Origin of the sequence: Massilia paldalensis, assembly GCF_044901715.1 — a bacterium.
GTDB classification, from domain to species: Bacteria; Pseudomonadota; Gammaproteobacteria; order Burkholderiales; family Burkholderiaceae_D; genus Telluria; species Telluria paldalensis.
This window is the reverse complement of record NZ_JBJCIU010000003.1, coordinates 1-55,863: the sequence shown is the minus strand read 5'-3', so window position 1 is coordinate 55,863 and position 55,863 is coordinate 1. Positions and strand designations below refer to the sequence as shown.

Here is a 55,863-nt window from a genome sequence, read left to right as displayed (position 1 = left end):
TGGCGCGCCATGATGGCCGACACGCTGCTATCGTGTATTGACGGAGATCCGGTAGTCAGCCGTCGAGCGGAAGCATGCCCATCAATAGTTGTCCGGGAACCTGTTCCGAATCGTGCGTCTCCAAGTCACTTTGAGGCGAATACCATGGCCAGGCCAGAATTCCCAAGCGACGTACCGCGAGAACAGTTCGAGAGCGTGCGCGGCATGCTGGAAGCGGCGCGGCGCAAGACCCGGCCGCGCAAGCACGACCTGTACGACGTGTTCTGCGCCGTGCTGTACTTCCTGCAGACCGGCAACGCGTGGCGCAGCATGCCGCCCGAATTTCCGCCATGGCGCACCGTGCACGAGTATTTCACGCAGTGGACCATGCTGCGCGAAGGCGACCGCACCCTGCTCGAGCAGGCGCTCGAGAAGCTGGGACGGACGGCCGAGATCGCACGGTTGCGCCAGCTGACGGGGCAGCGCTAGTCCTACTGGGTGGCGATCGCCGAGCCTTCGGCGGGCTCGAACACGAGACGTTTCTTGTCGTCCATGTGAAACACGCCGATCGGTTGCGCCTGCACGTCCGCCGACGGCTCCGGCAGCTGGGAGCAACTGCGCGTCTCGATCTGCCACATCTCGTCGCCCGAGCGCAGCAGGAAGGATTCCTCGCCGGTGGAAAACAATTCGATATTCAGGTCGTCCAGCGCGGCCTTGCCGAAGTCGAACTGGCGCTGGCAATCGGGAAGCCGCGCCGCGATCAGGCGGACGCTCGCCTGTTTGCTCCAGAAAAAGTTCTGCGAGACAGCCACGGTGAGGGCATGATCGCTGCCGTCGATGACGTAGCTGGCCGAGTCGTTGACGCAGCCGGCCAGCAACAACAGCGGGGTCAGCAGAAGTAAGGGGGCACGCATGGGCATTCCTGTAGACGATGCTCGTGTGCATCACCCTGCGAGTATAGAACCCCTCTGCCCGTCGCTGCAACGCCGCATGCCACGATTCGCGCCAAGTCGTTGATTTCTTGAAGGAATTACATTCTGTCGCGCTCCGCCATTTCGCGAATTCGATGATCATGTCCGGATTGCCCCCCGCGACGGAGATGATGGAATGCCAGACGACGAACACAGCCTGCTCGAACGGCGCGCCGATGCCGCGCCCCATGTGCCCCCGCAGCCGTTGGTGTTGCGAATCAATGGCACGGAACATAACCTGACGATCGAGCCGCGCGTCACGCTGCTCGACGCGCTGCGCGAAGTGCTGCACCTGACGGGCACCAAGAAGGGCTGCGACCGCGGCCAGTGCGGCGCCTGCACGGTGCTGGTCGACGGCCAGCGCATCAATGCCTGCCTCACGCTGGCCGTCATGCACGACGGCCGCGAGATCACCACGGTGGAAGGGCTGGCCCAGGACGGCGCGCCGCATCCGATGCAGCAGGCCTTCATGGATTGCGACGGCTTCCAGTGCGGCTACTGCACGCCAGGCCAGGTGTGTTCGGCCGTGGCGCTGCTGGACGAAGTGAAGGCGCGCCAGGCCAGCATGCTGACCGACGGCGACGAGCTCGCGCCCGGCGCCCTGTCGGAAGACGAGATCCGCGAGCGCATGAGCGGCAACCTGTGCCGCTGCGGCGCCTATCCCAACATCGTCAAGGCCATCCGCAGCGTGGTGTTGCGCGATGCGATTCGCCAGGCATAAGGAGCCACCATGCAATCGCTATCCTACGACCGCGCGCGCGACGTCGACCATGCGATCGAGCTGGCGCGCCAGCCCGGCGCCAAGTTCATCGGCGGGGGCACGAACCTGCTGGACCTGTACAAGAGCGGCATCGAACGGCCATTGCGCCTGGTCGACGTCAGCCGCCTGGCCCTGTCGGCCATCGAGGAGCTGCCGGACGGCGGCCTCTCCATCGGCGCCATGGCCAGCAACACGGCGGCCGCCAACCACCCGCTGGTGCGGCAACGCTACCGGCTGCTGTCCGAAGCGCTGCTCAACGGCGCCTCGACCCAGCTGCGCAACATGGCCACCGTCGGCGGCAACCTGCTGCAGCGCACGCGCTGCTACTACTTCACCGACCCCGCCTTCAAGCACTGCAACAAGCGCGAACCCGGCTCGGGCTGCGACGCCCTCGACGGCCACCAGCGCATCCACGCGATCCTGGGCGCGAGCGAGCACTGCATCGCCACCAACCCGTCCGACATGAGCGTGGCGCTGGCGGCGCTCGATGCCGTCGTCCACCTGCAGGGGCCGGACGGCGCGCGCCAGGTCTCCATCCACGACTTCCACCGCCTGCCGGAAGACCGTCCCCAGGACGATACCGTGATCCAGCCGGGCGAACTGATCGTGGCGGTGCAACTGCCGCCGTCGCCGTTCTCACGGCATGCCCACTACCTGAAGGTGCGCGACCGCGCCAGCTATGCGTTCGCGCTGGTGTCGGTGGCGGCCGCCGTCGACCTGGACGGCGACACGGTGCGCGACGCGCGCATCGTGCTGGGCGGCGTGGCCCATAAACCCTGGCGCGCCGTGGAGGCCGAGAACCTGTTGCGCGGCCAGGCGCTGGACGCGCTCGACGATGCGGCGCTGGCGCGCATCGGCGAAGCGGCCGTCGCCGGCGCGCGGCCGTATCCGCACAACGCATTCAAGGTGACGCTGGCGCCGCGCGCGGTGGCGCGTGCCTTGGTTATTGCAACCGGAATCGCAACCGGCATGACGGGAGGTAAGGCATGACGACGATCGGCACCCCCATCAACCGCGTCGACGCCTGGGCCAAGGTCAGCGGCACCGCCCGCTATGCTGCCGAGCATCCCGTCGAGGGCCTGGTACACGCCGTGCTGGTCACGAGCACGATTCCCGCCGGCCGTGTGCTGCGCATCGACGACGGCGCCGCGCGCGAGGTGCCCGGCGTGCTGCTCGTGATGACGCCGCAGAACGCCCCGCGCCTGCCGCAGGAGACCAAGGACGGCAAGATCCAGCCGCCCATCGGCCGGCGCCTGACGCTGCTGCAGGAAGACGAGGTCTATTACAACAACCAGCCGATCGCCGTCGTCGTGGCCGACACCTACGAACGGGCGCGCGAGGCCGGCGCCCGCTTGAAGATCGAGTACGAGGGCAGGCCCGCCGTGCTGGATTTCGAGCAGGCGAAGCAGTCGACCTATCCGCCGGAAAAAGTGCTGACGGAGGAGCCGGACACGCAACGCGGCGACGTCGACACGGGCATGCAGGCGGCCGGCACGCGCCTGGACGCCACCTACACGACGCCCATCGAAAACCACAATCCGCTCGAGACCCACGCGACGATCGCCCAGTGGGACGGCGACCGCCTCACGCTGCACGATTCGACGCAGTACATGAAGGGCGTGCAGCGCATCGTCTCCAGCATCTTCGGCATCCCGCCGGACAACGTCACGGCGATCTGCCCCTACGTGGGTGGCGGCTTCGGCTCCAAGGGTTCCGTGTGGTCGCACGTGGTGCTGGCGGCGATGGCGGCGAAGCAGGTCGGCCGCCCCGTCAAGCTGTCGCTGGACCGCAACCAGATGTTCGGCCCCGTGGGCCAGCGCCCCGTCACCGACCAGCGCATGCAGCTGGGTGCCATGGACGACGGGCGCCTGATGGCATCGCGCCACGACACCGTCGCCTACACGTCGGTGCTGGAAAACTGGATCGAGCCCTGCGGCCTCATGACGCGCATGATGTACGAAAGCCCGAACCAGGCGACCACGCACCGCCTGGCGCGCATGAACCTGGGCACGCCGACCTTCATGCGCGCGCCGGGCGAGGCATCCGGTTCGTTCGCGCTGGAGTCGGCGATGGACGAGCTGGCGGCCGAACTGCACATGGACCCGCTCGACCTGCGCCTGAAGAACTACACGGAGCGCGATCCCGGCAAGGAACTGCCGTGGTCCAGCAAGTCGCTGCGCCAGTGCTACGAGATCGGCGCCGAGCGCTTCGGCTGGCGCGACCGCGATCCGCAGCCGCGCTCGATGCGGCGCGACGGCAAGCTGGTGGGATGGGGCATGGCGACGGCCACCTACCCGACCAACCGCTCGCCGGCCGAGTGCTCGGCCACGCTGCACCCCGACGGCAGCGCGCTGTTCCGCTCCGGCACCCAGGACCTGGGCACGGGCACCTATACCGTGATGACCCAGGTCGCGGCCGATGCGCTGGGCATGCCGGTCGAGCGCGTGCGCTTCGAGCTGGGCAACTCGCAGATGCCGGAAGCGCCCGTGTCCGGCGGCTCGACGACGGTGGCCAGCGTGGCGCCGGCCGTGCAGGCCGCGGGCCACGCGCTGCGCCTGAAGCTGATCGGCATCGCGGCGGCGGACGGGGCCTCGCCCCTGTTCGGCGCCACGCCCGACCGGGTCGGCGTCGACGGCGGGCCCGATGGCGCCGAGCTGTACCTGCTGGACGACACGTCGCGGCGCGAGCGCATGGCCGACATCGTGGCGCGCCACGGCGCCCCGGTCGAAGTCACGGCCAAGGCGGAGCCGGGCGACGAAAAGCAGAAGTACTCGATGCATGCGTTCGGCGCCGTCTTCGTCGAGGTGGAAGTGGACGAGGACCTGGGCGAGATCCGCGTGCCGCGCGTGGTCGGCGCCTACGGGGTCGGCAAGCTGATGAACGAAAAGACGGGTTACAGCCAGCTGATGGGCGGCATCGTCTGGGGCATCAGCCTGGCGCTGTTCGAGGAAACGCTGATCGACGGCCGCGCCGGCCGCGCAGTGAACGGCAACCTGGCCGAGTACCACGTGCCGACCAATGCGGACGTGCGTGACATCGACGTGCAGATCGTCGACGAGGACGACCCGCACGTGAACCCGCTGGGCGCCAAGGGGATCGGCGAGATCGGCATTACCGGGGTGGGCGCGGCGATCGCGAATGCCGTGTTCCACGCGACCGGGAAGCGGGTGAGGGACTTGCCGATCACGCTCGACAAGGTGTTGTGAGGGAGTGATAACACGTCGTTCCCGCGAAGGCGGGAACCCAATTTTGCGTGCACGGCTTCGATAAGATGTCGTGACCAGCAACGGAATTGGGTCCCCGCCTGCGCGGGGACGACGTCATGCTTATTTCTCGTGGCCAGCCTGCGCCACGTGTTCTTCCTTCGCTTCGTGCTTGCCCTCATGCCCCTCGCCATGCGCCTGGTGCGTATTCTCCCACCCGCCGCCCAGCGCCAGGAACAGCTGCACCTGGTCCATCGCCAGCTGCGCGTCCGATGCCGCCAGCATGCTTTCCGAGGTGGCCAGCGTGCGGTCCGCGTCCAGCGCCGCCAGGAAGTCGGCACGGCCGAACTGGTACAGCTTGGCGGTCTGGCGCGCGGCCAGGGCGCTCTGGTCGCGCGCGGCACGCAGCGCGGCGTTGCGGTCCAGTTCACGGGCGTAGACGGTCAGCGCGCTTTCCGTCTCGCGCAGCGCGTTCAGCACCACCGAGTCGAAGCGCGCCAGGGCGCCGGCCGTGTTGGCCTTGGCCTGGGCGATGTGCGAGCGCGCCGAGCTGGTCGACGGCAGGCTCCACGAGATCAGCGGGCCCAGGCTGAACTTCCAGGTATTGGCATCACCGAAGTCCTTCATGAAGCCCACGCCGCCGAACGAGGCGCCGAGGCTGATGTTCGGGTACAGCTCGGCGGTGGCCACGCCGATGCGCGCGGTGGCGCCGGCCAGCAGGCGTTCGGCCTGGCGCACGTCGGGACGGCGGCGCAGCAGGGCGGCGCCGTCGCCGACCGGCACGGCGCTGGCCACGCGCGGCGGCGTCGCGCACTGCGCCACTTCGGCCGGGAACTGGCTCGGCACCTCGCCGGTCAGCACGGCCAGGCGGTACAGGGCCGTGCGGCGGCGTGCTTCCAGCGGCGGCAGGTTGGCGCGCAGCTGGTCGAGCTGGGCCTGGGCGCGGCTGTTGTCGATGGCGATGCCGCGGCCGCGCTGCACCCGCTCGGCGGTCAGCTTGACGAAGCGCTGCTGCAGGTCCACCGACTCCTGCGCCACCTTCAGCTGGTAGCCGGCCGCGCAGGCATCGGCATAGGCGCGCGTGGTGTCGGCGGCGACCATCACGTGGGCCAGGTCGGCCGCCGCCTGGGCGGCTTCCTGGTCCGCTTCGGCCGCCTCGACGGCGCGGCGGATGCGGCCCCACATGTCGGCCTGGTACGAGATCTTGATGTCGCCGTCGTACAGGCCGCCGCGCGGGATCTGCTCGGGCACGCCGATCGAGGCGCCGGCGATGCGGCCATAGATGGGCGCGACGCCCATCTCGACTTCGGGGCGTTTCTTTTCCTCGACTTCCTCGAGCACGCCGTGCGCGCGCTCCAGGTTGGCGGCGGCCACGCGCAGGTCGGCGTTGGCCGCGAAGGCCTTGGCGACCAGCTTGTCGAGCAGCGGGTCCTCGTACAGGTGCCACCAGTCGGCCGGCAGCGGTTCGGACGAATACGATTTCTCGGCCGCGCCCATGAACGGCGCCTTGGCGGCGTCGCGCTGGACGACGGCTTCCTTCGGCACGTGGTAGTCGGGGCCGACCGTGGTGCAGGCCGCCACCGCCGCGGCGAGGGCGGTGAGCGTCAGGACTTTCTGGGCGGTGGAGCGGATGCGGTTCATGATGGTTGCTCGGTGTGGTCGCGTGGCGCCCGTTCGGGCGCATGGTGGGCACATGGTGCCCACCCTACGACGTGTCGTTATCAATGCGTGGTAGCGGTGGCGGCGCTGGCGACGGCGGCCGGCTTGGCAGCGGCCGGCACCGCGGGAGCAGGCGCAGGCGCAGGAGCGGCCGCGGGCGCGGTGGCCGGACCGGCCAGCACCTTGACGGTCGCGGTCTGGCCGGCGACGAGGCGCACGTTGGCCGGCACCGGGTCGAGGGCGATGCGCACCGGGATGCGCTGGGCCAGGCGCACCCAGTTGAAGGTCGGGTTCACGTTCGGCAGCATGTTGGCGCCCGTGCTGCGGTCGCGGTCCGTGATGCCCTCGGCGAAGCTCTCGACGTGGCCCTTGATCGGCTGGCGGCTGCCCATCAGCGTGATGTCGACGCGGTCGCCGAGCTGGATGCCGGGCAGCTTGGTCTCTTCGAAGTAGCCCTCGACGTAGAACGAGCCGCTGTCGACCACGGCCATCACCGGACGCGCGGCGGTGGCGTAGGCGCCTTCGCGCAGGTCGAGGTTCGTCACGGTGCCGCTGACGGCGGAGACGACGCGGGTGCGCGCCAGGTTCAGCTTCGCCGTGTCGCGGTTGACGATGGCCTGGGCCAGCGCGGCGCGCGCCTGGTCGCTGCGGGTCTGGCCCTGCTCCCGGGTTTCCTGCGATACCAGGTCGTCCAGCTGGGTATTGCGCTTGTTCTCGCGCAGCGACTGGGCCAGCGCGGCCTCGGCCGCCGTCACCTGCGCCTCGCTCTGGCGCAGCGCCAGCTCGAAGCGGGCGCGGTCGATGTCGAACAGCGGTGCGCCCGCTTCGACGCGCTGGTTGTCGTGCACGTAGACCTTGGTCACCTGGCCGGTGACGTCCGGCGCCACCTGCACCACGTAGGCCTTGACGCGGCCGTCGCGGGTCCAGGGTTCGACCTCGTAGTGGCGCCACAGCTGCCAACCCGCATAGACCGCGCCGGCGCTCACCAGCAGCGTGATACCCACCCGGCCGATCGCCGGAAGAAAATTTTTCGTAGCCATGTCAGGACCAGTTGCGTGTGAAATAGGTCAGCGCGCCGAGCACGATGACGAACAATGAAAAATCGAACAGGGCCGGGTGCCAGACCAGCCGGTAGAAACCGGTTCTGGCCAGGACCAGGTTGAACAGGCGCGATACCACCAGCGCCGCCAGCGTGAGCAGCAGGAGCGGAGGAAGGTAGAGGCCATAGATGCTGACTTCGCCGATCATCGGATCTCCTTGGGTCAGATTGCGGACATGGCGGCCGGCTGGTACGGTGCCGCCTTGGGGAACAGGTCGCGGCGCATGCCCGTGAGGGCCGCGAGCGCCTCGCGCTGGAATGCGTCGCGGGTGCCGTCGCAGATCGCGCGCAGCGCATTGTCGAGCGCGTCAAGGAGGCGCGTCTCGCCCTCCTCGTCGACGGACGGCATGTGCGCGAAGTGGCGCGACAGCTGCGCCATCAGCGGACCGAGGGCCGCTTCGCCGCGTCCCAGCTGGGCGCGCACGTTCTGCAGCAGCGTCATGTTCAGGCCGATGCGCAGGTCGCGCAGCGCGTCGCGCGCCTGCAGGTCCTGCAGCGATTCGGGATTGGCGCGCGCCGCCTGCGCCAGGCGCGGCGCCAGCTGGCCGACGCGGTCGATCATGCGCGCCGAGAATTCCGGCATCGTGGTCTTTTCGCCGCCGCCCAGGCGCGCCAGCTCGTTCCAGCCGGCCTTCAGCAGGCGGCGTGCGGTCCAGGCGGCGCCCACGCTGCGCACCACGCGCGTGGTGACGGCGGCCATGGTCAGGCCGAACACCTGCGACAGCATGCTGTTGGTGAAGGTGACCATGTCGGCGTTGTGGGTGTCGATCATGGCCAGCGTGCCGCAGATGCCGAACAGGAAAGGCATGGCGCGGCCGAACGTGGCCGGCCGCGCCAGCAGCACGCCCAGCACCAGGAACATCGGCGCGCACACCAGCACCAGCATCTCGAAGCCGTGGATCGCGGGCAGCAGCACCAGCAGGTACACGGCCGACGCCGGGATCGAATAGATGGTCCAGGCCAGGAAGCTCTTGATGAACGGGACCGGGTCGTCCTGGGTCGAGAAGAAGCAGCACAGCACCGCGCACATCATCGGCGCGGTGGCGCCGCCCGGCCAGCCGGTCAGGATCCAGAAGGCGCAGCAGATCAGCACCGCGACGATGGCCGCGAACGCCGACAGCGCGGCCATGCCGTAATCCAGGTGCAGCGCGCTGACGGGAATGCCGGCCTGGTGGCGCACTTCGCGCGGCAGGCGGCCGTGCACGCCGGCGTCGATGCGCTGGCGCAGCGTGCGGGTCTCGACCAGCAGGTCGACCAGCCGGCGCAGGCGCGCCGCCAGGTTCAGTTCGACCAGGCCGCTCCAGCTCAGGGCGCGCGAGACGGGCGGGGCCAGCTCGTCGATGCGGGCGTGCAGGCGCGCGCCGTCGGCGCCGATGTCGTGGCTTTTCGGGGTGTCGGTCAGGGCGACGACGTCCTTGAGCAGCGCATCCCAGTGTGCCGACACGGCGTGGGCGCCCATGTCGCGCAGGGCCGCCAGGCGGTCCTCGATGCCCGAGACCACCGGCACGAACTGCGCCAGGCGCGCCTGCAGCGCATTGACGGCGTTGCCGGTCCAGCGCAGGTGCGAGGTGTCGAACGGCAGGTGGGTGCTCATCAGGCGCAGCTCGGTGATGTCGCCGGCCAGCTTGCGGCGGTCGGCGGGGCTGCGTTCGTCGCCGGCCGGGTTCAGGGCGTCGTGGATCCAGTGCTGGGCGTCGCGCACCGCGCCGTCCAGGCGCGCCAGCAGCACGGGTGCGAACGGCTGCGGCAGCACCAGGCTGTGCACCAGGGTCGCGCAGGTGATGCCCAGCACGATCTCCTCGACGCGGGCGAGGGCGATGTCGAAGATCGCGCCCGGCTCGTTCACGGCCGGGAAGGCGATCAGGCCGGCCGTGTACCCGGCCAGCATCAGCAGGTAGGAGCGCGGCGTGCGGTCCAGCAGCGACACGAACAGGCAGCCGCCGATCCACAGCGCCAGCGCCAGCGACAGCAGCTCGGGCGAATTGGACAGCTGGGGCACGATGAAGGTGACGGCGATGCCGCCCAGGATCGTGCCGCAGGCGCGGTACAGGCCCTTGGAACGGGTCGGACCGGCAAACGGGGCGGACACGATGTAGGCGGTCATCATCGCCCAGAAAGGTCGCGGCAGGCCGATGCGCATCGATATGTATACCGAGAGCATCGCTGCCGCGAATGACTTCACGGAGAACAGCATCTCCGAGCGCGACACGAGCTTCATGCCGGCTTGCTGTCGTTCGCCTGGGCCTGCGCCTGCTCCTGGAGGGCGGCGATGGCGGCCGGCAGGCCGGTCAGCACGCGCACGCAGCCTTCGACGTCGGCCGGATCGAAGGCGCCGAACAGCGTGCGGCGGAACGGGGTCAGCGCCTGGTCCATCAGGGCGGCCGTCTTGAGGCCCTCGTCCGTCAGGCGCAGGATCTTGGCACGACGGTCCTGCGGGTCGTCATGGCGCTCGACCAGCTTCGATTCGATCAGCTGGTCGACGATGCGCACCAGCGAGGATGCCTCCAGGCTCAGCGTGTCGGCCAGCACACCGGGGCGCACGCCGCTCTCGCCGAAACGGCTGATCACCAGCACGGGCAGGCCGGTCGCCTGCGACAGGCCGAAGTCGGAGGCCACCTTGTCGGCGGCGGCACGGTAGGCGCGGGCGCTGTTGGATAGCGCGGCCGTCAGGCTGCTGAGGGTCTGGTCGGTGAGAGGCATGGGAACTTTGCTATGTAAATATTTGCTTGGGCACTGTTTATATGCGAAAGTTTAGCATGCGAAGTATTTGTCTTCAATCCAGCCTGGGTAGGCAAATGTAAAAGTTGTTACAGGGAAATCCGGGCCAGGTCGGCCGGCGTGGCGAATTCGGTGGCGCAGGGGTGCCCGCGCAGCGCCTCGATGGCGGCGTAGCCCCAGTGCACGGCGCCGAAGCCGACACCGGCCTTGTCGGCGGCATCGGCATCCGTGCCCTGGTCGCCGACATAGATGGCGTCCGTGGCGGCGATGCCACAGTCCTTCAGCACGGCGCGGATGCGGCTGGCCTTGCCGAAGACCGACATGCCGCATTCGAAGCGCTCGACCAGTCCCGCCAGCTCGGGGCCCAGCACCGTGCGCACGTTGTGCTCGGAATTGGACGAGACCACGGCCAGGCGCACGCCGCTGCCGTGCAGGTGGCGCAGCGCGTCGGCGATGCCGTCGAACAGGGGAATGCCGTCGGCGCCGTCCTTCATCATCGCGATGAAGCTCCTGGACGCGAGCGGCAGCTTCCAGGCCGGCATGCCGACGTGATCCATCATCTCGCGCGTGCCGAGGTGGCGCAGGTGGGCGGAGTTGGCGATGTCGATGCGCTTGAAACCGTGGCGGTCGGCGATCGTGTTGAAGACGCTGAGGAAGAAGGGAAAGGAGTCGGCCAGCGTGCCGTCGAAGTCGAAGATGGCGAGGCGGTAGGTCATGCGGCAATTTCCGTCGGCGAAGAGGAGAGCGTACATGAGTAGCGTACATGAGGAACGTACATCAGCAGCGAACACAAGCAGCGAACATAAGCACGTCGTCCCTGCGAAGGCAGGGACCCAATTTGCGAGCGCAGTCGAAACGCTTGCAGAACTTGGGTCCCTGCCTTCGCAGGGAGTCGTTTTCGGCAATGCCGGGAACGACGTTTTTTTTTTGCCTATTGTAGTCCGCTCAGCCGTCGATCGCCTTGCGCGCCAGCGCCGTGTCGTCCGAGAACAGGCCGTCGATGCCGGTCTCGAGATAGCGGCGGATCTCGGCGACCGAGCCCGCGTCGTTGCGCGCGTTCGGGCCGGCGTCGTTGCGGAAGTCGGCCGCCAGGAAGGCGTTCTCGGGACGGAAGGTCCAGACGACCACCGACAGGCCGGCCTTGTGCGCATCCGCCACCAGCGAGGTGGGGGCCAGCAGGCGCTCGTCCTTGCCGACCGGGATGACGGCGCGCGTGATCGGCGCCACCACGTCGGCGTACTGCGCCATGTCGCGCAGGCCGCGCGCGGACACCATCTCGCCGTAGGTGAGCGAGCCGCCCGCGATGGCCACGTCGGCCGGGCGCAGCTTGTCGTACTGGCCGCCCGCCACCACCAGCTGGGCCAGGCGGACGTTGGTGCCGTCGGCCTTGCCGATCGACTTGCGCAATGCCTTCAGGTTGGCCGTCTCGAACGACTGCACGGTGACGGGGGCGCGCCGCGTGTACTCGTGCGCCTTCAGCGTCGCCACGAAGCGTTCCTCGAGGGGCAGGCCGGCGCTTGCGAACCATGTGGAGTGCTTCAGTTCCGGGATGATGCCGATGGTGCGTCCGCGCGCGGCCGCCTCGGCGGCGACGAAGTCGATGACTTCCTCGAAGGTCACCAGCTGGAACTGGCCGTCGTAGCCGGTGCCGCGCAGCTTCGGCAGGCGCTCGACGGCGCGCAGCGTCTTCAGTTCGGCCAGCGTGAAGTCGGACACGAACCAGCCCTCGTGCGCCTCGCCGTCGATGACCTTGCGGTTCTTGCGCGAGGCGAATTCGGGACGCTTGGCGACGTCCGTGGTGTCCGTGATCGCGTTCTCGTGGCGCGCCAGCAGGATGCCGTCGCGCGTAGCGACGAGGTCCGGTTCGACGAAGTCGGCGCCGTCCTCGATCGCCTTGGCGTAGGACGCCAGCGTGTGCTCGGGGCGCACGGCGCTGGCGCCGCGGTGGGCGTACAGCGTGGCTTTCGCCGTCGGGTCCAGGCGGGATGCCTGGACCCGAGCCTGGGCCTGGGCCAGGCCCGGCAGCGCGGCCAGCGCAGCGCCGGCGGCGGCGCCCTGCAGCAAGCGCCGGCGCAGTGGGTCGATGCGCGCCGGCAGGATGATCGTTTGCATCAGATGTCCGCTTTCAAGGTCAGGAAGCCCATGCGCGGCGGGATCGGGTAGGTGGCATAGCTGCCGCTCGGCTGGCCCACGACCGGCTGCAGTACGCCCTCGCGGTCCAGCAGGTTCGTCACGCCGATCGACCAGCGCAGGTTCTTCACGAAGGTATTCCCGACGGGGAGTTTACCGGAAACGTTCAGACCCATCAGGAAGTAGCTCGAGACTTCCAGGTCGTTGGTGTAGGTGGCGTAGCGCTTGCCGACGTAGTCGCCGGTCAGCTGCACCTCGAGGTCGGCGCCCGGCTTGAGGGTGGCGACGAACTTGTTCATCCATTCCGGCGAGTTGGGGACGGACTTGTCCGCGGTGCGGATCACGGTGGTGCCGGACAGGTAGTTGTCCTGGTACTTCGAGCGGTTGTACGAGATCGCGTCGTAGAACGAGAACAGGCGGCCGAAGTGGAAGGTGCCGGCCAGGTCGACGCCATCGGTCTTGACGTCGCCCACGTTCGACAGAATCGTGGTGCCGCCGGCGAACGAGGTGATGATCGGGTTCGAGCTGACGGCCAGCTGGCGGTCGTGGAAGTCGACGTGGTAGACGGAGACCTGGCCGTCGAAGGCGGTCAGCGGACCGAGGTCCAGCTTGCGCGAATCGCGCAGGCCCAGCTCGTAGGTCAGCGAGGTTTCCGGCTTCGCCGTCGCCTTGAAGTAGTCGAAGGCGGCCTGCGAGGACAGGCTCCATGGCGAATTGCCGCCGCCGCCGTAGGTGACGAACTGGCGCATGTTCTTCTGCACGTTGGCGAACAGCTGGTCGGTCGGGGTGACGTCCCAGCGCGCGCCGATCTGCGGCAGGAACCATTTTTTCGTGTCGATCTTCCCTTCCGGCAGGCCCTTGGAACCATTGCCGATCGAGGCCGCCAGCTGGTTGACGGGGAACAGGCCTTCGGCGAACTGCAGGCTAGACTTGAAGCCGCCCTGCACGGTGAAGTCAGGACGCAGCTTCCACTCGTCCTGCAGCGAGAACTGCACGACCTTGTTGTCGATGTCGCTGCCGTACTGGGTAATGATCGGATTCGACGGGCGTTCGTACGGGCTGCTCGGGTTGTTCACGTCCAGCGCGTACCAGCGGCGGTAGGCGCCCGAGTTGTTGTGCTCGAACCAGAGGCTGGCCTGGACGCGGTGCGCGCCCAGGTCCCAGCGCAGGTTCGACAGCCAGCCCTGGCGGTTGATCTTGTACTCGGTGGTGCGGGTCGCGTAGCCCGAATTGCCGAACACGGTCTTGAGGTCCTGGTTCGGCAGATAGACCTTGAACAGCGCCGGCAGGCCGGCCTGGTTGATCGGGCCGGCGACGACGCCGACGCCGTCGTTGTGGTGGAAGTAGTACTGGTTCGACCAGGTGAGGTTGTCGGTCAGCCAGGCCTCGTACTTCACGTAGGCCAGCTTGTCCGTGCGCTGGGCGTCGCTGTAGTAGTTGCGGAAGTTGGCGCCCACGGAAGCCGGCGGCGCGCCGTTCTTGTCCAGGTAGGCCAGGGCGGCGGCGAAGTCCGGGTACAGGAAGGGACGGGTGTAGGGCGAGGCGAGGCCGGCCTGGTGCAGCGTCGAGTCCTCGTTCGGCTCGGTCTTGTCGGACCAGTCGACGAACACGGTCAGCTTGCCGCTGTCGCTTTCGTGCACGAACTTGCCGTTGAACTGGTCGTTGCTCTGGCGGCCGTCGAAGTCCCAGGCCTTGGCTTCGTGGTGCAGGCCGGAGATGTAGAAGCTGTTGCCGCCGGCCAGCTTGCCCGAGTCGTAGCGCACGAAGGTGCGCGACGTGTTGTGGCTGCCGACGGTCTGCTGGACGTTGATGTTGGCGTTGAGGGATGGGTCGCTCGAATAGGTCTCGATGGTGCCGCCCAGGTTGCTGGTGGACGCGGTGGCGAGGTCGCCGGCGCCCGTGGCCAGCACGACGCTGCGGACGTTCTCGCTGCTGACGGCGCGCTGCGGCGCCAGGCCGTTGTAGTTGCCGTACTGCTGGTCGCCCAGCGGCACGCCGTCCATCGTGTAGCCGAGCTGCTGGCCGTTAAAGCCGTGCACGAACAGCGACAGGTTCTGCTCGTTGTTGCCCCACGGGTCGGCGGTCTGGAAGCTCACGCCCGGCAGCGCCTGCAGCGCCTTGAGCGGGTTCACGCCCGGCAGCACCTTCTGGATCTCGGCGCCGGACAGGGCGACCGAGGAACGCGTCTTGCGGGTCGAGATCTCGACGGTGGCGATGCTGCCGGCCGGCGTGGTGTCCTGGATCGCCGCGGGGGCGGCTGCAGCCGCTGCATCGGCCGCCGGGGCGGTGGCGACGGCGGCGGCATTGTCCGCGGCATGGGCCAGCGAAGCGCACAGCGCCGCGGCGGCGATGGCGATCAGGGACGGACGCAGGGAAAAGCGGGGCGTGACAACGGTCTTGTTCTGGTTCATCGGGAAGCTGAAGGGGGCGGTTGAAAGTGGACCGCAGATTAGCTTTCCTAAATGACCATGTTGTTACTTCAGTATGAACGTTTGATGACAGTTGTAACGCCGCGTCCGTACACCGGGCTATACGGCGGGCGCCGCCACGCAATCGAGGCAGTCCGCCAGCGGCGGCAGCGGCAGCGCCAGCCTTTCCTTCAGCGCGCGCAGCGCCGTGCGCAGGCCTTCCTCGACGACCGGGTGGTAGAACGGGCTGTCGAGCATCTGCTGCACCGTCAGGCCGTGCTGCACGGACCAGGACAGCAGGTGGCCGATGTGCTCAGCGTCCGGGCCGATCATCTCGGCGCCCAGGAAGCGTCCCGTGCCGCGCTCGCCGTACACCTGCACCTGGCCCAGGTTGCGGCCCATGACGCGGCTGCGGCCCTGGTCGTCGAAGCTGGCGCCGCCGGACGCGAAGTCCGCCCCGCGCTGCAGCAGCTGCGCATGGCTCTCGCCCGCGATGGCGATCTGTGGATCGCTGAACACCACCGTCAGCGGCGCGCGGCGCGGACGCACGATGGTGTCCGGGTAGCGGCCCGCGTTGTCGCCCGCGATGCGGCCCTCGTCGGCCGCTTCGTGCAGCAGCGCCTGTTCGTCGGCGGCGTCACCGGCGATGAAGATGTGCGACTTGCCGATGCGGCGCGTGTAGCGGTCCGCATGCGGGATGCCGTAGGCGTCCACTTCGATGCCGGCGCGCTGCAGGTCCAGGCCCTTCACGTTCGGCGTACGGCCGGTGGCGGCCAGCAGGAAGTCGAATGCCTCTTCATGGCGCGTGCCGTCCTCGATCCAGCGCACTTTCACGCGGTCGCCGTCGCGTACCGGTTCGATCCGCTCCACGTCCAGCGACGTCGCGACCGTGGACGCGACGATGGCGCGCGCCTTGTCGGCTACGACCGGATCGGTGAGCGGACCCACGCGGCTGCTGCGTCCGAACAGGCGCACGCGCACGCCCAGGCGCGCCAGCGCCATCGACAGCTCCAGGCCGATCACGCCCGGCCCGGCCACGGCCACCGACTCCGGCAGGTCGTCCCAGGAGAACACGTCGTCGTTGACGATCAGCCGCTCGCCCAGCGCCTCGCGCCAGCCGGCCGGCACCGCGGGGCTGGACCCCGTGGCGATGACGATGCGGCCGGCCGTCACCACGGTGTGGCCGCCCACTTCCAGTTCGTGCGGCGACAGGAAGCGCGCGTGACCCACCAGGCGGTGTTCGTCCGGCCATTCCTGCACCGTGTCGACCACGAAGCCGACGAAGCGGTCGCGTTCCCCGCGCACGCGGCGCATGACGGCCTGGCCGTCGATGGCGGCGGGCGCGGCCAGCACGCCGAAGCGATGGGCGCCGTCGACGGCGTGGGCAGCATCGGCCGCCGCGATCAGGAGCTTGCTGGGCATGCAGCCGACGCGCGCGCAGGTGGTGCCGTAGTGGCCGGATTCGATCACGACCACCTTGTCCGTGTGGGCGCGCGCGGCGCGGTAGGCGCTCATGCCGGCGCTGCCGGCCCCGATGATGGCTACGTCGACTGTCAGGTGTTTCATCGTTGTCTTTCAGGAGGATGGTGACGTCGTCAGTATGTGGCTGCGGAGCGACACTCGCCATGCTTTCGAGCTGCACCAATTTGCTCATCCGTCTCGACTTTTGCACCCGCGCCGTGCGCCGGCGCATCGGCCGCGGTGCATTTGCGCACTCCCGGCGAACGAGCGCGACAACTGGTGACATTTCATCCGGGTTCGATGACAAATGGATGGAACACCGTTGCATGTGCACGTTTGACATTGCATATGCACGAAAGCAGCATGGGTTGGCCGGACGAGTCGATTCGCAGGATGCGAGCGCGGCGCCGGCGTCCATTGACCCACACTACGAGGAATCCATGAACAAGAACGCACTCGCTGGGGTAGTACTGGTTTTCGTGTCCGCGCTGGCTTCGGCCGCCGCACCGAACGCGACGACCGACTTTTCGAAGGGAGACGAAGGCTGGTATGCAGGACCCGCCTACGACGGCAACGAAGGCAACTGGATCGACACGTCGCTCGGCAACGGCGCCCCCGCGCTGCACACGCGCTACTATGAAACCTTCGGCCTGAATTGGCTCAACAGCAGCAACGGCGCCTTCGTCGGCGACTATTCGAAGTACGGCTCCGTCACGCTGGGCATCGACCTGCTGGCCAACTCGATCCAGTACCAAGGACGCGAGGTGAGCCGCAACCTGATCGTCGAGCTGCGCGACTACGACAACGCCTACGGCGGCATGCCCTACACGAGCGTCTGGTACAACCTGGGCGAAATCAGCGCCGCGAACGAGGGCTGGAAGCACTATGCCGTGACCATCGGCGACACGGCCTCGTCGATGCTGCCGAGCGGCTGGGGCGGCTACGGCGGCACCGACCTGGAGCCGGGCCTGCCGCCGGGCCGCAGCTTCGCCGACGTGCTGGCCGGCGTCGACGAGATCGCGTTCACGACCTTCGAACCGGGCTACGTCTACGGCTGGACCGCCTACGACGTCGCCGTCGACAATATCTCCATCAGCCCGGTGCCGGAGCCGGCAAACGTGGCGATGCTGGCCGGCGGCCTGGGCCTGTTCGGCCTGATGGGACGCCGCCGCAAGGCGAAGGGCGGCAAGGCATAACGGTCGTCGCCCTTGCGCAGGCAGGGGCCCAATTTCGCACAGCGATGTGATCGTGCACGCACATCGCTGCCGCTTGATTGCGCTGGCTGCTCAATTATTCTGATCTCCGTCAACTGCTAATAGTTGATCTCGTCTTCATGAAGACGAGCACAACAACCATACGGAGACACTATGCGCATCCAGCATCGCGCGGCCGCCCGCCTGGCGGCCGCCATCCTCGGCCTGTTCCTGTCTACCGGCGCATCCGCCGCCCCCGTCGCCCTCCCGAAGTACAACGTCAGCGTCGACGACGTGTCCGTGTCCGGCTTCTCGTCCGGCGGCCACATGGCGGCGCAGATGCATTTCGCCTATTCGAAGACGATCAGGAAGGGCGCGGGCGTCATCGCCGGCGGCCCGGTCTACTGCTCGCAGGGCAATGTGGCGATCTCGGTCGGCCCCTGCATGGCGAACACGGGAACGCGCAACCTGCCGTACCTGCTGTCCGTCGTCGACACATGGTCGGGCAACGGCTACATCGACCCGACCGCCAGCATGGCCGGATCGAAGGTCTACCTGCTGTCCGGCACCATCGACTCGACTGTGCGCCAGCCCGTGATGGACGGCCTGAGGACGATGTATGCCCATTACCTGCCGGCGGCGAGCATCCGCTACAAGAACGACCTCGCGGCCGAGCACGCGGTCCCGACCGACTTTGCCGGCAACGGCTGCGCCGTCAACGGCAACCCCTACGTCAACAACTGCAACTTCGACACGGCCGGGGAGATCCTGAAGTGGCTGTACGGCACGCTGAACGCGAAGAACGCGGGCGCGCTGACGGGCAGCTTCGTCAACTTCGACCAGGCCGCCTTCTGGGGCAATGCCAACCCGACGGCGCACGGCATGGCGAACAGCGGCTACGCCTACGTGCCGGCCGCCTGCGCGAGCGGCCAGTCCTGCCGCCTGCACGTGGCCTTCCATGGCTGCCTGCAGGCCGCATCGACGGTCGGCACGGCGTTCTACCAGAACGCCGGCTACAACCGCTGGGCCGATACCAACCGGATCGTCGTCCTGTACCCGCAGGCGGCGGCGACGGCCGCGAACCCGGGCGGCTGCTGGGACTGGTGGGGCCATGACGACGTCAACTTCCCCGCCAAGAGCGGCGGCCAGATGGTTGCCATCAAGACGATGATCGACCGGATCGTGAGCGGCAACGCGGCGGCGCCGTTCACCTGCAGCCACTGGTATGCCAGCAACGTCGCCCACGTGGCGGCGGGACGCGCCTACCTGGGCGCGGGCAACCAGGTCTATGCGAGCAATTCGAACCAGTACCTGGGGTATTACCTGGCGACGGCGTACACGGACGTCAGGCGGACCTCGGCGGGATATTACGCGTACGGGAGCTGTTCGTGAGTACTTGCCGAGGTCGTTGACGGAACGCAGGGCGCTCGCGGCCGGTTTGCGCGATTACTTCTGTTTGTTGCTGCCTCCTCGACGGGAGGCAGCTTTACCTGAATGGAGACAAGCACATGGCAATCGACGCATACCTGCAAATCGACGGCATCAAGGGAGAATCGCAGGACTCCACGCATCAGGGATGGATCGAGCTGACGTCTGCCCAGTGGGGCGTATTGCAGCCGAAGTCGGCCACCGCATCGACGGCAGGAGGGCACACGGCCGAACGCCGCGAGCACCGCAGCATTTCGGTCACCAAGCTGGTCGACCTGGCTTCGCCACTGCTGATGCAAACTTGCTCGGCGGGCAAGACTATTCCAAAGGACAAACGGTTTCCCCCTGAGTCATCAAGATGATCATTTTTCACGTAGCACTTCGACCGGACACCTTATGAAAAAAATTCTGGCGATTCTCGGTGCAATTACCCTGCTGTCCTTGACCTGTGCGGCCGAGCAAGCTCAGTGGCCTGCTCCCTACCGCCCGTTCAAAGGCGAATATGCGATTTATTCCGGAGAGTTGGGGGACCAGCAAGCGCCTTCCAGAAGCGATCGCAAGCTGTCTTTCGTCGTCGAAGGTCCGGCCGCCAAGGAGATTTTCAGTACCATGCCGCCGGACGATAAGAACACCTGCAGCACCGAAAAAGGCGCCCGTAGCCGCAGCAAGGAGAACGTGTGGTGCACCTTCAATCCCAGCGACGGTTATACCTGCTACTTCGGTTTCGACCTGCGTACCGGCAAGAGCATAGGAGGCGGCATCTGCTAACGGACGACATGCGAGATGGGATGCCCAAGGTTTAGTGAAAATACTGCATAAAGACAGCGTAAAGATAGAAGTTACAAGATGTAACGCGCGGCCCCAGCCTGGCTGGGTCCGTTATGATGCGACCTGCTCGTCAATGAATGACAACATTGGTCGTCCGCTATTGTCGAGCTGCTTTTTGAACAGCCGGCAGGACAACCATGAAACTGACAGGAGCATCCGGGCCGACGGCAACGGTCCCCGCACAATTTGGCCTGATTAACCTCTTGAAGGCAGGCGCCGCCCAGCTGATCGTGCTGCATCACCTGGCGTTTTACGGCCCGATGACCGACGTCGCCCGGCCCCTCCTGCCCGGCACGGTCGACTGGCTCGATGCCTACGGCCGCATCGCCGTGCAGGTCTTCCTCGTCATCGGCGGCTTCCTGGCCGCGAAATCCCTCTCTCCGCACGGCCAGCCCGGCATTGCGCATCCGCTCGCGACGATCTGGCGCCGCTACCTGAAGCTGGCGCCGGCGTTCGTCGTCGCGATGCTGATCGCGATCGCCGCGTCCGCCCTGGCGCGCACGTGGATGGACCACGAATCGATCTCGGCGCCCGCCAGCCTGGCGCAGCTGGTCGCGCACATGCTGCTGCTGCACGACGTGCTGGGCTACGAGGCGCTGTCGGCCGGCGCCTGGTATGTGGCGATCGACTTCCAGTTGTACGCCTCGCTCACGCTGCTGCTGTGGGTGTCCGGCCTGGTGGCCGGCGAACGCAAGTCGTCCTGGCTGATGCCGCTGGTGGTGCTGGCCGCCACCGCCGTCTCGCTGTTCTATTTCAACCGCGACGCCGGCTGGGACGCGTGGGCGCCGTACTTCCTGGGCAGCTACGGCCTGGGCGTGCTGGCCTGGTGGGCCAGCGATCCGCGCCGCGGCGCGGGCGCGACGAGCCTGCTGCTGGCGGCGACGGTGGGGCCGACCCTGCTGGCGCTGACGATCGACTTCCGCATCCGCATCGCCGTCGCGGCCATCGTCATGTGCGTGCTGTTCCTGTTCGGCCGCACCCGGCTGCAGGCGCGCGCCGGCGCCGGCTGGTCGGTCGTGAACTATGTCGCCAGGATCTCGTATTCGATCTTCCTCGTGCACTTCCCCGTGTGCCTGGTCGTGAATGCGGCCTTCACGCGCTTTGCGCCGGACGAGGCGCACTGGCAGCTAGCCGGCGTCGTCGTAGCCTGGGCCGCCAGCGTGGCGGCGGGCGCGGCGTTCTGCCGCTGGGTCGAGGCGCCGCTGGGCCGCAGGCTGGCGGCCCTGCTGGGTCCCGTCCGGCCGCGGCCCGTGCCGGCGAAGGCGACCTGACCGGGAAGCCGGCACAATAAAAAAGCCAGCCTCGAAGGCTGGCTTTTTTCATTGCGACACTGGAACGATTGTCGGGTGACACGAAAGACGAAAACTCGGGCATTGATTACAAAGGGATTTTTCATGATCTTCATCACGGCCATTGATGGGCGCGACGAAGAAAGTGAAAAAACACGGTAGACGTGACGCAGATAATGAAATTCTAGTCACGGCGGGCGAAGCCTTCAACTGGTCGCTTACAGCCCTGAAGCATACATTGACCTCTGAACTTGGCTTCCTGGCTGGTCGAGATCTTATAAGTATTCGCTCACCAGTCCCGACTGCTCTGGTTACCTTCCGAGTATGTTCGATGCAAGTCCTTCTCTTCATAACGAAGTGCTGCTGCGGGTGAACCGCCCCGGGTTTTGTAGAGGCTCCATTGTTTGAGAGAATGGAGTCATTAAGAAACAACCCAAGTATTCTCCCGAGGTCATCGAGCGTGCCGTGCGCATGGTCAGCGAAGCCGGCAGCCAGTACGAGTCGCAGTGGGCGGCGATCACGTCGATCGCGGCCAAGATCGGCTGTACGCCGGAGACGCTGCGCCGCTGGGTACGCCAGCAGGAGCGTGATAGCGGCCAGCGTCCTGGCCCGACTACCGCAGAAGAGGAGCGCGTCAAGGCGCTCGAGCGAGAGGTGCGCGAGCTGCGCAAGGCAAACGAGATCCTGCGCTTGGCGAGTGCTTTTTTCGCCCAGGCGGAGCTCGGCCGCCACTTCAAGCCGTGAGAGCGTTCATCGACCGGCACCGCCATGCCTACGGCGTCGAGCCGATCTGCAGGGTGATGCAGGTCGCGCCGTCGGGCTACTGGCGCCACGCAGCGCAGCAGCGCAACCCGGCATTGCGCTGTGCACGCGTTCAGCGCGACGACGTGCTAAGCGTCGACATCGAGCGGGTTTGGCAGGCGAACATGCAGGTCTACGGGGCTGACAAGGTTTGGCGCCAACTGCTGCGTGAGGGAACCGACGTGGCCCGCTGCACCGTGGAGCGTCTGATGCGCAAGGCCGGCCTGCGCGGCGTGATGCGTGGCAAGGTCGTGCGCACGACGGTTGCCGACGCCAAGGCGCCGTGTCCGCTCGACCGGGTCAACCGCCAATTCAAGGCACAGCGGCCGAACCAGCTGTGGGTCAGCGATTTCACGTACGTCTCGACTTGGCAGGGCTTCGTGTACGTGGCCTTCGTCATCGACGTCTTTGCCCGGCGCATCGTCGGCTGGCGGGTCAGCAGCTCGATGCGGACCGACTTCGTGCTCGATGCGCTGGAACAGGCGCTGTACGCGCGCCAGCCCGAACGAAACGAACTGGTCCACCATAGCGACAGGGGCTCGCAATACGTATCAATAAAGTACAGCGAGCGCCTGGCAGAAGCCGGCATCGAACCGTCTGTGGGGAGCAAGGGCGACAGTTACGACAATGCCCTGGCCGAGACGATCAACGGACTCTACAAGGCTGAGCTGATCCATCGCCGTGCTCCCTGGAAGACCCGCGAGGCCGTCGAACTGGCCACGCTGGAATGGGTGTCCTGGTTCAATCACCACCGCCTACTCGAACCGCTCGGCTATATACCGCCAGCCGAAGCTGAGGCAAACTATTACAAGCAACTGAGCAGTCAAGCCATCCCGGCCTGACTCACACTAACCGGCCTCCACGGAAGCCGGGGCGGTTCAACTTGGATGTTCGACGCGTACAATTCTTCGTCGCGGTCCACCTTGGGAATACGGGTGAGTGCGATGTGACGGGTCGATGGTGTGCTGACAGTCACTCGGCACGTGCCCCAGATTGACTCTTGATCATGGGACAGGTTCAAGCCCATTCCGACATCGATCACCGTGACCCCGGTATTGGCGAGAGCTTGAAGGACGAGTTGCCGAGCCTCTCCACGGTCGACGCACAGAAACACGTAGTCGAACCCGGCAAGTTCCATCACGTTATCCTCATGGATCATGACCTCATGGGGCACGACGCCGCGGCGCATCGTCGAATAATGCTCGCTGAGGTGCTTCACCTTCGTAATCCCACGATCAAGGATTTCTCGCGAGATAGCGCCGGGAAAGCGGAAGGCATTGTGTGGCCGCAGTATATCTGCGTCGAAGAGGTGAATCTCCGCGACATGGGTTTTCGCAACGAGATCAAGCGCATAGCTGCCGGTCCCGCCTAAACCGACGAACGCGATGCGTTGCTGACAGAAGCGGGCCGCCAGGCGCTGAATGCCGGCACGACTTGACGCAGTATCCTGGTACAGAAACACCGAGTTTTCCTCGATGGGCTCACGCGTCCGGAACGTCCTGGCGTCGGCGCTGGGATCCAACGCCTTGGCCTGGCCCGAGATGACCCGCACATAGCTGGTAATCTTCTCGTAGTAATTCTCGTAATAGCCGCACTTAGGCTTATTGGAGAAGTGGTGCTGAGCGGTGATCCCTTCGGCAAGTTTGAACTCGTCGCTCTGGCAGCGGATCTGAACGAGGTCAGTGCCGTCCGCTTTGCAGGGGTGCTCACCGACGAAGTGGACTTGGTGGGTGCTCGGTCGCCCGAGCACGTCTGGGGTTGCCATGGTGAGTTCGGACACGATCACCCCGCGCGCTACTTGCTTGTTCGACGTGGCATACGGCACCGAATGGACCAGCAAATAACCGGAACGGAGCTCGATGTCGAAACCCTCGTTGATGAGGCGCTGCAGCTCTGGATTACGACTTATCAGTAGGCGTGACATAGAACTTCATCCCTTCCTTAACAGTAACCGATTGGGTATCCACCAGCGACCCGCTGGGGTTTTGGTGCGGGCCGGAGGCATAGTCGATCGAGTAGATGATCTGGTCGCTGGGCACGGCCTCGGGGTACGCCAGCTTGACCACCTCCCAGTAGGTCAGCACGCGGTGGTCGACCACGCGATGGCGGGAGTTCACCTTGATCGCGATCTGGATCGTGCGGGTGACGAAACGTTCAGTGCCCGGGCTTGCAAGGTCAACCATTTCATTGTCGTCGATCAGACGGTCATGGCCGCCTGCGGCGTCCAGCCAGACTTCAGTCGTTTCACTCGGTATGCCTGCGAGCCGCTTGATCGTTGCGCCCGAGATGTACGACGCGCCCCAGTCGAATGCGCGCTCGTCCAAGAAGAAGCGAAACGAGCGATCGCTGCGGAACACGAGGAATTTCTCAGTGCCGGCGTTCCGCAAATCTACCATCTGCTCAGGGCGCACCATCTCCAGCGCACCATCGCGGAGAATTTGAAACAACAGGAAGTCGTTTGCTGGACGAGCACCCGCGATGGACAGGATTTGGCTGCCTGTTACCACTGGGTCATCGATGACCTTGGGCGTGAACTGCAGGGATTGGTCACTAATTTGTATCTCGAATAGCCCGGAGCCGTTATGGATGGTCGTGCCAAGGTGATTGTTCGGAGGAATAGAAGAAGAGGTCAAATTCATTGCAAAATCCTTTTTCTGCTTAAATGAAGGTGTTTAACTGGGGCCGCACTGCTTACTTGCGGGACGCCCTTAGCGTAACACAACAGTTCTGGTTAAAGCAAGCTGTTTAAGCAGATTAGCGGATTGCTCTGTACTTGAACTCAATACCACCGGATTCAGCAGCCTCTTCGGCCCGCAGTAGATAGCCGGAGGCGACCAGTCCTTTGAGCCTGGTGCTGGCGTTCTGAACAGAGAGACCGAGATCCGCCGCTACCTGCGCGGCAACCACGGAACGATTCTTGAGGACATACTCAACAAGAGTACGGGTGGAAGGATTTAGTTCGGGGCCAATCACCTCAAAACTGTCATCGTTCCAGATAACAAGCGGCTGATCCTTCGCACGAGCTGCGTAGGTCCAGTTGTCGATTAGGTCGCGATCACGGAAGCTTATGAGGAAAATACCACGTTCGCCGCGGAAATGTTTCGCTACTGAGACTACACTTTCTCGAGGAAAGGAGGCGTCGGTAGCTTCGATTCCATCTAGAGAGACGCCGAAGATCTGTGTACGAGGATGCTCTTCAACAAAATCGACGAGCTTACGAAAAACGTTTTTCCCTTCAATATTTCCGAAAGGGCTAGCATTGCTCGTGAACTCACGTAACTTCACGATGATAGGGTTCTGGTTCATTTGCGTAATTTAAGCAGACTTGGTGACCGCGTCAAGCTTAAACTCGAAGCAAATGTGCGTGCCGTCTAAGTGCGCAAGGTTGAGTCGATGACGGAACTGGACACCGTTGTGGTCATGGTAAACGCGAAGCTCAAAGTCACTCTGGCGAACTGAGATCTTTGCCCTGAACTTTTCAGCAACATCGCCTGATAGCTTAAGGCCGATTCCGCGCCCGTCGGTATCGACTTGGCTGAGGCCACCGCTTTTAAAAACCTCAGTAAGCAAAGCAACGCCGGAGTGTTGGGCAGAAGCCATGATCTGAGCGACATGAGGGTATTTCTCAGGAACCACGGGCGCTAAGGTGCCCACGATACCTCGGCCGTTATCTGAGATGACCGCTTGAATTTTTCTGCCCTTGGGATAGAACTGCAGGCACGCAAACCCTGCGGATGCAGTATCGGAGTGCTCCACAACATTGCCGAACAGTTCTGCAAGCACCGTAAATGCCGCCTGCCAGTAGCTATCGCCGGCGCAGCTGACGAAGCTATTCCGGAGCAGACTCGGAATCTCTGTGTCTGGTGCGGTAGGATTGATGGGTCTAAATTCGATGACACCGTTGTTATTGCCCTGGTAGGTCTTCGATAGGTTACTGCTAGGCCGTTGAGGCAGCACGTTGATTGCTTGGTCTAACACGTCGAAGAATCCAACACGATCCAAGTAGGAAAGAGTTTTTTTTGAATCTTCGAAGTTAAGAGTGACGGTCTTCCCAACGGAAACCAGCTGGTTGCAAAACGCTAACATCCGAGCAAGAAACTCTAGCAGTGGCTTGCACCCGTCCTTCAGAACCAGTACGACCGCAGTGTGACGTGACGTCAGCGGCGAAGTGCCAGAGAACGCACTCTCAAAGTCCCAGGATGTCAGCCAACCACTTCCCCCGAACTCGATGCGATACTCAGCTGAGACGAGGGACCACTGAAACTCCGCGTCTTGCTCAAACTTGTCCTTATACGCATGTAGCAAGCGATTGAGTTCTGCCCGGTCTACTCCAAGCCTCGAGGCGATTGTCTTGGCCTTGGTACGAGGATTGTCTTTAATAAACGCACTTATTTGATCTAACATCGTTCTAAATCAGATGCGCGCACTTGCAAAATTCAGACATGGCCGAGATTTTTTTCATCTTGGCTCATGAACGGTATACGAAAATCCGTTAAAAATTTGCGAGTGCAATCTCATCCTCAAGCAGATCTTTTGCACCAAGCCGACGGTAAGTTTTTCACCACTCTGAAGAGCAAGAACGAACGGTCAGCCACGCTTTCAAGCGTTTCATCGATCCAAGTCAGGCGAGGATTTTTCACTATCCGTGTCAGTAGTTTTTCACTTACATGGCACGGATTTCACTTTCCATGACATCCGACAACGATCAGACGTCGATATTCCCCGCCTGCAGCGCATTCGTCTCGATGAAGTTCCTGCGCGGCTCGACCTCGTCGCCCATCAGCGTGGTGAAGATCTGGTCCGCGGCAATGGCGTCCTCGATCTGGACCTTCAGCAGGCGGCGCACGGTCGGGTCCATCGTGGTTTCCCACAGCTGCTCCGGGTTCATCTCGCCCAGGCCCTTGTAACGCTGCTTGGAGACGCCGCGCTCGGCTTCCTCGCGCAGCCATTCCATGGCTTGCTGGAAGTCGCGCACCAGCGATTCCTTCATCTTGTCGCCCTCGCCGCGGCGGATGATGGCGCCTTCGCCCATCAGGCCCTGGAAGGTGTCGGCCGATTCCTTCAGCGTGGCGTAGTCGGCGCCGGCGACGAAGTCGGCGTCGATCGAGGTCACCTGCACGTTGCCGTGGCGGATGCGCTCGATGCGCAGGCTGTGCTTGTCCGACAGTTCGTCGGAGCGCACGCCCACCTTCACGCTCGGGTCCTTGATGGCGTCGGCCATGGCCTGGGCCGATTGCTCGGCGGCGGCCTGGCTCGACAGGTCCAGCGTCACGCCCGTCATGATGGCGGACAGGGCGGCGCGGTCGATCACGCGCGTCAGGCGCATCATGATGGCGTTGGCCTTGTTGTACTTGTCGACCAGGTTGCCCAGCTCCTCGCCGGAGACGGGCTCCGCGCCTTCCTTCGGCAGCAGGGCGGCGCCGTTCAGGGCCACGCGCATCATGTAGCTCGCTTCCTCGACATCGTCCTTCAGGTAGCGCTCGTCGCGGCCGGCCTTGACCTTGTACAGCGGCGGCTGGGCGATGTAGACGTGGCCGCGCTCGACCAGCTGCGGCATCTGGCGGTAGAACAGCGTCAGCAGCAGGGTGCGGATGTGGGCGCCGTCGACGTCCGCGTCGGTCATGATGATGATGCGGTGGTAGCGCAGCTTGTCGACGTTGAACTCGTCCGGGCCGATCGAGGTGCCTAGCGTCGCGATCAGCGTGGTGATCTGCTCGGACGACAGCATCTTCTCGAAGCGCGCCTTTTCCACGTTCAGCACCTTGCCGCGCAGCGGCAGGATGGCCTGGAATTTACGGTCGCGGCCCTGCTTGGCGGAGCCGCCTGCCGAGTCACCCTCGACGATGTACAGCTCGGCCAGCGCCGGGTCGCGTTCCTGGCAGTCGGCCAGTTTGGACGACAAGCCCAGCCCGTCCATCACGCCCTTGCGGCGGGTCAGGTCGCGGGCCTTGCGGGCCGCTTCGCGCGCGCGCGCCGCTTCCACGATCTTGCCGCAGATGATCTTGGCGTCGTTCGGCTTTTCCATCAGGAAGTCGGTGAGCGTCTTGGCCACGATTTCCTCGACGGGGCCGCGCACTTCGGACGACACCAGCTTGTCCTTCGTCTGCGACGAGAACTTCGGTTCCGGCACCTTCACGGACAGCACGCAGGTCAGGCCTTCGCGCATGTCGTCGCCCGAGATCTCGACCTTGGCCTTCTTCGCCAGTTCGTTCTCGTCGATGTACTTGTTGATCACGCGGGTCATCGCCGCGCGCAGGCCCGTCAGGTGGGTGCCGCCGTCGCGCTGGGGGATGTTGTTGGTGAAGCAGAGTACCTGTTCGTTGTAGGCGTCGTTCCACTGCATCGAGACGTCCACCGAGATGTTTGTGCCGTTTTCCGACACGCGCTCGCCCGTCGCCTGGAAGACGGTCGGGTGCAGCACGGTCTTGGCCTTGTTGATGTACTCAACGAAGCCGCGGGTGCCGCCTTCGAAGGCGAAGATTTCTTCCTTGCCCGTGCGCTGGTCGGTCAGCTTGATGTTGACGCCGTTGTTCAGGAACGAGAGTTCGCGGATGCGCTTGCTCAGGATCTCGTAGTGGAACTCGACGGTCGTGAAGATTTCCTCGTCGGCCCAGAAGTGCACTTCGGTGCCGCGCTTGTCGGTGTCGCCGAGGATCTTCATCGGGGACACTTCGACGCCGTCGACGACCTCGATGATGCGGTCCAGCGGCACGCCGCGCGAGAATTCCAGCTGGTGCACCTTGCCGTTCTGGCGCACGGTCACGCGCAGCAGCTTCGACAGCGCGTTCACGCACGAGACACCGACGCCGTGCAGGCCGCCGGACACTTTATAGGCGTTCTGGTTGAACTTGCCGCCGGCGTGCAGTTCCGTCAGGGCGATCTCGGTGGCCGAGCGCTTCGGCTCGTGCTTGTCGTCCATCTTGATGCCGGTCGGGATGCCGCGGCCGTTGTCGGTGATCGAGATGGAATTGTCGGAGTGGATCGCGACGTGGATTTCGGAGCAGTAGCCGGCCAGCGCCTCGTCGATCGAGTTGTCCAGCACCTCGAACACCAGGTGGTGCAAGCCGGTGCCGTCCGAGGTGTCGCCGATGTACATGCCCGGACGCTTGCGTACGGCCTCCAGGCCTTCCAGGATCTGAATCGACGAGGCGCCGTATTCGTCCGCCTTCTGGGCGGAGGTTTCCACTACTGCTTGAGTGTTCTCGGACATGACTGCTTTCTCAAATAACGTGTAAATCAGACGGCGCAGCGTGGATGCGCTGCGGTCTTGTCGTCGGGTGGAGGGATGCTTGCGGTGCTGGTGTTGGCCAGCTCAGCTTGGGTCCCTGCCTGCGCAGGGACGACGGATCAAACGGTAGCGGCATGAAAAGGATCGCCGGCCTTCAAACCGTCGTCCCTGCGAAGGCAGGGAACCATTCTCCCTGCGCACAGGACGAATATATGGGCGATTTGCCCTAATTAAATACGCATCGGCATGACGACATACTTGAAGTCGCCATTGTCCGGAATCGACATCAGCGCCGACGAGTTCGAGTCGCCCAGCGCGATGTTCACCTGGTCGCACTTCAGGTTATTCAGCACGTCGAGCAGGTACGTCACGTTGAAACCGATGTCGATGGCGTCGCCGCCGTAGTCGATTTCCAGTTCCTCGACCGCTTCTTCCTGGTCCGCGTTGGTCGAGCTGATCTTCATCGAGCCCGGGGCGATCAGACAGCGCACGCCCTTGAACTTGTCGCTGGTCATGATCGCGGCGCGCTGCAGCGAACGCAGCAGTTCTTCGCGGCCGATGGTGAAATCGTTCTTGTAGCCCTTCGGGATCACGCGGGTGTAGTCCGGGAATTTACCTTCGACCAGCTTCGAGACCAGCTCGATGTCGGCGAAGGTCAGTTTCACCTGCGAGGCGGCGATGTCCAGGCGCACCGTGTCGTCGCTTTCTTCCAGCAGGCGCTGCAGTTCCAGGATGGTCTTGCGCGGGATGATGACTTCCTGGCGCTCGAATTGCTGGTCGGTTTCCACCTGCGCGAAGGCCAGGCGGTGGCCGTCGGTCGCCACGGCGATCACGTTGCTGCCATCCAGCACCAGCAGCAGGCCGTTCAGGTAGTAGCGGATGTCCTGCTGGGCCATCGCGAAGTGCACCATATTGAACAGGTGCTTCAGCGTCTTTTGCGGCAGGGTGACGGTGGCGTTGTAGGTGTCCGCCACGGAGACGGTCGGGAATTCCTCGGCCGCCAGCGTCTGCAGGGCAAAGCGCGACTTGCCGCTCTGGACTGTCAGGCGCTTGTTCAGCAGGGTCATGGTGACGTCGCCCGATTCGGGCAGCGCGCGCAGGATGTCCAACAGCTTGCGCGCGGCGACGGTCGTGCCCGTCACTTCCGCGCCGGAACCGATGTTCGCCAGGGTCGTGATCTGCACCTCGGTGTCGGTCGACAGGAACGAGACGCTTTCGCCGTCCTTGCGGATGAGGATATTGGCCAGAATCGGCATGGTATGCCGACGCTCGACAATACCACTCACGATCTGCAGTGGCCGGAGAAGCGTGTCTCGGGTAGTTTTGACCAGTTGCATAAATATCCTCGGTAGTATTTATAGGTGAAAATGTTGTTTGCGCAATATTTTGCCAGAAGTCATTAATGGGTACGTCGAAAAACCGTCGCGAGCGGCGGCAATGGTGGTCGAGAAGCGCAGCTGTACGATAGTACAGCGAGCATCGCAGACCGCCAGTGCAACGCGCAGCAGGTTTTGCGAAGTGCCCTACGGAAAAACCCCTTTTCCAACCGTGGAGCAGAATGGTTTTTCCGCTCCGATCTCAGCCCTTCAACGTCTGTTCCAGCACGTGCAGCTCGTGGTTGCACTCGGCGTTCTTGGCGCGGTCCTGCGCGATCTTGCGCACCGCATGGAGCACGGTCGTGTGATCGCGGCCGCCGAACAGCTCGCCGATCTCCGGCAGGCTCTTCTGCGTCAGTTCCTTCGCCAGGTACATGGCGATCTGGCGCGGCCGCGCGATGTTCGCGGGGCGGCGCTTCGAATACATGTCGGCGACCTTGATATTGAAGAAGTCGGCGACCGTCTTCTGGATGTTTTCCACGGAAATCTGGCGGTTCTGCACCGACAATAAATCCTTCAGCGCTTCCTTCACCACGTCGATGGTGATGTCCTTGCCGTGGAAGCGGGAGTAGGCCAGGATCTTGCGCAGCGCGCCTTCCAGCTCGCGCACGTTCGAACGCAGGTGCTTGGCCACGAAGAAGGCCACGTCGTCGTTCAGTACCACGCCTTCCGATTCCGCCTTCTTCATGAGGATCGCCACGCGCATTTCCAGTTCCGGCGGTTCGATCGCGACCGTCAGGCCCGAGTCGAAGCGCGAGATCAGGCGGTCGTCCATGCCCGTGATCTCTTTCGGATAGGTATCCGACGTGATGATGATCTGCTTCTTGGCCGCGATCAGCGCTTCGAACGCATAGAAGAACTCTTCCTGCGTGCGGCTCTTGCCGCCGAAGAACTGGATATCGTCGATCAGCAGCATGTCCAGCGAGTGGTAGTAATGCTTGAAGTCGTCGAAGCCCTTGCGCTGGTAGGCGGTCACCACGTCGCGCACGTACTGCTCGGCGTGGATGTAGCGGATGCGCGCGCCTGGCTGGTCGGCCATGACCTGGTTGCCGATCGCATGGATCAGATGGGTCTTACCGAGGCCGACGCCGCCGTAGAAGAACAGCGGGTTGTACGACACGCCCGGGTTGTTGGCCACCTGGATCGCGGCGGCGCGCGCCAGCTGGTTGGCCTTACCGGTCACGAAGTTCTCGAACGTCAGGTCCGGGTTCACGCGGCTCTGCTCGCGGCGCGGATTGTTGGCGATGACGTTGTCCGGGGTGACGACCGGGGTGGCCGGGATCGTCGTGTCGGCCGCGGCATTGATGCCCAGCGCGCCGCTGCCGTTGAAGCCGCCCGGGGACGGCATCGACGGGGCAGGGGCCGGCGCGGCGGCGACCGGCTTGCGGGCGGCCGTCAATTTCGGGTCGAGCACGAACTGCACGTCGACCGGGCGCTCCCAGTATTGGGAAGCCAGTTCCGTGATACGGCTGGCGAATTGCGTCTTGACCCAGTCGAGCTTGAACCGGTTGGGCGCGGCAACGCGCAGCTTGCCGTCCTCGTAATCCAGGGCGACCAGCGGTTTAATCCACGCGGTAAATTGCTGCGGCGTCAGCTCGAGTTCCAATTGCTTGGAACAGGTCTGCCAGAAGTTATCCATACATCGACTAAGTTAAGCGTAACACTCTATTTTACCTGTGTTCTCGAAAGTTATCCACAGGCGCGACACGATTTTTCCACTGTAATTTCAACAGCCTGGCGTCCGGCCTTGCTGTGTTGGCACAACGGCTTCCTTGACAGTCAAGCGTGGAATAGGGTCTAATTCAGGGTTCCCCGCCCGCACGCAGTATCAAATCGATATCACGCGCATGGGCGACAAGCTCTGCTGTGGCGTGACGCTGGCTTAACAACTGCGAAATGTCATTGGCGTAACGCTGCCTCGAAAGCGAGCGCAGCCCGATTTGCATTCTAATTTGCTTTAAGCGAGACCACCATGAAACGTACTTACCAACCTTCCGTCGTCCGTCGCAAGCGCACGCACGGCTTCCGCGCACGCATGGCTACCCGTGGCGGCCGCCAAGTCCTGAACGCTCGCCGCGCCAAGGGCCGCAAGCGCCTGGCTGTCTAAGCCGGCAAAGCCGCTTGTCGATCGCGGTCAGCCCATGACTGGCGAAGGTTCGCACGACTTCGCGCGCGTTCGGCGTATCGTAAAAACGGATGAGTTTTCATCCGTTTTTCGTTTGCGCCCTGCGCAAAAAACCGCGCATTTCGTGCTCTACACCCGACCGAATGCCCTGCCTCATGCGCGGCTGGGCGTCGTCGCGGCCAAACGTTTCGCACCGCGCGCGGTCACGCGCAACACCATCAAGCGCATCACGCGCGAACTGTTCCGCACCACGCCGTTGCCCGGCCTGGACTGCATCGTGCGCCTGGCGCGCCCCGTCAACAGCAAGGCCGGTCCGGCCACCAATACGGCCCTGAAGACCTTGCTGCATGCCGAGCTGGCGCGCCTGTTCGCGTCGCAGCTGCCGCGTGCGCGCAAGCCGGCCGGTGCGGCGCCTGCCGCGCCATCACCAGACCAGCCGGGACAATCATGAACCGGCTGCTCGTCTGGCTGTTGCGCGGTTACCAATTGATGGTGTCTCCGATGCTCGGACAGAACTGCCGTTTCTTTCCGACCTGCTCGAACTACGCGGTCGAAGCCGTCCAACTCCATGGCGCCGCACGCGGCAGCTGGCTGGCCCTGCGCCGGGTCTGCCGTTGCCACCCATGGAACGACGGCGGCGTCGACCTGGTGCCTCGTCCTGGGGAGCAATCCCCGCCAACCGCTTGCGGTTGCAAGCATTCCTGAATAAGACCAATGGAAATCAATAAACGTACCATCCTGTGGATCGTGTTCGCCGTCTCGCTGGTCGTCCTGTGGAACGACTGGATGGTGGCCAACGGCAAGCAGTCGATGTTCTCGGCGGCGCCTCCGGCGAAAGTCGCCACCGCCCCGACTCCGGCCAAGGTCAATGATCTGCCGTCCGCCGCCACCGCGCCGTCGACCGTGCCGGGCCAGGCCCCGGGCGCAGCCGCGCCGGGCGCCCCGGTCCAGACCCAGATCGTCACCGTCACCACCGACGTCTACAAGGCCGACATCGACACTGCCGGCGGCGTGATCCGCCGCCTCGAGCTGCTGCAGTACCGCGACAAGCTGGACCCGACGAAGAACCAGCTGCTGTTCCAGCAGAACGGTCCGCGCGTCTACCTGGCCCAGACCGGCCTGACGGGCGCCAGCCCGGCCGGCGTGCTGCCAAACCACAATACGCCGTTCACCGTCCGTCCGGGCGTGCGCACGCTGGACAACAACAACCAGGTGCAGGTGGTGCTGGATGCGGAGCAGGGCGGCGTGCGCCTGACCAAGACCTTCACGTTCAAGCGCAACGACTACGTGATCGACGTGCGCCATGACGTGACCAACCTGACCCAGGCACCGGTCGCCCCGTCGCTGTACCTGCAGCTGCAGCACGACGGCAGCAAGCCGGAAGGCGACAGCTTCTTCAACAGCAGCTACACGGGCCCGACCCTGTGGACCTCGCAGAACCACTACGAGAAGCTGACCTTCGAGAAGATCGCCAAGGGCAGCGCCGAGCACACGACCAAGGCCACCGACGGCTGGATCGCGATCTCGCAGCACTTCTTCGTCTCGGCCTTCATCGCCCCGGACAAGCTCCCGCGCGACATCTACACGAAGAACCTGGGCAACAACCTGTTCGCGATCGGCGAGACCCTGCCGCTGGGCACCGTCGCGCCGGGCGCCACCGTGTCGAACGCGACCCGCCTGTATTCGGGCCCGCAAGTGCAGAAGATCCTCGAAGGCGTGACCCCGGGCCTGGACCTGGTGCGCGACTATGGCTGGGCGGCGATCATCGCCAAGCCGATTTTCTGGACCATGGACCACCTGCACCAGCTGACCGGTAACTGGGGCTGGACCATCATCGCCCTGACTATCCTGATCAAGCTGCTGTTCTTCCCGCTGTCCGCGGCCGGCTACCGCAGCATGGCCAAGATGCGCACCGTGACCCCGAAGATGCAGGCGATCCGCGAACGCTTCAAGAACGATCCGGTCAAGATGCAGCAGGCCACGATGGAGCTGTACAAGTCCGAGAAGATCAACCCGCTGGGCGGCTGCCTGCCGATCCTGGTGCAGATGCCCGTGTTCCTGGCCCTGTACTGGGTGCTGCTGGCCTCCGTCGAGATGCGCGGCGCCCCGTGGGTGCTGTGGATCCACGACCTGACCGCGCCGGACCCGTACTTCATCCTGCCGATCCTGTACGCGATCTCGATGTTCGTGACCCAGAAGCTGAACCCGCAGCCGGCCGATCCGGTGCAGGCCAAGATGATGCTGTTCATGCCGCTGGCGTTCTCGGTCGTGTTCCTGTTCTTCCCGTCCGGCCTGGTGCTGTACTGGGTGGTCAACAACCTGATCTCGATGGCGCAGCAGTACGTCATCACCAAGAAGTACGCGCCCAAGTAAGACGGTGCCGCGTCGCTGAAGAAGCCCGTGCTTGCACGGGCTTTTTTATTGACGACGACACGGAACACATGACCGTCGTCCCTGCGCAGGCAGGGACCCAATTTCGCCAGCGCCGTCGCAGCGCGTAAAAATTGGACCCCTGCCTGCGCAGGGGCGACGGCGTAATCGACTAAAATCTGCTCATGAAACTCGACACCTCCCCCATCGCCGCCATCGCCACCGCCCCCGGCCGCGGCGGCATCGGCGTCGTGCGCGCCTCCGGAAAAGCGCTCGCTCCCCTGGTCGACGCCCTGTTCCCCGGCACGAAGCTCGCCCCGCGCCACGCCACCTACCTCCCGTTCAAGTCGGCGGACGGCACCATCCTCGACGAAGGCCTGGCCCTGTACTTCAAGGGACCGCACTCCTATACGGGCGAGGACGTGCTGGAACTGCAGGGCCACGGCGGCCCCGTCGTGCTGCGCATGCTGCTCGCGCGCGTGCTGGAAGCGGGTGCGGAGCTCGGCCTGCGCCTCGCGGAACCGGGCGAATTCACGCGTCGCGCCTTCCTGAACGACAAGCTCGACCTGGCCCAGGCCGAAGCCGTCGCCGACCTGATCGACGCCTCGACCGAAGCGGCCGCGAAGTCCGCCTCGCAATCGCTGTCCGGCGCGTTCTCGAAGGTCGTGCACGAGCTGGTCGACAAGACCATCAACCTGCGCATGCTGGTCGAGGCGACGCTCGACTTCCCGGAAGAGGAGATCGACTTCCTGGAAAAATCGAATGCGCGCGGCCAGCTGAAAGGCATCGTGGAGGCGCTGGACGCCGTGTTCCGCCAGGCGGCGCAGGGCGCGCTGCTGCGCGAGGGCCTGAACGTCGTGCTGGTGGGCCAGCCCAATGTGGGCAAGTCCTCGCTGCTGAACGCGCTGGCCGGTTCCGACGTCGCCATCGTCACGCCGATCGCCGGCACCACGCGCGACAAGGTCAGCGAAACGATCCAGGTCGAAGGCATCCCGCTGAACATCATCGACACGGCCGGCATCCGCGCCATCGACGAGGGCATCGACGTGGTCGAGCGCATCGGCATCGAGCGCACCTGGGGAGAGGTCGGCAAGGCCGACGTGATCCTGCACCTGCTCGACGCCAACCTGGGCCCGGCCAGGGCAGACGAGGAGATCGTCGCCGCCTTCCCGGCCGGCGTGCCCGTCGTGCGCATCTGGAACAAGATCGACCTGTCGGGCCACAAGCCCAGCGTCGACCAGAGCGCGGACGCCACCCACATCTACCTGTCCGCCCACGAGAAGATCGGCATCGAGCTGCTGCGCGCGGAACTGCTGCGCATCGCCGGCTGGCAGCAGACGGGCGAGTCGCTGTACCTGGCGCGCGAACGCCACCTGGTGGCGCTGCGCGCCGCGCGCGCTCACCTGCACCTGGCGGAACTGCACGCGGCCCAGGACGACCAGTCGCTCGATTTGTTCGCCGAGGAGCTCAGGCTGGCGCAGGACCAGCTGTCCAGCATTACGGGGCAGTTCACGCCGGATGATTTGCTGGGGGTGATCTTCAGCCGGTTCTGTATCGGTAAATAGCGTATCTGCCGTCGTCCCCGCCTGCGCGGGGACGACGTATCCAAGTCCGTAATTTTTCGTGAGCTTTGCGCCATGCAAAGCTTGCTACCATAGGCGTGCCGTCATCACACGCCACGACCTTGCCCGCCACCGCCATTCCCCCTCCCGACGCCATCGCCTGGCTGTGGAAGGATGCTCCCCTCCCTGCTTTCTCGCGCGCGGCGGTTGCCGTCGTCGACCGCCACGTCTGGCTGGCCGGCGACAAGGTACTGGTGCGTCCCGGGGCGCGGCCGCGCAGCCTGCCGCCGGACACGCGCGTGATTCCCGTCGTGCACGTCGAGATCGACCAGCTGCATCCGCCCGCCGGCCTGCGTGCCGCACGACCCGCGATCCTGGCGGCGCTGGACCGCGCCGCGCGCGCGTCGACGTCCGGCTGGGTGCAGCTGGACCTGGAAGCGCGGCCGTCGCAGCGCGAGGACTACCGCGCGCTGGTGGCGGAGATACGCGCCAGGCTGCCGCGTGACATGCGCTTCAGCGTCACGGCGCTCGCATGGTGGTGCCGCGCGCCGGCCTGGCTGGACGGGCTGGCGGCCGACGAGGTGGTGCCGATGTTTTTCCGCATGGGACGGGACAATGCGCCGCTGCGCGCCATCGTGGCGGACCGCCCGGGCGTGCTGCACCCGCTGTGCCGCGCCGGCAGCGCCGGCTTTTCGCGCCAGGAAGCGTTCGCGCCCGCCGTGGCGGCACGCTACCGGCGCACCTACTGGTTCGACGAACGAGGATGGAAGGATTCACGATGAAACGCATGTTCGCCGCCGCTGCGGCCCTGTTGTGTGCCGGCGGCGTGCTGGCCAGCGGTGACTACGGTCCCGCCTACACGATGTTCAAGGCCTACACCAAGCCGGACATTCCCCTGGCGCGCTTCCAGGCCGGCGAGCTGGGCGTGCTGCAGCCAGGCATGCGCCGGGTCTACCTGTACACGGCCTGGCGCGCCATCATGCTGGGGCCGGAGATCGCCCGCCGGCCGGGCACGGCGCAGGGCCTGGCGCGCGCCGACGGCAGCGCCTTCGGCAACGGCTGGAGCGATGGCCGAAGTGATGGCGGAACTGACGGCGCGGCCAGCAGCGGGAACGACGACTTCACCCTGCGCACCGCCGCCGTGCTGGGCCTGAAGCCCGACGACTGGGCGGCACGCAACAGGATCGACGCCTGTCCCGTCCCCGCGCGCGTATTCGCACGCGCGACGTTCGCGACGCTGGCGGCACGCCCGGACGCGACCAAGGCGCGCGTGGACGGCTGGCTGCGCGCGCAATACCAGGTGAGCGAAGCCTGCCAGCAGGCCGAGGATGCGCGCTATGCGTGGCGCGAGGACAAGCAGCCGGAGATCGCGCCGCCGCAGCCGCTGCCCGCCTCGGAACCCGCGTACTGGCGGATGCTGCGCGACTACCAGCGCGCCGCGTGGCAGTTCCAGGGCGAGTATTATGCGGAGAGCACGGCGCTGTTCGAACGCATCGGTGCGACGAAGGGCCATCCGATGCAGTCGCTGGGCGCCTACCTGGCGCTGCGCTCCGAAGTGCGGCGCGCCGTCGCCGCTGCCGTGGACGAGCCGCCCGGGCAGCGCGAACGCCAGGCGCGCGCGCTCGAGCAACGCGGCGAGGCCATCCTGGCCGATGCCGCGCTCGCGGCCATGCACGAGCCCACGCGTGCGCTGCTGCGCTCGATGCGCGCCGCGCTCACGCCGGAAAGCCGCCTGGAGGAACTGGCCCGTTACCTGGACGATCCGCGCAACGATCCGTATGCGCTCGACCGCCTGGGCGACTGGTCGGTGCTCATGGACGGCAAGCACCCGGACCAGCGCGCCGCCCACGCGTATGCCGACTGGATCGAGACCGTGCAGGCATGCGGCAGACAGGAAACCTGCGATGCCCAGGCCGCGCATGCGCTGGAGCGCTGGCAGCATGCGCCGCGGGCCCAACGCGGCCCCTGGCTGGTGGCCGTGCTGATGCTGTCCACGGCCATGACGCCAGAAGTGGAAAAGGCGGCGTTGGCCGTGGGCGCCGACGACCCGGCCTGGGCCACCGTGCGCTATCACCTGGCGCGCCTGCTCCGCCTGCAGGGCAAGCGTGAGCAGGCGCGGGCCGTCGCCGACGGCGTCCTCCAGCGCACGCTGTCGCCGGCCACGCGCAACCTGCTGCGCGAGGAACGCTTCGCCGCCGCCACGTCCGTGCGCGACGCGGCCGGCTACCTGCTGCGCACGAACGTCGACTACTACGTGCCGGAAGGAGAACGTCCCAAGGAGGACATGCTCAACGACGATGGCCTGGCCTGGATCAACCGCAACCTGGCGCTGGCCGACCTGGTCGAGCTGGCGCGCATCGAAGCACTGCCCGCGCCGCTGCGCGCGCGCATCGCCGGCGCCGCCTGGATCCGCGCCGGCCTGCTCGACCGCCAGGAAGAGGGAAGGCAGGCGGCGGCGTTGCTGGCGGGCCTGGTGCCGGCCGTCGCGCCGGCCGCGCAGCGCTACGCGCAGGCGCCGTCGCCCGCCGAACGGCGCCACGCTGTGCTGGTGGCGGGAGCCGCTTTCGGCCTGTCCGCCGACGCGAGCATGGACAGCGCCAAGGTCGAGCGCGTGGCAGCGGACGAAGCGACCGCGTCGATGTGGTGTTCGTTCAAGCCTGAACAGCCATTCGGGGAACCGCGCTTCGTGTGGCGCCTGCCACCGCCCCCGCCGGCCGGCGATGCGGGTGCCGCGCGCACGGAACTGGCGCGCCTCGCACCCATGAAGACGGCCACCGGCACGCTGGGCGACGACGTGCTGGCCTGGGCCGACAGCCATCCGAAGGATCCGGAGCTGCCCTGGCTGCTGCACGTGGTGGTCCAGTCGACGCGCGGCGGCTGCCTCGACGACGATGCCAAGACGTTGTCGCGCAAGGCCTTCAACCTGCTGCACAAGCGCTATCCGAAGAGCGAGTGGGCGAAGAAGACGCCGTACTTCTACTGAGCTACTGGGCTACTGGGCGGCCGGCGGCTCCAGCCACGGCGCCAGCAGCCCCGCCACCCAGTCCATGAACGCGACCGCCCGCGCCGGCACGTGGCGCCGGCTCGGGTAGACGAAGGAGACGGGCATCGGCGCCGGGCGGAAGTCCGGCATCACCTCGACCAGCAGGCCGGCCTGCAGCTGGTCGCGCACGCCCGCTTCCGGGATCTGGGCGAGGCCCAGTCCTTCGCGGCAGGCGGCGGCATAGGCGGCCGTGCCGTTCACCGTCAGCACGGCGCCCACCGGCGCTACCTGCGTGGCGCGGCCGTCGAACCATTCCCAGCCAGGGCTGCTGCCTGCGAGTTGCGCGTCGTAGTGCACGATGCGGTGATGGGGCAGGTCTTCCAGCGCCCGCGGCGTGCCGTGGCGCGCCAGGTAGGCCGGCGCCGCGCAGTTGATCATGCGGTAGCTGCCCAGCGGACGCGCCACCAGGCTGGAATCGGCCAGCGGGCCGGCGCGCAGCACGCAGTCGTAGCCTTCGCGGACGATGTCGACGCGGCGGTCGGCCGTGCCCAGGTCCACCTGCAGCCGCGGATGGCGGGCCAGGAATTCGCCAAGGCGCGGCAGCACGACGCTGACGGCCATGCCGACCGACATGTCGACGCGCAGCCGGCCCGTGAGGCTGTCCGCGCCCTGGCGGAACATGGTGCGCATGTCTTCGAATTCGCACAGCAGCGCGCGGCTGCGGGCATAGAAGGCTTCTCCTTCCTGCGTCATCTGCACGCGCCGCGTCGTCCTTTGCAGCAGGCGTACGCCCAGGTTCTGCTCCAGCCGGCGCACGGCCGCCGACACCGTTGCATTCGGCAAGCCGAGCTGGCGGGCGGCGCCGCTGAAGCTGTCCAGCTCCGCCACCTTCAGGAATACCTGGATGTTGTCGAGTTCGTCCATGGGTAGATTATGCGTGAATCCTGCAAGGTGCATGCAGTCACAGCCGGTTTATTGTCCGAATCCTGAAAAATATACTGGGCTCATTCAACCAAGGAGTCCATCATGAGCAATCGCATCGCACTCATCACCGGCGGCAGCCGCGGCCTGGGCCGCAGCATGGCGCTGCACCTGGCGCGCGCCGGCACCGACATCGTGTTCACTTACCACGGCAACGAAGAGGCCGCCAGGCAGACGGCCGGCGAGATCGAGGCGCTCGGCCGCCGCGCCGCCGTGCTGCAGCTGGACGTGGCCGATAGCCGCGGCTTCCCCGCCTTTGCCGCCAGGGTCCGCGAGGTGCTCGCCGGCTGGCAGCGCGAGCGCTTCGACATCCTCGTCAACAATGCAGGAACGAGCCTGCACGTGCCGCTGGCGGAGGTGACGGAAGCACAGTTCGACGCCACCGTCGCCGTGCACTTCAAGGCGCCCGTGTTCCTGACCCAGGCGCTGGCGCCGCTGCTGAACGACGGCGGCCGCATCCTGAACATTTCCAGCGGCCTGGCGCGCTTCACTTATCCCGGTTCGGCCGTGTATGGCGCCGCCAAGGGCGCGGTGGAGGTGCTGACGCGCTACCAGGCGGCCGAGCTGGCCGCACGCGGCATCCGCGTCAACGTGCTGGCGCCGGGCGCCATCGCGACGGATTTCAGCGGCGGCATGGTGCGCGACAACCCGGAAGTCAACCGCCGCGTGGCGTCGCTCACGGCGCTGGGCCGTGTCGGCCTGCCGGACGATATCGGCGCCGCCGCCGCGGCGCTGCTGGCCCCGGACAATGGCTGGATCACGGGCCAGCGCATCGAAGCCTCGGGCGGCGCGCTGCTGTAAGCTCTTGCGCGCTGCCGATGTGCTAGGCTTGCCCCGTCAACGGATACGGGAGCGGTCATGGAAGGGAAGGGCATCGTGCGGCGCGATTTTCTGAAAACGGCGGGTGCAATGGCGGTCGTCGGCTTGCTGACTTCCTGCGCCAGCATCGTCGGCCCGCGCCGCGTGGAACTGTCGCAATCGCGCCTGCAGGCGGGACTGGCGCGACGCTTCCCGCTGAACAATCGCCTCCTCGAATTGTTCGACGTGCGCCTCACCCAGCCGCGCCTGGCCATCCAGCCGGAGACGGACCGCGTCGCCCTGACGCTCGATGTGTCGGTGGCGCCGCCCTTCGTGCGCCAGTCGTGGAACGGCACGCTGGCGGTGTCCGGCCACCTGGTGCTGGACGCGCCGCGCAACGCCGTGTTCATGCAGGACACCCACGTCGACCGCTTCGAGATCGCCGGCATGGAAGGCGGCCGGGCACGCGACCTGGAGCGCGCGGCCGACCTGCTCGTGAACCAGCTGGTGCGCGACCTGCCCCGTGTATTCCTTCCGTCCCGAGGACTTGCGCTATGCCGGCGTGCAGTTCGTCCCGACCCGCCTGGAAACGGCCCCGGGCGCCTTGTTCGTCACCCTCGAACCGGTGCGCTGACCCTTCGGCAGGGGCGGCGTCGCAAATCCGACACGGCGCTGCCCACACGATTGAATGGTCCAGCCCCGCCTTGTTATTACTGCTATTATTTCCGGCAGTTGGACCTCCCATTTCGGTTGGCGCGGATGATTTTAGCGAGTATCGTGGGCTTGCTTCGCAACGGAGCATGCAATGCGCAATTGGTGTTGCGCTTTCTCATGCACACGGTGTTCCACTAAAGTAATCTCAGCGCTACCGACGTGCGGCTGACGTGCGACTAAGGGGGAAATCTTGGAAACGACACAGGAAAGTTTTCCGGACCAGGGCGTGCCCGAGCCGCTCGTTGCTGCATCGGTCGCTGCGTCGGTTGCCGCCGCATCGGCAGCTGCCGTTCCGGCCCGCCTGAGCCTGCCGCCGAAAGGGGCCTGCTGGTATTGCGACAAGCCGCTCGACAGCGTACGCCGTTTCTGCGGCAAGAGTTGCGCCACTTCCTTCGACGAAGAAGCGGAATATACCCGCTGATCGCGGCCGGCCCGGCCGTCCGCACACCGATCGTTCAGCGCGTCGCCTGGTGCCGGCGCAGCATGTCCAGCGCGCCGTCGAAGTCGAAGCACTCGATCGCTTCCGCCACCTTCAGATAAGCCGGAGACCCCAGGCGCGCCGTCAATGCCGCCTCGTCCTCGCGTACCAGGTCGACCGCATCGCCATTGCCCTCGTCGAGCAGGGCCATCAACCGTTCCAGCGCATGGTCCTGGGCTGCCGGTGCAGGGGCGGGCAGTGCATCGCCCAACCCGGCGGGCAGGCTGCGTCGTTCCGGCAGGGCGCCGGCCAGCGTATCGAGCTCGGCCAGCACACGGTCGAGTTCGGCATGCAGCCGCGCCAGCGCCGCATACGGGTCGCCGCCGCCGGCACGCAGCAACTGCTCCAGGTCCTGCGCCTGGCGCCGCAGCGGCACCGCCTCGATCATGCCGGCCGCACCCTTCAGCGTATGGGTGCGACGCTGTGCCAGTACGAGGTCGCCGGCATCCAGCGCTTCGCGGATGCCGTTCGCGGCCTGGCGGTATTCGTTGCGGAAACGCCCGAGCACGCGGCCGAACAGGGCAGCGTCGCCCATCAGGCGGGCGATGCCGCCGGCATGGTCGACGGCGGGGAGGGCGGGATCGACGGCCGGCTGTGCTGAAGAGGTAGTCATGTAGACAGTTTACTTGGTCGTGAACGACCAGGTGCGACTGACTGCGGTGCCGTCGATGGCCCCGTTGAACGTGACGTCATAGGTGGTACGTGCGGCCAGCGGCGCCAGCGGGACGATGGCGGCTGCCGAGTCCGTGGTCGTGTTCGCGTCCTGGCCCTTGACCAGCAGGCGCGTCGACAGGTCGGCCGTGGCGCCGCGCGCGCGCATCGTGAAGCTGCGGACCGTCAGCTTGCGCGTCAGGTTCGTGTGCACGCTGACGGGATAGCCGACTTCGTTGAGGTCCGGGACCGGATCCGGTTCCTCGTAGTTGCTGAAGAAATTCGGCGGCACCTGGGTCTGGCCGTTGACGGGCCACACGGCGAGCGAGCCGGCCGCCAGGCCCGGACCGAAACCGTTGCTGGCCGCGAAGTCGGCCGTAAAGTAGCTGTAGCCGGCCGACGTGGTGGCGGCGCCGGCGCCGGCTTCCTTGAACACGGGTTCGAAGATCACGAAGCGGTGGTAGATCGCCGTGATCAATTCTTCCGCCATATAGAAGCCGGTTCCCTTGTTGGCGGCCGAAATCACTTCGCCGATCGCATTCGAGGGCCGCAGCACGTAGTTCGCCGCGGCCAGCCGGTCCTGCAGGTTCACGCCGGTAAAGCCCTGGCGGCCCGCCGTCTGCTCATGCGTCACGTTGTTGTTGATGCGCTGGTAATCGGAGTGGCCCTGGGCGGCGTTGTCGATCAGGCTATTGCGGGCAAGCGCGGACATCCCGACCTGCGCGCGGCGGTAATTGATCCAGTTCAGGCCATCGGTGGCAATATTATTGGTGACGGCAGGCGCGGAAGCGTCCTGGCCGGAGAATCCCGTATTCGTTGCCGGCGTGCTGGTACCGCTGACGCCACCCGCATTGCCGGTGACGTCGTTGTCGCTGCCGCCGCCACAGGCGACCAGCGCCCAGGCGGCGATACAGGCGGCCGCGATGCTCTTCGCGCGATGCAATCTTCTCATCATCTCACTCCAATCCGTACATACCTGGTCAAAGAGCTCCCATTCTAGGGCAAATCAAGGAACGGCGGCGGCTGTCCGGTCAAATGCTGTGCGCACGTAAGTGCATGTAAAATAAGCCATTATTTCGTCTCGCCGAGCATTCATTTGAAGCCTACCCGCCAGCAGCGCCTCGCCCGCGCCAAGTTCGCCCTGCCCAGTTTCGTCACCCTGCTGTCGATCGCCTGCGGCTTCGGCAGTATCGTGATCTCGGTCGACAACGCGCCGGTTGGCGATCCGGCCGACTACCGCCTGGCGGCGATCCTGCTGGTGCTGGCCGGCGTGTTCGATGCGCTCGACGGCATGGTGGCGCGCGCCACCAATACCCAGTCCGCGTTCGGCGTGCAGCTCGATTCGATCGCCGACGTGATGAACTTCGGCTGCGCCCCGGGCCTGCTGCTGTACTGCTACGGCTTCGCGCAGATGGGCACCGCGCATCCGACCCTGGTGCGCATGGGCGGCCTGGCCTGCTTCGTGTTCGTCGCCTGCGGCGCGCTGCGCCTCGCGCGCTTCAACGTCATGGTGGGCAAGACGGATCCGCGCTACTTCACCGGCATGCCCATCACGGCGGGCGCCGCCTGCGTGGCCTCGGTGGTGGTGGCATGGCCGGATCCGGTGGCGAGCATGACGCAGGCCTTCCTGGTGATGCTGCTGATGGTGGCCGTGGGCACGCTGATGGTGTCGACGATCCGCTTCCCCAGCTCCAAGCAGCCGAAATCGAAGGCCACCTTCATCGTGCTGGGCGTGGGCGTGGTGCTGCTGGCGCTGCTGCAGACGCGCTTCTTCGCGCTGTTCTTCGTGTTCTACATCGGCGCGACGCTGCTGCTCAATATCGCCTGGCAGGGCGGCTGGACGAAGATTCCGCCGCCCAAGGTGTACGACGACGAAGCCGTCGATTGATCATGCGGCGGTGGTGGGCACATGGCGCCGACCCTGTAGATCGGATGCCGGCAAACGGTACATGCCCGCCATGCCTACCGATGACGCTCAAACGAATTTGTCGAGCAGCGCGGCCAGATGCTGCGCGCTCTGCTTCGCTTCCTCGACGTCGGCCGCCTGCTCCGTATGGGTGACGATGCTGCCGGCCAGCAGCTGCACGAAGGAGCGGTCCAGCGCCTTCCGCGCCGCCGCCATCTGCTGGGCGACCGCGTCGACGTCCCCCGGCGCATCGGCCAGCGCCACCAGCTTCTGGATGCCGCGCAGCTGGCCCTCGACGCGCGCCAGGCGGTTCAGCAAGTCCTTCTTCTGCTGCGCCGTCAGGGCGCGTCCCTCGACGATCTTGAGCGAGTCGGGCATGGCGGGACGGCGCTTACGCGACTTCGTGGCCGCGCGCCGCGCGCAGGATGGCGAACCAGTCGGTGCGCGACAGCTGGAACGTGGTGCCGGCCACCGCCACGGCGATCGCCTCGATGCGGCCGCTGCCCGTCAGGGGGAGCGGGCGCGAAGGCAGCTGCATGATCCAGGCGAAGACCACGCTGGCGAACGGTTTCTGCAGGCGGTCGGCGATCTCCTTGATCACCAGGCGCAGGCGCTCGACGTTGGCGTCGCTGGCGCTGAACAGGCGTCCACCCGCCAGCGGCGACCAGATCATCGGCGCGATGCCCAGGTCCTGCAGGCCGTCGAAGGTCTCGTCGAACATCGGCGCCACGTGCAGCGGCGAGAATTCGACCTGGTTCGTGGCCAGCGCGATGCGGCGGTTGAGCGACTCGAACTGGTGGCGGCTGAAGTTCGACACGCCCACGTGCCTGACCTTGCCCGACTGCTGCAGGTGCGCGAAGGCCTCGGCGATCTCGTCGAAGTCCATCAGCGGATCCGGACGGTGGATCAGCAGCAGGTCGAGGCGGTCGGTGTGCAGCTGGCGCAGCGATTCCTCGGCGGAGGCGACGATGTGCGCGCGGGTCGTGTCGTAGTGCTGGATCGCGTGGTCCGGGCGCTTGTTCGACAACAGCTTGATGCCGCACTTGCTGACGATCTCGATGCGGTCGCGCAGCGAGGGCTGGGCGCGCAGCGCTTCGCCGAACAGGCCTTCGACGCCGTAGTTGCCGTAGATGTCGGCATGGTCGAACGAGGTCACCCCCAGGGCGATGCACTGCTCGATGAAGGCGACGCGCTGCTCCACCGTCATGTTCCATTCGACCATGCGCCACATGCCGGCGACGATGCGGGACAGGGCCAGGCCGCCCTCCTTGCGGGTCGTGATGCGCGGGCAGGACAGGTTCGCGGGCAGGGGATGGGTCATGGGTGTGCTTTCAAAAATGGACCGGATAATTATAACGAACGCAACGCCCAAAAACGTCGTTCCCGCGGAGGCGGGAACCTAAGCTGACGTCGCGGTGACGCTCGAACTTGGGTTCCCGCCTGCGCGGGAACGACGGTGTTTCGGTGTTGCGTTATAAAGGAAAGGATTACTTCATCCAGAGCCGCATCGAATCCCAGGCGCGGCCGAAGATGCTCGCTTCCTGCACCTCATCCAGCGCCACCACCGGCAGCGCCAGCAGCGGCTTGCCGTCGACGACCATCTTCAGCGTGCCGACCTGGGCGCCGCGCGCCACCGGGGCGACCAGCGGGTCCTTGCGTTCCAGGACGGGCTTCATCTTCTGCGCCACGCCCTTCGGCACGGTCACCAGCACGTCGTTCAGGAAGCCGATCTTGACGGTCGAGCTGGAGCCCTTCCAGATTTCCGGGGTGGCGATGGCCTGGCCCTTGGCGTACAGGCGCACGGTGTCGAAGTTCTGGTAGCCCCAGTTCAGCAGCTTCTGGCTTTCCGCCGTGCGCAGCGAATCGGAGGTGGCGCCGGACAGCACCGAGATCAGGCGGCGTTCGCCGGCCGGACCGTTCGGGCGGTGCGCCGAGGCGATCATGCTGTAGCCCGAGGCTTCGGTGTGGCCGGTCTTCATGCCGTCCACGGTCGGGTCCAGCCACAGCAGGCGGTTGCGGTTCTGTTGCTTGATCTTGTTATAGGTGAATTCCTTGACCGAGTCGATCTTGTAGAACTCGGGGAAGTCCTTGATCACGTGCGCAGCCAGCATCGACAGGTCGCGCGCGGTCGAATAATTGTCCGGCGACGGCAGGCCGTGCGGGTTGGCGAACTTGGTGTTCTTCATGCCCAGGCGCTGGGCTTCGCGGTTCATCAGCGTGACGAAGGTGCCTTCGTCGCCGGCCACCGCTTCGGCCAGCGCCACCGCGGCGTCGTTGCCCGACTGGACCATCAGGCCGTACAGCAGGTCGTTCACCTTGACCGGGGTGGCAGGGTCGATGAACATCTTCGAGCTGCTGCCGTCGACCTTCCAGGCGCGCACGGAGACGGTGACCATCTGGTCGAGGGTGAGCTTCTTGTCGCGGATCGCCTGGAAGGTGACGTAGGCCGTCATGACCTTGGTCAGCGATGCCGGTTCGATGCGGGCGTCCGGATCCTGCGACGCGATGATCTGGCCGCTGGTGGCATCCAGCAGCAGCCAGGAGCGGGCGGCGATTTGCGGAGCCGGCACGGTCTGGGCGCTGGCGGCGGACATCAGGAGGACACTGGCGGCGACGGCCGCGATTAACTTTTTCATTGGCTGCAAGCGAGGTAAACAGAAGGGTGGTAACGCGCAGGCAACGCTTTAAAAGCCTTGTGAACCGTCGCGAGTGGCGGCAATTCTGACCGAGACGCGCAGCTGTACGCTAGTACAGCGAGCATCACAGGTCGGAAATGCAACACGCAGCAGGTTCGCGAGGCTTTTAGCGTTGCCCAAGAAAAAGACGGACCAATAGTATAGGCTGAGCCAGGGCCTAAATGTCACGCTTCCACAGTTGTGCGACAAGATTTTTAATGTGCACGAGCTTGCGGTGGAAGAAGTGGTCGGCGCCGGGGATCACGGTGACGGGGATGTCGAGCGGGCGCGCCCAGTCGAAGACTTGTTGCAACGTGATCGTATCGTCAAGTTCGCCGTGGATCAGGATGGTGTCGGCGGGGACGTCCGGCATCGGCCATTTGCCGGCCGCCGTGCCCACCAGCGCCAGGCGCTCGGGTGCGCGGCCCTGGGCGGCCAGGCGCTGGGCCAGCTGGGCCTGGACGAAGGTGCCGAACGAGAAGCCGGACAGGGCCACCGGCAGGCCGGGATATTCGCTCGTCATGTGGTCGAACATGATTTCCATGTCGTCCGTCTCGCCGCGGCCCTCGTCGTACACGCCTTCCGATTCGCCCACGCCGCGGAAGTTGAAGCGCGCCGTCACGTAGCCCAGGCCGACGAAGGCGCGCGCCAGCGTCTGCGCGACCTTGTTGTCCATGGTGCCGCCGTAAAGCGGGTGCGGGTGCGCCACCAGCGCGATGCCGCGCGGGGTGCCTTCCTCGGGCTCGTCGAGCAGGCATTCCATCTTGCCGGCGCGGCCGGTCAGGTAAAACTTGTGCGAGTTCTTGTTCATGTCAGATCTTCAGCCGGTCGACGGTTTCGCCCTTGACGATATGGCGGTCGATGATGTCGTCGATGTCCTCGTTGTCGACGTAGGTGTACCAGGTGCCCTGCGGGTAGATCACGACGACCGGGCCTTCCTCGCAGCGATCGAGGCAGCCGGCCTTGTTGATGCGGACCTTGCCGTGGCCGGACAGGCCCAGTTTCTTGATGCGGTCCTTGGCATGCTTCATGGCGTCCGCGGCGCAGCTCTTGCCGCAGCTGGGGCGGGCGTCCTTGCCTTCGCGTTCGTTCGTGCAGAAGAACACATGGTGTTCGTAGAAGGGTTTGTCGTCGTTCATGTTCGGTTCCCGGTGAATGCGGTGCGTCCACCATCATACGCGCTTGATCTTAAAACAGGCTTTATCGCCCGGCTCAATTCCTGTTCAGGCGGTGCGAGGGCAGCAGCAGGAACCACAGCGCGATGAAGGGCCAGGCCATGCCGAGGAACTGGGCGGCGCCGTTGAAGTTCAGGAATTTACCCTGCTGCCAGGCCTGCAGCGTGGAGAGGAAATAGGGGTTGGCCGGGATCGTATTGACGACGATGAGCGACAGCACCAGCGTCACCACCGCCAGCCGCCGCTGCGCCACCTGGGGCGCGAATGCCAGGCCGGCCAGCATGATCAGGCCGATCAGGAAGCCCCCTTCGGCGCCGGGCGTGAGCCAGGCCAGCGCATTGTCGGGCGAGAAGAACAGCGAGGTGGCCAGCGTCTTGACGACGACGCCCACGGCCATCAGCGCCAGCATCAGCCACAGCTTCGGGGCGCCGCGCCGCGTCAGGCACAGCAGCGCGAGGCCGGCGCCGGCCATGCCGCAGGCGGTGATGATGGTCTCGGACAGCCAGTACTGTTCCACCGTCATGATGGTGTCGCCGCGCAGCATGGTGACCAGGTCGATGTCCGTGTCGAGCCACTCGGACAGCCATTCGGACAGCAGCGGCAGCACCTGGCCGTTGCCGAACAGGTAACCTTGCGGGTAGACCTGGGCCAGCGGCCACAGCGCCACCAGCACCAGGCCCTGGCTCGCGTGCGCCGCGAACCAGCGGCGCCGCAGCCGGTACAGGCGGCTCTGGTCGAGCAGGCTGCGGGCGAAGCAGGCGCCGATGATGGCGCCGGCCAGGCAGCCGCCCGCATTGGTCAACAGGTCGAGGTTCGACGGCACCCGGCTGGGCAGGTAGTTCTGCACCGTTTCCATCGTGCCGGAGACGAGGATGCCGGCAATGCCCGCCACCAGCACCGCCCACACGCCGCGCACGGCCGGGTACAGCGACAGCACGATCAGGGCGCCGAGCGGCATGTAGCCGACGATGTTGACCATGACGTCGAAGCCGGTCCAGTAGCGCTGCGGCTGCAGGTTCAGGAAGGTGAACGGCGACAGGCCCGTGTTGCGCCAGCCGGAAAACGGGAACCAGCTGGCGTAGACGATCAGCAGCAGGTAGGCCAGCAGCGTGGCGCGCGCCACGGGAGAGGCGCGCGGGTGGCCGGCCTCGTCTTGCGCTTCGGTCATCGGCGCACGTTGGTGTTGGCGTTGGTATCGGCGTTGGCGGCGGCGCCGAGCGTGCCGAGCCAGCCGACGATGTCGGCGGCGACGGCGTCGGTGCTGGCGGCCAGGGCGCGCGCGCCGCCGGCCGCGTCGGCGCTATTGGCCGGGGTGCTGCGCACGAAGCTGCGCTGGTCGACGAGCGTATGGCCCCGGAACACCGAGGCACGCACGGCCACCCGGCCGCTGCTCTGGGTGGCGCTGGAGAAGTCGTGCATGAATTCGTCGACGTCGATGCGCAGCAGCGGGATGCCGAGCGAGGCATCGGTTTCCGACAGCACCTTGGCGCCGGACTGGCCGATGCGCGTCTTGACGCGCTGGGTCATGAGCTGCAGCGGGTTCGCGGTCCAGCGGCTGTGGGCATAGGTGCGCGCCTGCATCTGGTCGGCGTAGCTGAGGCGGTAGAACATGCGCTCGCTGTCCAGCGCGGACGAGCCGGTGATGTCGGTGATGACGATGGCCCCCAGCGCCGCGCTCGGCGCGCCATTCGGCGCCGCGGCCGTGGCCGGAGCTGGAACCGGAACCGGGCCGAAGTCGAACTGGGTGGTCGGCTGTCCCTTCTGCGAGGCGCAACCGGCGAAGGCGAGGGCACAGGCGCCGGCGATCAGGGCACGGGTGAAGGTCGGATGCAGGGTCACGAAATTCCTCATTTGGTCGGGGGCACGAAGCCCGGTTCGCCGGGGCCCGGTTCCGGCGTCGGCGCGCCGAACAGGATGCTTTGCGGGCGGTCGCCCAGGCCGTTGACGGTGCGGCGCACGGCGCGCAGCGAGGTCTTGGCCTCGTCGGCCATCTCGACCACGTGCGGCAGCGTGTGCAGTTCGAGGTCGGACGTCACGCCGCCCAGCGAATCGATGGCGGTGGCGGCCCGTTCGATGGGGCCGCCGGGCGCCTGCAGGCTGTCGGCCAGGCGGTTGTAGTTGTTGGCGGTGTGCTGGATGCTGTCGGCGGCGCCCTTCACCGAGCCCATGGTCTGGTCGAACTTCGCTTCCAGCGCGGGCAGGCGCGCCAGCGTCGGCTGCAGCTGCTGCGGGATCGCGGCATAGGCTTCGGCGGCCTTGCCGATGTTGTCGATGGCGCCGGACAGCTTGTCCGTGTTCTCCTTGCTCAGCACGTCGTTGACGCGCTCGGTGATGCGTTCCGTCTTCTCCAGGATCGCCAGGCCGCGCTTTTCCAGCTGGTCCAGCAGGCCCGGACGCAGCGGGATGCGCTTGACGCTGCCGTTGTCGCTAGCCAGCAGCGGCGAGCCGGTGCGCTCGTCGTCGAGCTGGATGAAGGCGATGCCGGTCACGCCCTGGTAGCCCAGCGTGGCGAAGGTGGTGGTGGTGACGGGCGCGCCTTCGTCGATCGACAGCTTGATCAGGATCTGGCCCGTCACCCTCGGGTCGAACACGATGTCGTCCACGCGCCCGATCTCCAGGCCGCGGTAGCGCACCGTCGCCTGCGGGTTCAGGCCGGGGATGGTCTGGGTGGTGACGATCTCGTAGGGATGGGTCTCGGTGCGGTCGCGGTTCAGCCACAGGCCCACCAGGACGGCGGCCACCAGCAGCGCGATCGTGAAGAAGCCCGTCATGAGGGCATGCGATCTGTTTTCCATGTCAGTCTTCCGATTCCTTTCGTGCATAGCGCTCTTCGAGCACTTCGAGCGCGCGCTGGCCGCGCGGGCCCAGGAAAAAGTGTTGGATGAACGGGTGCTGGACGGCCAGCACGTCGCAGGACGGTCCCACCGCGATCACGTGTTTCTCGGCCAGCACGGCGATGCGCGAGGACAGCGCGAACAGCGTGTCCAGGTCGTGCGTGACCATCACCACGGTCAGGCGCAGTTCGCTGTGCAGGCTCTGGATCAGCGAGACGAAGGAGTCCGATAAATCGGGATCGAGGCCGGCGGTGGGCTCGTCCAGGAACAGCAGCTGCGGCTCGAGCGCCAGCGCGCGCGCCAGGGCGGCGCGCTTGACCATGCCGCCCGACAGGTCCGACGGCATCTTGTTGGCGTCGCCCGGGCCCAGGCCCACCATGTCCATCTTCAGCAGCACGGCGTCGCGGATCACGTCCTCGGGCAGGGCGCGCAGCTCGCGCAGCGGCAGCGCGATGTTGTCGAACACGGTCAGGGCCGAATACAGGGCGCCTTCCTGGAACAGCATGCCCCAGTGGTTGCGCATGCGCTGCAGCTGTTCCGGGCTAGCGCTGCTGACGTCCTCGCCGAACACCTGCACGGTGCCGCTGGACGGGCGCTCCAGGCCCAGCATCTGGCGCAGCAGCACGGTCTTGCCGGTGCCGGAACCGCCGACGATGGACAGGATCTCGCCGGCATAGATGTCCAGGTTCAGGTCCTGGTGCACGACGGTGCGGCCGAAGCGCGTCCACAGCTTGCGGATCTGGACCACGGGCGGGCCCACGTCCTCGTCCGGCCTGCGGTTCAGGCGCTGGGGAGCGCGGTTCTTCTTGGTGTCCGCCATCAGAAGCCCACTCCCGAGAAGACGATCGCGAACACGGCGTCGGCCAGGATCACCACCGTGATCGCCGTGACCACGGACGTCGTGGTACCGCGGCCCAGGCTTTCCGTGTTCGGCTGGATGCGCAGGCCGAAGTGGCAGGAGACGAGCGCGATCAGCATGCCGAACGCCACGCCCTTGGCCAGGCCGATCCAGTAGTTCACGACCGGCACGGCCGACGGCAGCTTCTGCAGGAAGTAGCGCGCCGACAGGCCCAGCTCGACCTTGGCCGACACCATGCCGCCGATCAGGGCCATGGCATCGGTCCATACGACCAGCAGGGGCATGGCCAGCGCCAGGGCCAGTACTTTCGGCAGGATCAGGCGGTAGCCGTGCGAAATGCCCATCACGAGCATGGCGTCGAGTTCCTCCGTCACCCGCATCACGCCCAGCTGCGCCGTGATCGAGGATCCGGAACGGCCGGCGACGAGGATCGCCGCCAGCATCGGCCCCAGCTCGCGGATCACGCTCATGCCGAGGATGTTGACCAGGTAGATGTCGCCGCCGAACATGCGCAGCTGCTGGGCGGACAGGTAGGACAGCACCACGCCGATCAGGAAGCCCACCAGCGCCGTGATGCCCAGCGCCTGGAAGCCGGAGTGGTAGATATTGGCCGAGACCTCGCGCCACGGGCCCGTGAGCGGGTGGCGGATGAAGCGGCCGGCGTCCTGCACCACCTGGCCGATCAGCGTGACGAAGCCCTTCAGGTGTTCGAAGAAGGTCAGCACGGCGCCGCCCAGGCGGATCACGCCCTGCATCGGGCTGGTGCGGGTGCGCGGCAGCGCGATGCCGCTGGCCTTCTCGATGCGCGCGAACAGTTCTTCCTGGCGCGGGTCGAGCGTCAGGTGCTCGGGGCGGCGCTTGCCCCAGGCATTCCAGAACATCTGGGCGCCGATGTGGTCGATGCTGGCGACTTCCGACAGGTCCCAGGTCGCAGTGCTGCCCTTGAGCGAGGCCAGCGTCTCGTTGACGCTCTTGAGGGCGCCGCGCTTGGACAGCGCGTGCACCTGCCATACGCCGCGCGCCACCACGGATTGCCCCGTGCCGGACCCTGGATGTTCGATGGTTAATGTTGGCGCATTTTCAATCCGCATTGCGGCAGTGTAAAAGAGAATCGTGGTGACCGCCACCGGCGCTACGGTAGCGTACCGGCGGCGTGTTCATAAAGCGCTCAGGCGGCAAGATGGCGTACCTGGCGTTCGGGGGCGACGGCTTGCTTCTCGCCCGCATGGGCCGCGCTCTTGTGCGCAGTGCCGGCATAGTCGCTGGCGACCAGCGTAGCCGCGGCCTCGGGCGCCATGCCGCGTACCTGCAGCCACTCCTGCACCAGCTTGGCCAGGCGTTCGAGGGCGATGCGGTGGGTCGCATCCGTCTTCGTGTAGATCCAGTCGGAGAAGGCCATGAAGTTGGCGAACGGGCTGTCGGCCAGCATCGCCCGGGTCGTATTGACGAAGCGGCCCGAGTTGGCGACCAGGTCCCAGTAGCGCGCGAAGCGCACCAGGCGCTGCATCGTGCCGAAGTCGATGCGGTCCGTGGCCAGCACGGTATAGGGCGGGTAGGGGTCGTACACCATGCCGTAGCCTTCCGTGTGGCGGATGATCGGCGTGCCGCGCAGTCGCTTCAGGATGCCGAACTGGATCTCGTGCGGCCCCAGCGACACCAGCTGGTCGAAGCCGCGCGCGAAGCTGTCGACGTCCTCGCCCGGCAGGCCGGCGATCAGGTCGACGTGCAGGTGGGCGTGCGATTGCTCCGTCAGCCAGCGGATATTGGCCGCGGCCTTGGCATTGTCCTGGCGCCGGCTGACGAGGGCTTGCACCTCGGGGTTGAAGCTCTGGATGCCGATCTCGAACTGCAGCGCGCCGGGCGGGAACTGGGCGATCGTCGCCTTCAACGCTTCCGGCAGGTGGTCGGGCACCAGCTCGAAGTGGGCGTAGACCGGTTCGTCAGGGTGGGCGGCGATCTTGTCGAGGAAGAACTGCATGATGCGCTGGCTCGTCTTGACGTTCAGGTTGAACGTGCGGTCGACGAACTTGAACAGGCGCGCGCCGCGCCGGTACAGGTCTTCCATCTCGGCCAGAAAGGCGTCGAGGCCGAAGGGCCACGCCGTCTTGTCCAGCGAGGACAGGCAGAACTCGCACTTGAACGGGCAGCCGCGCGAGGCTTCCACGTAGATGGTGCGGTGGGCGATGTCCTCGTTACTATATAGCGCGTAGGGCAGGGCGATGTCGGCCATGGGCGGCTGCACGCCCGCATGCACCTTCATCAGCGGCTTCGGGCCGTCCAGGATCTCGCCGCACAGCTTGGGAAAGGTGATGTCGCCCCAGCCGGTGACGACGTAGTCGGCCAGGCGCACGATCTCCTGGCCGTTCGTCTCGTGCGAGACTTCCGGACCGCCCAGGACCACCACCACGTCCGGCGCCACGCGCTTGAGCATGGCGACGACCTTCGTTGTCTCCTCGACGTTCCATATATAGATGCCGAAGCCGACGATGCGCGGCGCCTTCGCCAGCAGGCGTTCGACCACTTCCGTCGTCTTGGCGCCGATGACGAATTCCATCAGCTGTGTCCGCTCCTGCAGCGCCCCCATATTGGCCAGCAGGTAGCGCAGCCCGAGTGATGCGTGGGCATAGCGGGCATTGAGGGTGGAAAGCAGGATCGTCATGACGTTACGGAGAATGGAAAGGAGCGGCGGGTAAAAATAGGCATTGTACGCCCTTGCGGACGGCTTCCGGCCTTGGTATCATTCTTTCCCTCGTCGGAAACGACCGGTTGTTTAAAGCAGCTGCGACAGATTCGATGAGGCCCACGACGCGCACGGCGCGACGCAAAATGAAGTTGACGAGTTAAGCAAAACACTGCATAATCTCACTTCTCTGCTGCTGACGAACAAAACGATTCGCAAGCGCAGCAAGGCAGTACAGAATTCGAGTTCTTTAACAATCAACAGTCGATAAGTGTGGGCGTTTGATGAAGTGCCAGCAGCTGCTTCGGTAGTTGCTGAATGCTTAAATTATCAAATGTTCACGCAAAAGAAATACGTTGCTTCAGAAATGAAGTGACGGTCAGTATTTTGAGTGAGCGACTCCGCAGAAATGCGGATGACACGAAAGTGTCGCAAACAGAGATTGAACTGAAGAGTTTGATCCTGGCTCAGATTGAACGCTGGCGGCATGCTTTACACATGCAAGTCGAACGGCAGCGCGGGGCAACCTGGCGGCGAGTGG

50 protein-coding genes, 1 rRNA gene, 2 pseudogenes and 1 other annotated feature are annotated in these 55,863 nt (G+C 65.7%); of the genes and pseudogenes, 22 read left to right on the top strand and 31 right to left on the bottom strand.

Translation table 11 applies throughout. The annotated features are described in order from the left end of the window. Positions 1-144: 144 nt before the first annotated feature. Positions 145-420: pseudogene (locus ACI1V7_RS14960) on the top strand (transposase); the annotation flags it as partial. A gap of 50 nt (positions 421-470) precedes the next feature. Here the strand turns inward: ACI1V7_RS14960 and ACI1V7_RS14955 are convergent. Beyond that, positions 471-893, bottom strand: a complete 423-nt coding sequence (locus tag ACI1V7_RS14955) for a hypothetical protein (RefSeq protein WP_404532583.1) — start codon at positions 891-893, stop codon at positions 471-473. A 193-nt stretch (positions 894-1,086) separates the two neighbouring features. Between ACI1V7_RS14955 and ACI1V7_RS14950 the strand changes: the two genes are divergently transcribed. Genes ACI1V7_RS14950 through ACI1V7_RS14940 form a run of 3 tightly spaced genes read left to right on the top strand, consistent with a single transcriptional unit; the run spans position 1,087 to position 4,916 of the window. Next, a complete protein-coding gene (locus tag ACI1V7_RS14950) occupies positions 1,087-1,671 on the top strand; it encodes a (2Fe-2S)-binding protein (RefSeq protein WP_404532582.1) in 585 nt (194 codons plus the stop codon). Positions 1,672-1,680: 9 nt separating this feature from the next. After that, a complete protein-coding gene (locus ACI1V7_RS14945; RefSeq protein WP_404532581.1) occupies positions 1,681-2,700 on the top strand; it encodes an FAD binding domain-containing protein in 1,020 nt (339 codons plus the stop codon). Beyond that, on the top strand, positions 2,697-4,916 hold the full coding sequence (locus tag ACI1V7_RS14940) for a xanthine dehydrogenase family protein molybdopterin-binding subunit (RefSeq protein WP_404532580.1): 2,220 nt from the start codon (positions 2,697-2,699) through the stop codon (positions 4,914-4,916). Before ACI1V7_RS14945 ends, ACI1V7_RS14940 begins: the two co-directional genes overlap by 4 nt. A 120-nt stretch (positions 4,917-5,036) precedes the next feature. On the opposite strand, the gene ACI1V7_RS14935 is transcribed toward ACI1V7_RS14940, so the two are convergent. From ACI1V7_RS14935 to ACI1V7_RS14895, 9 genes are all read right to left on the bottom strand, one after another. Further along, positions 5,037-6,554 (bottom strand): TolC family protein, encoded by a 1,518-nt coding sequence (locus ACI1V7_RS14935; protein ID WP_404532579.1) that lies wholly within the window; start codon positions 6,552-6,554, stop codon positions 5,037-5,039. A gap of 80 nt (positions 6,555-6,634) precedes the next feature. Further along, positions 6,635-7,612, bottom strand: a complete 978-nt coding sequence (locus ACI1V7_RS14930; protein ID WP_404532578.1) for an efflux RND transporter periplasmic adaptor subunit — start codon at positions 7,610-7,612, stop codon at positions 6,635-6,637. Position 7,613: 1 nt separating this feature from the next. Then, positions 7,614-7,820: a DUF1656 domain-containing protein gene (locus ACI1V7_RS14925; protein ID WP_314543511.1), complete on the bottom strand. Its 207-nt coding sequence runs from the start codon at positions 7,818-7,820 to the stop codon at positions 7,614-7,616. A gap of 14 nt (positions 7,821-7,834) precedes the next feature. Further along, a complete protein-coding gene (locus ACI1V7_RS14920) occupies positions 7,835-9,889 on the bottom strand; it encodes an FUSC family protein (protein ID WP_404532577.1) in 2,055 nt (684 codons plus the stop codon). Beyond that, positions 9,886-10,371, bottom strand: a complete 486-nt coding sequence (locus ACI1V7_RS14915) for a MarR family winged helix-turn-helix transcriptional regulator (RefSeq protein ID WP_404532576.1) — start codon at positions 10,369-10,371, stop codon at positions 9,886-9,888. Before ACI1V7_RS14915 ends, ACI1V7_RS14920 begins: the two co-directional genes overlap by 4 nt. Before the next feature lie 107 nt (positions 10,372-10,478). After that, complete coding sequence (locus tag ACI1V7_RS14910; RefSeq protein WP_404532575.1) at positions 10,479-11,105, bottom strand: HAD hydrolase-like protein; 627 nt, start codon at positions 11,103-11,105, stop codon at positions 10,479-10,481. 229 nt (positions 11,106-11,334) lie between these two features. Continuing rightward, a complete protein-coding gene (locus ACI1V7_RS14905; protein WP_404532574.1) occupies positions 11,335-12,501 on the bottom strand; it encodes a glycerophosphodiester phosphodiesterase in 1,167 nt (388 codons plus the stop codon). After that, a complete protein-coding gene (locus ACI1V7_RS14900) occupies positions 12,501-14,930 on the bottom strand; it encodes a TonB-dependent receptor (RefSeq protein ID WP_404532573.1) in 2,430 nt (809 codons plus the stop codon). Before ACI1V7_RS14900 ends, ACI1V7_RS14905 begins: the two co-directional genes overlap by 1 nt. Positions 14,931-15,047: 117 nt before the next feature. Beyond that, a complete protein-coding gene (locus tag ACI1V7_RS14895) occupies positions 15,048-16,493 on the bottom strand; it encodes a dihydrolipoyl dehydrogenase (protein ID WP_404532572.1) in 1,446 nt (481 codons plus the stop codon). Positions 16,494-16,828: 335 nt separating this feature from the next. On the opposite strand from ACI1V7_RS14895, the gene ACI1V7_RS14890 reads away from it, so the two are divergent. From ACI1V7_RS14890 to ACI1V7_RS14865, 6 genes and pseudogenes are all read left to right on the top strand, one after another. Next, positions 16,829-17,584 carry a PEP-CTERM sorting domain-containing protein gene (locus ACI1V7_RS14890; RefSeq protein ID WP_404532571.1) on the top strand — a complete coding sequence of 252 codons (756 nt, stop codon included), beginning with the start codon at positions 16,829-16,831 and terminating at the stop codon, positions 17,582-17,584. Between the two features lie 171 nt (positions 17,585-17,755). Further along, positions 17,756-18,973 (top strand): extracellular catalytic domain type 2 short-chain-length polyhydroxyalkanoate depolymerase, encoded by a 1,218-nt coding sequence (locus tag ACI1V7_RS14885; RefSeq protein ID WP_404532570.1) that lies wholly within the window; start codon positions 17,756-17,758, stop codon positions 18,971-18,973. 116 nt (positions 18,974-19,089) lie between these two features. Next, positions 19,090-19,344: pseudogene (locus ACI1V7_RS14880) on the top strand (Hcp family type VI secretion system effector); the annotation flags it as partial. 61 nt (positions 19,345-19,405) lie between these two features. Continuing rightward, positions 19,406-19,777: a hypothetical protein gene (locus tag ACI1V7_RS14875; protein ID WP_404532569.1), complete on the top strand. Its 372-nt coding sequence runs from the start codon at positions 19,406-19,408 to the stop codon at positions 19,775-19,777. Between the two features lie 197 nt (positions 19,778-19,974). Continuing rightward, positions 19,975-21,108 carry an acyltransferase family protein gene (locus ACI1V7_RS14870; protein ID WP_404532567.1) on the top strand — a complete coding sequence of 378 codons (1,134 nt, stop codon included), beginning with the start codon at positions 19,975-19,977 and terminating at the stop codon, positions 21,106-21,108. 438 nt (positions 21,109-21,546) lie between these two features. Next, positions 21,547-22,769, top strand: a protein-coding gene (locus tag ACI1V7_RS14865; RefSeq protein WP_404533416.1) for an IS3 family transposase whose coding sequence is annotated in 2 segments (ribosomal slippage) — positions 21,547-21,826 and positions 21,826-22,769 — 1,224 coding nt in all. Because the reading frame shifts where the segments join, the coding sequence is not laid out codon by codon here. Continuing rightward, positions 21,825-21,941: a sequence feature (AL1L pseudoknot), on the top strand. It overlaps the preceding gene by 117 nt. Here the strand turns inward: ACI1V7_RS14865 and ACI1V7_RS14860 are convergent. The 7 genes from ACI1V7_RS14860 to dnaA all read right to left on the bottom strand — a co-directional run bounded on the left by ACI1V7_RS14860 (position 22,751) and on the right by dnaA (position 32,170). Further along, on the bottom strand, positions 22,751-23,851 hold the full coding sequence (locus ACI1V7_RS14860) for a ThiF family adenylyltransferase (RefSeq protein WP_404532566.1): 1,101 nt from the start codon (positions 23,849-23,851) through the stop codon (positions 22,751-22,753). The genes ACI1V7_RS14865 and ACI1V7_RS14860 overlap by 19 nt on opposite strands. Beyond that, positions 23,826-24,566: a multiubiquitin domain-containing protein gene (locus tag ACI1V7_RS14855; protein ID WP_404532565.1), complete on the bottom strand. Its 741-nt coding sequence runs from the start codon at positions 24,564-24,566 to the stop codon at positions 23,826-23,828. The genes ACI1V7_RS14860 and ACI1V7_RS14855 overlap by 26 nt, the downstream gene beginning before the upstream one ends. A gap of 115 nt (positions 24,567-24,681) precedes the next feature. Next, complete coding sequence (locus ACI1V7_RS14850; protein ID WP_404532564.1) at positions 24,682-25,233, bottom strand: helix-turn-helix domain-containing protein; 552 nt, start codon at positions 25,231-25,233, stop codon at positions 24,682-24,684. A 9-nt stretch (positions 25,234-25,242) separates the two neighbouring features. Beyond that, positions 25,243-26,331, bottom strand: coding sequence for an ATP-binding protein (locus tag ACI1V7_RS14845; protein ID WP_404532563.1), 1,089 nt, complete (start codon positions 26,329-26,331; stop codon positions 25,243-25,245). A 301-nt stretch (positions 26,332-26,632) separates the two neighbouring features. Further along, a complete protein-coding gene (gene gyrB / locus ACI1V7_RS14840; protein WP_404532562.1) occupies positions 26,633-29,137 on the bottom strand; it encodes a DNA topoisomerase (ATP-hydrolyzing) subunit B in 2,505 nt (834 codons plus the stop codon). A gap of 248 nt (positions 29,138-29,385) precedes the next feature. Continuing rightward, the gene (gene dnaN, locus ACI1V7_RS14835) at positions 29,386-30,492 is read right to left on the bottom strand and encodes a DNA polymerase III subunit beta (RefSeq protein WP_290412751.1); all 1,107 of its coding nucleotides are present in this window, start codon (positions 30,490-30,492) and stop codon (positions 29,386-29,388) included. 241 nt (positions 30,493-30,733) lie between these two features. Beyond that, positions 30,734-32,170, bottom strand: coding sequence for a chromosomal replication initiator protein DnaA (dnaA, locus tag ACI1V7_RS14830; protein WP_404532561.1), 1,437 nt, complete (start codon positions 32,168-32,170; stop codon positions 30,734-30,736). A 333-nt stretch (positions 32,171-32,503) separates the two neighbouring features. On the opposite strand from dnaA, the gene rpmH reads away from it, so the two are divergent. The 7 genes from rpmH (at position 32,504) to ACI1V7_RS14795 (ending at position 39,571) form a co-directional block, all read left to right on the top strand. Beyond that, entirely contained in the window at positions 32,504-32,638 is a 135-nt protein-coding gene (rpmH, locus tag ACI1V7_RS14825; protein ID WP_040378179.1) for a 50S ribosomal protein L34, read from the top strand. A 34-nt stretch (positions 32,639-32,672) separates the two neighbouring features. Next, the gene (gene rnpA / locus ACI1V7_RS14820; RefSeq protein ID WP_404532560.1) at positions 32,673-33,107 is read left to right on the top strand and encodes a ribonuclease P protein component; all 435 of its coding nucleotides are present in this window, start codon (positions 32,673-32,675) and stop codon (positions 33,105-33,107) included. Continuing rightward, entirely contained in the window at positions 33,104-33,361 is a 258-nt protein-coding gene (gene yidD / locus ACI1V7_RS14815) for a membrane protein insertion efficiency factor YidD (RefSeq protein ID WP_404532559.1), read from the top strand. Before rnpA ends, yidD begins: the two co-directional genes overlap by 4 nt. Positions 33,362-33,370: 9 nt before the next feature. Then, a complete protein-coding gene (gene yidC / locus ACI1V7_RS14810; protein ID WP_404532558.1) occupies positions 33,371-35,029 on the top strand; it encodes a membrane protein insertase YidC in 1,659 nt (552 codons plus the stop codon). Positions 35,030-35,211: 182 nt separating this feature from the next. Further along, positions 35,212-36,591, top strand: coding sequence for a tRNA uridine-5-carboxymethylaminomethyl(34) synthesis GTPase MnmE (gene mnmE / locus ACI1V7_RS14805; RefSeq protein WP_404532557.1), 1,380 nt, complete (start codon positions 35,212-35,214; stop codon positions 36,589-36,591). A 119-nt stretch (positions 36,592-36,710) separates the two neighbouring features. Beyond that, entirely contained in the window at positions 36,711-37,370 is a 660-nt protein-coding gene (locus ACI1V7_RS14800; RefSeq protein ID WP_404532556.1) for a hypothetical protein, read from the top strand. Further along, positions 37,367-39,571, top strand: coding sequence for a hypothetical protein (locus ACI1V7_RS14795; protein WP_404532555.1), 2,205 nt, complete (start codon positions 37,367-37,369; stop codon positions 39,569-39,571). The genes ACI1V7_RS14800 and ACI1V7_RS14795 overlap by 4 nt, the downstream gene beginning before the upstream one ends. 9 nt (positions 39,572-39,580) lie before the next feature. Here the strand turns inward: ACI1V7_RS14795 and ACI1V7_RS14790 are convergent, their stop codons facing one another. Continuing rightward, a complete protein-coding gene (locus ACI1V7_RS14790) occupies positions 39,581-40,495 on the bottom strand; it encodes a LysR family transcriptional regulator (RefSeq protein WP_404532554.1) in 915 nt (304 codons plus the stop codon). Positions 40,496-40,597: 102 nt separating this feature from the next. On the opposite strand from ACI1V7_RS14790, the gene ACI1V7_RS14785 reads away from it, so the two are divergent. From ACI1V7_RS14785 to ACI1V7_RS14775, 3 genes are read left to right on the top strand one after another with little or no spacing between them, the layout of a single operon-like run. Further along, positions 40,598-41,353, top strand: coding sequence for an SDR family NAD(P)-dependent oxidoreductase (locus ACI1V7_RS14785; RefSeq protein WP_404532553.1), 756 nt, complete (start codon positions 40,598-40,600; stop codon positions 41,351-41,353). A gap of 57 nt (positions 41,354-41,410) precedes the next feature. Continuing rightward, a complete protein-coding gene (locus ACI1V7_RS14780; protein WP_404532552.1) occupies positions 41,411-42,202 on the top strand; it encodes a twin-arginine translocation signal domain-containing protein in 792 nt (263 codons plus the stop codon). 52 nt (positions 42,203-42,254) lie between these two features. Beyond that, entirely contained in the window at positions 42,255-42,485 is a 231-nt protein-coding gene (locus ACI1V7_RS14775) for a hypothetical protein (protein WP_404532551.1), read from the top strand. A gap of 34 nt (positions 42,486-42,519) precedes the next feature. Here ACI1V7_RS14775 and ACI1V7_RS14770 read toward each other — a convergent pair whose 3' ends face one another. Continuing rightward, positions 42,520-43,155 carry an Hpt domain-containing protein gene (locus tag ACI1V7_RS14770; protein ID WP_404532550.1) on the bottom strand — a complete coding sequence of 212 codons (636 nt, stop codon included), beginning with the start codon at positions 43,153-43,155 and terminating at the stop codon, positions 42,520-42,522. A gap of 9 nt (positions 43,156-43,164) precedes the next feature. After that, positions 43,165-44,145 carry a CAP domain-containing protein gene (locus ACI1V7_RS14765; protein WP_404532549.1) on the bottom strand — a complete coding sequence of 327 codons (981 nt, stop codon included), beginning with the start codon at positions 44,143-44,145 and terminating at the stop codon, positions 43,165-43,167. Between the two features lie 144 nt (positions 44,146-44,289). Between ACI1V7_RS14765 and pssA the strand changes: the two genes are divergently transcribed. Beyond that, complete coding sequence (pssA, locus tag ACI1V7_RS14760) at positions 44,290-45,081, top strand: CDP-diacylglycerol--serine O-phosphatidyltransferase (protein WP_404532548.1); 792 nt, start codon at positions 44,290-44,292, stop codon at positions 45,079-45,081. A gap of 87 nt (positions 45,082-45,168) precedes the next feature. Here the strand turns inward: pssA and ACI1V7_RS14755 are convergent, their stop codons facing one another. From ACI1V7_RS14755 to ACI1V7_RS14705, 11 genes are all read right to left on the bottom strand, one after another. Further along, positions 45,169-45,477 (bottom strand): metal-sensitive transcriptional regulator, encoded by a 309-nt coding sequence (locus tag ACI1V7_RS14755; RefSeq protein WP_404532547.1) that lies wholly within the window; start codon positions 45,475-45,477, stop codon positions 45,169-45,171. 13 nt (positions 45,478-45,490) lie between these two features. After that, positions 45,491-46,420 (bottom strand): aldo/keto reductase, encoded by a 930-nt coding sequence (locus ACI1V7_RS14750; RefSeq protein WP_404532546.1) that lies wholly within the window; start codon positions 46,418-46,420, stop codon positions 45,491-45,493. Positions 46,421-46,586: 166 nt separating this feature from the next. Continuing rightward, positions 46,587-47,735: a D-alanyl-D-alanine carboxypeptidase family protein gene (locus ACI1V7_RS14745; RefSeq protein ID WP_404532545.1), complete on the bottom strand. Its 1,149-nt coding sequence runs from the start codon at positions 47,733-47,735 to the stop codon at positions 46,587-46,589. 217 nt (positions 47,736-47,952) lie between these two features. Continuing rightward, positions 47,953-48,585, bottom strand: coding sequence for an alpha/beta hydrolase (locus tag ACI1V7_RS14740; RefSeq protein ID WP_404532544.1), 633 nt, complete (start codon positions 48,583-48,585; stop codon positions 47,953-47,955). A 1-nt stretch (position 48,586) separates the two neighbouring features. Beyond that, complete coding sequence (locus tag ACI1V7_RS14735; protein ID WP_404532543.1) at positions 48,587-48,913, bottom strand: (2Fe-2S) ferredoxin domain-containing protein; 327 nt, start codon at positions 48,911-48,913, stop codon at positions 48,587-48,589. A gap of 73 nt (positions 48,914-48,986) precedes the next feature. Continuing rightward, positions 48,987-50,117: a VanZ family protein gene (locus ACI1V7_RS14730; RefSeq protein WP_404532542.1), complete on the bottom strand. Its 1,131-nt coding sequence runs from the start codon at positions 50,115-50,117 to the stop codon at positions 48,987-48,989. Continuing rightward, the gene (locus ACI1V7_RS14725) at positions 50,114-50,788 is read right to left on the bottom strand and encodes an ABC-type transport auxiliary lipoprotein family protein (protein ID WP_404532541.1); all 675 of its coding nucleotides are present in this window, start codon (positions 50,786-50,788) and stop codon (positions 50,114-50,116) included. Before ACI1V7_RS14725 ends, ACI1V7_RS14730 begins: the two co-directional genes overlap by 4 nt. 8 nt (positions 50,789-50,796) lie before the next feature. After that, entirely contained in the window at positions 50,797-51,744 is a 948-nt protein-coding gene (locus ACI1V7_RS14720) for an MlaD family protein (RefSeq protein ID WP_404532540.1), read from the bottom strand. Position 51,745: 1 nt separating this feature from the next. Further along, entirely contained in the window at positions 51,746-52,603 is an 858-nt protein-coding gene (locus ACI1V7_RS14715; RefSeq protein ID WP_404532539.1) for an ABC transporter ATP-binding protein, read from the bottom strand. Then, positions 52,603-53,733 (bottom strand): MlaE family ABC transporter permease, encoded by a 1,131-nt coding sequence (locus tag ACI1V7_RS14710; protein ID WP_404532538.1) that lies wholly within the window; start codon positions 53,731-53,733, stop codon positions 52,603-52,605. The genes ACI1V7_RS14715 and ACI1V7_RS14710 overlap by 1 nt, the downstream gene beginning before the upstream one ends. A 77-nt stretch (positions 53,734-53,810) precedes the next feature. Then, the gene (locus ACI1V7_RS14705; RefSeq protein WP_404532537.1) at positions 53,811-55,301 is read right to left on the bottom strand and encodes a B12-binding domain-containing radical SAM protein; all 1,491 of its coding nucleotides are present in this window, start codon (positions 55,299-55,301) and stop codon (positions 53,811-53,813) included. Positions 55,302-55,766: 465 nt separating this feature from the next. Here ACI1V7_RS14705 and ACI1V7_RS14700 point away from each other — a divergent pair. Further along, positions 55,767-55,863, top strand: a 16S ribosomal RNA gene (locus tag ACI1V7_RS14700); the annotation flags it as partial.

Bases quoted from the DNA above. Each gene is read 5' to 3' on its own strand.
- ACI1V7_RS14955 (WP_404532583.1), bottom strand. From the start codon at position 893: ATGCGTGCCCCCTTACTTCTGCTGACCCCGCTGTTGTTGCTGGCCGGC.
- ACI1V7_RS14950 (WP_404532582.1), top strand. From the start codon at position 1,087: ATGCCAGACGACGAACACAGCCTGCTCGAACGGCGCGCCGATGCCGCG.
- ACI1V7_RS14945 (WP_404532581.1), top strand. From the start codon at position 1,681: ATGCAATCGCTATCCTACGACCGCGCGCGCGACGTCGACCATGCGATC.
- ACI1V7_RS14940 (WP_404532580.1), top strand. From the start codon at position 2,697: ATGACGACGATCGGCACCCCCATCAACCGCGTCGACGCCTGGGCCAAG.
- ACI1V7_RS14935 (WP_404532579.1), bottom strand. From the start codon at position 6,554: ATGAACCGCATCCGCTCCACCGCCCAGAAAGTCCTGACGCTCACCGCC.
- ACI1V7_RS14930 (WP_404532578.1), bottom strand. From the start codon at position 7,612: ATGGCTACGAAAAATTTTCTTCCGGCGATCGGCCGGGTGGGTATCACG.
- ACI1V7_RS14925 (WP_314543511.1), bottom strand. From the start codon at position 7,820: ATGATCGGCGAAGTCAGCATCTATGGCCTCTACCTTCCTCCGCTCCTG.
- ACI1V7_RS14920 (WP_404532577.1), bottom strand. From the start codon at position 9,889: ATGAAGCTCGTGTCGCGCTCGGAGATGCTGTTCTCCGTGAAGTCATTC.
- ACI1V7_RS14915 (WP_404532576.1), bottom strand. From the start codon at position 10,371: ATGCCTCTCACCGACCAGACCCTCAGCAGCCTGACGGCCGCGCTATCC.
- ACI1V7_RS14910 (WP_404532575.1), bottom strand. From the start codon at position 11,105: ATGACCTACCGCCTCGCCATCTTCGACTTCGACGGCACGCTGGCCGAC.
- ACI1V7_RS14905 (WP_404532574.1), bottom strand. From the start codon at position 12,501: ATGCAAACGATCATCCTGCCGGCGCGCATCGACCCACTGCGCCGGCGC.
- ACI1V7_RS14900 (WP_404532573.1), bottom strand. From the start codon at position 14,930: ATGAACCAGAACAAGACCGTTGTCACGCCCCGCTTTTCCCTGCGTCCG.
- ACI1V7_RS14895 (WP_404532572.1), bottom strand. From the start codon at position 16,493: ATGAAACACCTGACAGTCGACGTAGCCATCATCGGGGCCGGCAGCGCC.
- ACI1V7_RS14890 (WP_404532571.1), top strand. From the start codon at position 16,829: ATGAACAAGAACGCACTCGCTGGGGTAGTACTGGTTTTCGTGTCCGCG.
- ACI1V7_RS14885 (WP_404532570.1), top strand. From the start codon at position 17,756: ATGCGCATCCAGCATCGCGCGGCCGCCCGCCTGGCGGCCGCCATCCTC.
- ACI1V7_RS14875 (WP_404532569.1), top strand. From the start codon at position 19,406: ATGAAAAAAATTCTGGCGATTCTCGGTGCAATTACCCTGCTGTCCTTG.
- ACI1V7_RS14870 (WP_404532567.1), top strand. From the start codon at position 19,975: ATGAAACTGACAGGAGCATCCGGGCCGACGGCAACGGTCCCCGCACAA.
- ACI1V7_RS14860 (WP_404532566.1), bottom strand. From the start codon at position 23,851: ATGTCACGCCTACTGATAAGTCGTAATCCAGAGCTGCAGCGCCTCATC.
- ACI1V7_RS14855 (WP_404532565.1), bottom strand. From the start codon at position 24,566: ATGAATTTGACCTCTTCTTCTATTCCTCCGAACAATCACCTTGGCACG.
- ACI1V7_RS14850 (WP_404532564.1), bottom strand. From the start codon at position 25,233: ATGAACCAGAACCCTATCATCGTGAAGTTACGTGAGTTCACGAGCAAT.
- ACI1V7_RS14845 (WP_404532563.1), bottom strand. From the start codon at position 26,331: ATGTTAGATCAAATAAGTGCGTTTATTAAAGACAATCCTCGTACCAAG.
- gyrB (WP_404532562.1), bottom strand. From the start codon at position 29,137: ATGTCCGAGAACACTCAAGCAGTAGTGGAAACCTCCGCCCAGAAGGCG.
- dnaN (WP_290412751.1), bottom strand. From the start codon at position 30,492: ATGCAACTGGTCAAAACTACCCGAGACACGCTTCTCCGGCCACTGCAG.
- dnaA (WP_404532561.1), bottom strand. From the start codon at position 32,170: ATGGATAACTTCTGGCAGACCTGTTCCAAGCAATTGGAACTCGAGCTG.
- rpmH (WP_040378179.1), top strand. From the start codon at position 32,504: ATGAAACGTACTTACCAACCTTCCGTCGTCCGTCGCAAGCGCACGCAC.
- rnpA (WP_404532560.1), top strand. From the start codon at position 32,673: ATGACTGGCGAAGGTTCGCACGACTTCGCGCGCGTTCGGCGTATCGTA.
- yidD (WP_404532559.1), top strand. From the start codon at position 33,104: ATGAACCGGCTGCTCGTCTGGCTGTTGCGCGGTTACCAATTGATGGTG.
- yidC (WP_404532558.1), top strand. From the start codon at position 33,371: ATGGAAATCAATAAACGTACCATCCTGTGGATCGTGTTCGCCGTCTCG.
- mnmE (WP_404532557.1), top strand. From the start codon at position 35,212: ATGAAACTCGACACCTCCCCCATCGCCGCCATCGCCACCGCCCCCGGC.
- ACI1V7_RS14795 (WP_404532555.1), top strand. From the start codon at position 37,367: ATGAAACGCATGTTCGCCGCCGCTGCGGCCCTGTTGTGTGCCGGCGGC.
- ACI1V7_RS14790 (WP_404532554.1), bottom strand. From the start codon at position 40,495: ATGGACGAACTCGACAACATCCAGGTATTCCTGAAGGTGGCGGAGCTG.
- ACI1V7_RS14785 (WP_404532553.1), top strand. From the start codon at position 40,598: ATGAGCAATCGCATCGCACTCATCACCGGCGGCAGCCGCGGCCTGGGC.
- ACI1V7_RS14780 (WP_404532552.1), top strand. From the start codon at position 41,411: ATGGAAGGGAAGGGCATCGTGCGGCGCGATTTTCTGAAAACGGCGGGT.
- ACI1V7_RS14770 (WP_404532550.1), bottom strand. From the start codon at position 43,155: ATGACTACCTCTTCAGCACAGCCGGCCGTCGATCCCGCCCTCCCCGCC.
- ACI1V7_RS14765 (WP_404532549.1), bottom strand. From the start codon at position 44,145: ATGAGAAGATTGCATCGCGCGAAGAGCATCGCGGCCGCCTGTATCGCC.
- ACI1V7_RS14755 (WP_404532547.1), bottom strand. From the start codon at position 45,477: ATGCCCGACTCGCTCAAGATCGTCGAGGGACGCGCCCTGACGGCGCAG.
- ACI1V7_RS14750 (WP_404532546.1), bottom strand. From the start codon at position 46,420: ATGACCCATCCCCTGCCCGCGAACCTGTCCTGCCCGCGCATCACGACC.
- ACI1V7_RS14745 (WP_404532545.1), bottom strand. From the start codon at position 47,735: ATGAAAAAGTTAATCGCGGCCGTCGCCGCCAGTGTCCTCCTGATGTCC.
- ACI1V7_RS14740 (WP_404532544.1), bottom strand. From the start codon at position 48,585: ATGAACAAGAACTCGCACAAGTTTTACCTGACCGGCCGCGCCGGCAAG.
- ACI1V7_RS14735 (WP_404532543.1), bottom strand. From the start codon at position 48,913: ATGAACGACGACAAACCCTTCTACGAACACCATGTGTTCTTCTGCACG.
- ACI1V7_RS14730 (WP_404532542.1), bottom strand. From the start codon at position 50,117: ATGACCGAAGCGCAAGACGAGGCCGGCCACCCGCGCGCCTCTCCCGTG.
- ACI1V7_RS14720 (WP_404532540.1), bottom strand. From the start codon at position 51,744: ATGGAAAACAGATCGCATGCCCTCATGACGGGCTTCTTCACGATCGCG.
- ACI1V7_RS14715 (WP_404532539.1), bottom strand. From the start codon at position 52,603: ATGGCGGACACCAAGAAGAACCGCGCTCCCCAGCGCCTGAACCGCAGG.
- ACI1V7_RS14710 (WP_404532538.1), bottom strand. From the start codon at position 53,733: ATGCGGATTGAAAATGCGCCAACATTAACCATCGAACATCCAGGGTCC.
- ACI1V7_RS14705 (WP_404532537.1), bottom strand. From the start codon at position 55,301: ATGACGATCCTGCTTTCCACCCTCAATGCCCGCTATGCCCACGCATCA.